The following is a 56,638-nucleotide window of genomic DNA, read 5'->3' as shown; positions in this document are numbered from 1 at the left end:
GGTCGGCGGGCTCCCGGTGGCCACGGTCCGGGAGGTGCTGCGGAACGTCGACGACGAGTCCCTGGGCCGCACGATCCGGCTGGGCGCGGCCCTGTGGGCGCTGCCGCAGGTGCCGGAGCCCGACGAGGACGACGAGTACGTCCGGGCCGCGCGCCGGGAGGCGGACCAGCTGCTGGAGAGGCTGGGCTGGTCGAACGCGAGGCTGCTGACGACGATCTCCCCCGCGTACCGGTCCCTGGTGGTGGCGGTGGCCGCGTTCCGCCGGCTCGGCTACGACTGGGGCAGCGAACTGCTCGTCTCCTATGCCGAGTTGATGCACGAGACGGCGAAGCTCGATCTCGACTTCGTGGAGACCCGTCCGTCGGAGGCGGAGAAGGTGGAGACGGCGGTGCTCGGCGCGGTGCTGACCGAGCCGATCCTGCAGGCCCTGCGCCGGCTGGCCCAGGAGGAGGAGTCGGCCCGGCGGTACGGCTTCGAGTAGCGCCCGGCACGACGAAGGCCCCCCACCGAAGTGGAGGGCCTTCCCTGTGCGTACCCCCGACCGGATTCGAACCGGCGCTACCGCCTTGAGAGGGCGGCGTGCTAGGCCGCTACACAACGGGGGCGTGGACTCTGCGTTTCCGCAGGTCCGAGCTGGTCTACCTGGACTCGAACCAAGACTAACTGAACCAGAATCAGTCGTGCTGCCAATTACACCATAGACCAATGATGGTTTAGACCAGTCAGTACCCCCGACCGGATTCGAACCGGCGCTACCGCCTTGAGAGGGCGGCGTGCTAGGCCGCTACACAACGGGGGCCCTAGCGATCCCGACAAGATCGAGATCAGTACCCCCGACCGGATTCGAACCGGCGCTACTGCCTTGAGAGGGCAGCGTGCTAGGCCGCTACACAACGGGGGCTTTGCAGATAAGCTCTGCGAGCTGGCCTACCTGGACTCGAACCAAGACTAACTGAACCAGAATCAGTCGTGCTGCCAATTACACCATAGGCCACTGGAACTCAAGCCCCCTACGGGGTTCTCGTTCTAGTCTGCGCTTCGGGGCTCCGGCCTTCCGGCCCGCTCCCCTCGGCGCAGGAAGAACATTACCCGAAGGTGGACGGGGCTCCAAAACGGGTATCCGCGCGGACGAGCGCCGGGAGTTCGGCGAGGGTGGAGATCCGGCGGCAGACGACCTCCCCGACGGCCTGTACGACGCCCGTCCCGCGGTCGATCCACACCGACAGCAGTCCGGCCTCGGCGGCGCCCCGCCCGTCGATCTCGGGGTGGTCGCCGACGTACGCCACCTCGTGCGGCGACAGCCCCAGCGCCTCGCAGGACGCCAGGAAGGCGCCCGGATCCGGCTTGGAGACGCCCAGCTCGGCGGCGCACAGCACGGACTCGAAGCGGTCGAGCAGACCGAGGGTGCGCAGCTTGTGCTCCTGGACGGCGATGCTGGAGTTGGACAGCACCGCGTGCCGGTGGCTGACGGCCAGCGCCTCCAGGGCGGGCAGGACGTCCGGGAAGATGCTCCAGGCGGCCTCGTAGTGCCCCACGTACCGCTGGAACCAGGCGTCGGCCTCGGCGTCGGTCATGTCCGTGCCGAGGAACACGCGCACGCGGTCGCGCCGCTGGTCCTGGAAGGAGCACTCCCCCGCCGCGTACCGCGCCCACTGCCGCTCGGTGATCTCCCGCCACCGCACCAGGGCCTGCTCCGGGCTGTCGTACCCGACGAGCAGCCCCTCGGCCACCAGGTGCGCCCGCATGCCCTCACGGTCCGCGGTCGTGTAGTCGAACAGGGTGTCGTCCACGTCCCAGACCACGGCTCGGATCGTCATGGAACCGACGGTACCGCCGGACCGGCCGGCTCGTGGGCGGACTCGGGGTCCGGGACCACGAAGAAGTCCGTCACGAAGCAGGTGATCTCACCCGCGGCCGAGCGGCCCGTCCAGGTGGGATAGACGCCGTCGCCCCAGCCCGAGGTGAACGCGGCCAGGGTGTGGCCGCCGGTGGTGGACGTGACCAGGTGCGGCCCCGGCGACCAGTCGCTGTGCTCGAACGCGTCCCACAGCGGCCCTTCCTCCTCCTCGGTCTCCGGGAACGCCTCCTCGGCCGAGGCGTCGTAGAAGCAGCCGGTGCCGGCGTCGACGCCGTACCCGAAGAACTCGTCGTCCGCGAGTTCGGCGAGGTCCTGGCCGGGGCGCAGGGCCAGTTCCCAGGTGACGGCCGGCTCGTCCCGGATGACGAGGCGGGCGGCGGCCACGCGCCGGTGGGGGCGGTCGGACGGGGGCTCGCCGGGCCGGGTGAGGGTCGCGACGGCCGCGTCGACGCGGTAGCGGCCGGGCGCGACGGTGGCCGTGAAGGGCTCGATGTCGCCGCTGCCGAGGTGGACGAACGGGTCGCAGGCGACGACCCGGCCGGTGGGCAGGTCCAGCTCGCCGCCGTCGGCCGGGTGGAGCACGCCCTGGGTCCCGGTCTCGAAGCTGAACGTGCTGCCCGGGGTGAACAGCCAGGTGTAGTCCCGCGGACTCATCGGCATGGCGGCGCCCTTCTCGATCTCGCTCGCTGTGTGAGCCGGAACACTAGTGCGACCCACTGACATGCCGGAGGGGCGGCAGCCGGTACGGCCACCGCCCCTCGGGGACGCGCGCGCCTATGCCGTCAGCCTGGCCAGCGCCGCGTCGACGCGGGCCAGCGTCTTCTCCTTGCCCAGGACCTCCAGGGACTCGAAGAGCGGCAGGCCGACCGTGCGGCCGGTGACGGCCACCCGGACCGGGGCCTGGGCCTTGCCGAGCTTGAGGCCGTGGGCCTCGCCGGCGGCCAGGACGGCCTCCTTGAGGGACTCGGGGGAGGTCCAGTCGGCCGACTCCAGCTTCTCGCGGGCCGTGCGGAGCAGGGCGTCGGAGCCCTCCTTCATCGCCTTGGTCCACGAGGCCTCGTCGAAGACCGGCTCCGGCAGGAAGAGGAAGTCGACGTTGTCGGTGATCTCCGACAGGACCTTCAGGCGGGTCTGGGCGTGCGGGGCGATCGCCTGCCACTTCGACTCGTCGAAGTCCTCCGGCGCCCAGGGGGCGAACGGGGCCTTCAGCCAGGGACGGCAGCGCTCGGTGAACTCCTTCACATCCAGCATGCGGATGTGGTCGGCGTTGATCGCCTCGCACTTCTTCAGGTCGAAGCGTGCCGGGTTGGGGTTCACGTCGGAGATGTCGAAGGCCGCGACCATCTCCTCGATCGTGAAGATGTCCTGGTCCGCCGAGAGCGACCAGCCCAGCAGGGACAGGTAGTTGAGCAGGCCCTCGGGCAGGAAGCCCTGCTCGCGGTAGAGGTTGAGGGAGGACTGCGGGTCGCGCTTGGACAGCTTCTTGTTGCCCTCGCCCATGACGTACGGCAGGTGGCCGAAGGCCGGGATCTGCCGGGCGATGCCCAGTTCCATGAGCGCCTTGTAGAGGGCGACCTGGCGCGGGGTGGAGGAGAGCAGGTCCTCGCCGCGCAGCACGTGGGTGATCTCCATCAGCGCGTCGTCGACCGGGTTCACCAGCGTGTACAGCGGGGCGCCGTTCGCGCGGACGATGCCGTAGTCGGGCACGTTCTCCGGCGTGAAGGTCAGCTCGCCGCGGACCAGGTCGGTGAAGGTGATCGTCTCGTCGGGCATCCGGAAGCGGACGATCGGGGTGCGGCCCTGGGCCTGGTACTCCTCGACCTGCTCGGCGCTCAGGTCGCGGCAGTGGCCGTCGTAGCCGGACGGCTTGCCGGCGGCGCGGGCGGCCTCGCGGCGGGTGTCCAGCTCCTCCTGGGAGCAGTAGCAGTGGTAGGCGTGGCCGGCGTCCAGCAGCTTCCGGGCGACGTCGGCGTAGATGTCCATGCGCTGCGACTGGCGGTACGGCGCGTGCGGGCCGCCGACCTCGGGGCCCTCGTCCCAGTCGAAGCCGAGCCAGCGCATGGCGTCGAGCAGCTGGTTGTACGACTCCTCCGAGTCGCGGGCCGCGTCGGTGTCCTCGATGCGGAAGACCAGGGTGCCCTGGTGGTGCCGGGCGAACGCCCAGTTGAACAGGGCGGTGCGGACCAGGCCCACGTGGGGGTTACCGGTGGGCGAGGGGCAGAAACGGACGCGTACGGGGGAGCCGGGTGCGCTAGCCACGCTTGACAACCTTGTTGGTGAGAGTGCCGATGCCTTCGATGGTGACGGCGACCTCGTCGCCGACGTGCAGGGGGCCGACCCCCGCGGGGGTGCCGGTGAGGATGACGTCGCCGGGCAGCAGCGTCATGGCCTCGGAGATGTTGACGATCAGGTCCTCGACGGAGTGGATCATCTCGCTCGTGCGTCCCAGCTGGCGCTGTTCGCCGTTGACGGTGAGCTGGACGGTGAGGTCGTTCGCGCGGGCGAGGTCGATGTCCGTCTCCACCCAGGGGCCGAGCGGGCAGGAGGTGTCGAAGCCCTTGGCCCGGGCCCACTGCTTCTCGCGCTTCTGCACATCGCGGGCGGTGACGTCGTTGGCGCAGGTGTAGCCGAAGATCACGTCCTTGACGCGGTCGCGCGGGACCTCGCGGCACATGCGGCCGATGACGACGGCCAGCTCGGCCTCGTGGTGAAGCTCCTCGGTGAAGGAGGGGTACTGGATGTCGTCGCCGGGGCCGATCACCGAGGTGGACGGCTTGAAGAAGGCGAAGGGCGTGTCCGGCACCTCGTTGCCCAGCTCGCGCGCGTGCTCGCCGTAGTTGCGGCCGAAGGCCACGACCTTGTTGGGGAGCACCGGCGGCAGCAGCCTGACCTTGCCGAGCGGCACCTTCGTACCGGACAGCTCGTAGTCCGCGAACGGGATGCCCTTGATGATGTCGAGGACGAGCTCGTCCTGCTTGTCGCCCTCGACCGCGCCGAAGGCTACGTTCCCGTCGATGGAGAACCTGGCGATGCGCACGGGATCCTGCGCCCCTCACTGAGAACCGGCGTACTGACGCCTCAGGTTAACGGAGCTATGCGAAGTTGTTCGCTTCTGGGGGCTTCGGCGCAGGTCAGAGGCGGGTCACCGGAGCGTGTGGGCCGCCGTGCGAAAAACGGCCGGGAGAAGACACGAGCGCGGCCGGGGGGACACGTGATCCCTTGGCCGCGCTCGGTGGGACTGCCGGCGCCGTTCCGGGCCGGGTGGAGCCGTCGGTTACTCGCCGGCCGGGGCGCCCGCGCCGACCGGGACGTCCATGAGGACGGTGCGGCGGGGGTTGGCCGTCTGGGCGGGGAGGTCGACGGAGTGCTCCGGCAGCTCGGGCGTGTGCAGCTCGCCGGCGTCCGTCAGGTGCGCCAGGGTCGTGCGTCGCGGGTTGGCTATCGTGCGGAACATCATCGTCGTCTTCACCGTTGTCGTCCTGTGCCCTCTGGTCGGGTGGGTTGGCAGAGTCGTCCTTCTTGTAAAGCGCCAGGCTAAACATCCGATTCCCCGACGAAGACGCCAACTCCCCCTGATGTTCATGTGAGTTTGCTCACGACCTCACGGGCAAATCGGTCAATTCCGACTGGCAACTCGCCTCAACGAAACGGACATTGCCCCCCTGAAGCCACCATTCCGCTCCTGATCATGGCGACTGGGACACCGGGCACCGAGCAGCGACTCAGCAGGGTATGCCCGTTATGCCCCGGAACCGGTTCCACGAGCGGTAACCCACCCCTCACAGCGGGTCACGGAGGTCACAGCTCGGTCCACTGCCCTTGTTGGAGATCCTGCACTGTGCTGGAATTCCACGGACCGCCGCAGGATCGAGCCGGCGCACAGGGGGCGCACACAGCGCCGAGTGGCGGCGAGATAGGGGGGAACCAGCGCCGGTCACTCAAGACCACCCGGGGGGCGTATTCAGGGCGCTCTCCACAACGCCGACACCGTGTCCCTCCGTTCAAGCGGGGGGGTGCCTGGTCCAGAGGTTGCGACGCTAGTGCAGGGACGTTTCAAGAGGGATGGCAGCGCTTCGGCGGAGCCGGAGCCGCACGGCGGGACTGGCCCCAAGGCCGTCAGCTCCTCGCCCCAGCACGCCCAGAAGCCGGGCCAGGCCCAGGCCGGAGACGGTGGTGAGCGCGGACGCCCGGGCGGGTCCGCCGGGTCGGCCCCCACGACCGCGACGCCCTCCGGCAACCCCACGCCGTCGGCGAAGCCCGCGCAGGGCCCGACCAGTACGGGTTCGCGGCTGGCGCTGCGCAACTGGCGCATCTCCACGCGCCTGGTGTCGCTGCTCGCCCTGCCCGTGGTCGCGGCGACCTCGCTGGGCGCGCTGCGCATCAACGAGAACATGAACGACATCCAGCAGCTCGACAACATGAAGCTGCTGACGGAGATGACCAAGCAGGCCACCGAGCTGGCGATGGCGCTCCAGGAGGAGCGCGACCAGTCCGCCGGCCCGCTGGCCCACGGCGGCCTGAAGAAGAACGACTACCAGATCAAGGCCTACCAGCAGAAGACGGACCGGGCCCGCGAGAACTTCCTCGACTCCTCCGAGGAGATCGACGCCGCGAGCAAGGACGGCAACCTGCAGGGCGTGCGCGACGCGCTCGTCGGCCTGGCCAACCAGCTGGACGACCTCGCCAGGATCCGCCAGAAGGCCTACGGGTCCAAGGAGAACGCCTCCCAGACGGTCGAGTCCTACCACCGGCTCATCAGCCAGCTGATCGGCCTCTCCCAGGACATGGCCGAGGCGTCCAGCAACCCGGAGATGATCTCCCGGACCCGCGCCCTGGCGGCCTTCTCCACCGCCAAGGAGTACGCGTCCGTGCAGCGCGCGATGATCGCCGCCGCGCTGCCCGCGACCACCGACACCAAGGGCGACCTCTCCGAGAACGACCGCCTCTACGGCCAGTCGGCGTACGAGAGCGAGAACTCCGAGCTGGCGATCTTCCGGAAGATCTACGCGGACCAGAACGCCGAGGAGCTGCTGAAGCCGATCGACGAGGGCAACCCGACGATCGAGTCCGCCGACACCTACGCCAAGCGCTCCTTCGAGTCCCCCGACGGCCTGCAGCAGCTGCCGGCGCGCTCCTACAAGGACTGGGTGGACGACAGCTCGACCAAGATCGAGCAGATGAAGAAGATCGAGCACACGCTGCTGGAGGAGATGGAGCAGAAGGCCCGTGAGCTGAAGAGCGCCACCCAGCGTGACGCCATCATCTCCGGTGCGCTGATCCTCCTCGTCCTCGGTGTGTCGCTGGTCGGCGCGTTCGTCGTGGCCCGGTCCATGATCCGCTCGCTGCGCCGACTGCAGGAGACCGCGACCAGGGTCGCCCAGGACCGCCTGCCCGAGCTGGTCAAGCAGCTCTCCGAGTCCGACCCGCAGGACGTCGACACCTCCGTGGAGTCGGTCGGTGTGCACTCCCGGGACGAGATCGGCCAGGTGGCCGCGGCCTTCGACGACGTGCACCGCGAGGCGGTCCGCCTCGCCGCCGAGCAGGCCCTGCTGCGGGGCAACGTCAACGCGATGTTCACCAACCTCTCGCGCCGCTCCCAGGGTCTGATCCAGCGCCAGCTGTCGCTGATCTCCGAGCTGGAGTCCCGCGAGGCCGACCCGGACCAGCTGTCCTCGCTGTTCAAGCTGGACCACCTCGCCACGCGTATGCGCCGTAACGGTGAGAACCTCCTCGTTCTCGCCGGTGAAGAGCCGGGCCGCCGCTGGACCCGTCCGGTCCCGCTGGTCGACGTGCTCCGTGCCGCCGCGTCCGAGGTGGAGCAGTACGAGCGCATCGAGCTGGCCGCCGTGCCGACCACCGAGGTGGCCGGCCGCGTGGTCAACGACCTCGTGCACCTGCTCGCCGAGCTGCTGGAGAACGCGACCTCCTTCTCCTCGCCGCAGACCAAGGTCAAGGTCACCGGTCACGCGCTGCCCGACGGCCGTGTCCTGATCGAGATCCACGACACCGGTATCGGCCTCTCCCCCGAGGACCTCGCGGCGATCAACGAGCGGCTCGCCTCGCCGCCCACCGTGGACGTCTCCGTCTCCCGACGCATGGGCCTCTTCGTGGTCGGCCGGCTGTCCCAGCGCCACGGCATCCGCATCCAGCTGCGCCCGTCCGACTCCGGTGGCACGACCGCGCTGGTCATGCTGCCCGTGGACGTCGCCCAGGGCGGCCGGAAGCCCGCTCCGGGCAAGCCCGGCGCACCCGGGTCCACCGGTGGTCCCGCCGCCGCGCAGGCCGCCGCCGGTGCGGCAGCGGCCCGGCGGCAGCACGGCAACCCCGGCGGCGCCCCGGCCGGCGGCGGTCTGCTCGGTTCCGGTCCCGGCCCGCGCGGCCAGGTCGGCTCCGCCCAGGGTTCCCGGGCCGCGCTGCCCGGCGCGGGCCAGGGCGGCCGTCCCGGTGCGCCGGGCGGAGCGCGCGGTCCGCAGGGCGGCCCCGGCGGCCCCCAGCAGAACCGTCCCGCGCCGGCCGGCTTCGGCGGTCAGACGCCGGGCGCCCCGCAGAACCTGCAGGCCGCCAACCCGGGCGGGCCGCAGCAGGACGCCTTCGGCGGCCGCGGCCGCAAGCGGTCCGGCGGTCCCGCGGACCAGGGCCGCCAGCCCCAGCTGCCGCCGCGCGGCGGCCCGCGGGCCGAGCTGCCCGGCGGTGCCCCGCAGTCGCGCACCCCGGACTGGAGCGAGGCCCCGCTGTCACGTGCCGCGATGGACACCCCGCGCGGCCACGACGAGCAGGACCCGACGCAGACCGCGCGCATGCCGCGGGTGGACGACCGGCAGGGTCCGGGCTCGACCTCGGAGATACCCCGGATCGACGCCCAGGGCCCGGCCGCGACGGGCGAGTTCCCGCGCGCCGAGCTGAACGGCGCGGGCGGCTCGCACACCGGCCAGTTCGCCCGCCCGGACAACGCCCAGCAGACGGGCCAGTTCGCGCGCCCCGACAACTTCCAGCAGACCGGGCAGTACGCCCGCCCCGACCAGGCCCAGCAGCCGGGCGCCTTCGACGGTCCCGGTACCCAGCAGGGCACCGACTCGTACGTCCGCTCCGACGTGTTCGGCACGCCGGCGCCGGGACAGCCGGAGAACGACCCGCAGAACACGGGCCAGTTCCCGGCCCCGCAGGCCCCGCAGGCGTACGACGGCGGCTCCACCGGGCAGCACGCCCTCCCGGGCCGCCAGAACCCTGGCCACACCGGCCAGTTCGAGCGCCCGCAGCCTGCCGGGCACGGCGACTTCGGCGCCCCGCGCCCGTCCGCGCCGCAGCAGCGTCCGGTCCGCCGGGAGCCGGAGGCACTGCCGCCGGCCAGCGGCCCGGGTGACGGCCGTACCCCGCTGTACGACACGCTGGAGACCAACTGGTTCCACGGCGGTCAGCAGCAGGAGAACACGCCCGCACCGCGGCAGGAGAACACGCCCGCACCGCGGCAGCAGCAGGCGCCCGCGCCTGCTCCGCAGCGGTCCGCGTCGAACACCGGCTCCTGGCGCACCTCGCCGAACGACGAACTCGTCCGGCAGGCCGAACGCGTCCGGCAGCCCGCGGCCGGCGGGGTCACCACCTCCGGCCTGCCGCGCCGTGTGCCCCGGGCGAACCTCGTGCCGGGCACCGCTCAGCAGCAACAGCACCAAACCGGTCCGCAGGTCTCGCGTGCGCCTGACGACGTACGCGGACGGCTGACCAATCTTCGTCGGGGCATCGCTCAGGGCCGTCAGGCCGGCAGCGGCCAGACCGGCAGCTTCCCGAGCCCCACTCACCAGCAGGAGCGTTAGTTGAGTCCGATGAGCCAGGCGGCACAGAACCTGAACTGGTTGATCACCAACTTTGTGGACAACACCCCAGGGGTGTCGCACACGGTGGTGGTCTCCGCCGACGGCCTTCTGCTGGCGATGTCCGAAGGTTTCCCGCGGGACCGCGCCGACCAGCTGGCGGCCGTCGCGTCCGGGCTGACCTCGTTGACGGCCGGGGCGTCCCGGATCTTCGAGGGTGGCACGGTGGCGCAGACGGTCGTCGAGATGGAGCGCGGGTTTCTCTTCCTGATGTCCATCTCGGACGGGTCGTCCCTCGCGGTCCTGGCCCATCCCGATGCGGACATCGGTCTCGTCGGCTACGAGATGGCACTGCTCGTCGACCGCGCGGGTGCGGTACTCACCCCGGACCTGCGCGCCGAACTCCAGGGCAGTCTGCTCCACTGACCGCCCCCGGCACCACCCACCTCACGAAAACACCGTCCGGCCGCCACAATCCCCCCACCGGCCCCGTCAGACGGCTTGACTGACCGACTTGCTGTCCCGCCCGGAGGATTCATGACCCCGCCCACCGCCCATCATGATCCGTACGCGGAGCCGTACGGGGACGAGGGCGACCAGCCGCTGGTGAGGCCCTACGCCATGACCGGCGGCCGGACCAGGCCCCGCTACCAGCTCGCCATCGAGGCGCTGATCAGCACCACGGCCGACCCGGCAGCGCTCATGGGGCTCCTTCCGGAGCACCAGCGCATCTGCCACCTGTGCCGCGAGGTCAAGTCGGTCGCGGAGGTCTCGGCGCTGCTGGCCATGCCGCTGGGTGTGGCCCGGATCCTGGTGGCCGACCTCGCCGAGGCCGGCCTGGTCGCCATCCACCAGCCGGGTGGCGACGAGAACAACGGCGGCGCTCCGGATGTGACGCTGCTCGAAAGGGTGCTCAGTGGACTTCGCAAGCTCTGACGCGGGTCGGGCCACCACCTCCGCGAAGATCGTGGTGGCGGGCGGCTTCGGCGTGGGCAAGACCACGTTCGTCGGCGCCGTATCGGAGATCAACCCGCTGCGCACAGAGGCCGTCATGACGTCCGCTTCGGCCGGCATCGACGACCTCACCCACACCGGGGACAAGACCACCACCACGGTGGCCATGGACTTCGGCCGCATCACGCTCGACCAGGACCTGATCCTGTACCTGTTCGGTACGCCGGGCCAGGACCGCTTCTGGTTCATGTGGGACGACCTGGTCCGCGGCGCGATCGGTGCCGTCGTCCTGGTCGACACCCGCCGTCTCGCCGACTGCTTCCCCGCGGTCGACTACTTCGAGAACAGCGGCCTGCCCTTCGTCGTGGCCCTCAACGGCTTCGACGGACAGCAGCCCTACGCCCCCGAGGAAGTGCGGGAGGCGCTGCAGATCGGTCCGGACACCCCGATCATCACGACGGACGCCCGGCACCGTGCGGATGCAAAGAGTGCGCTGATCACGCTGGTGGAGCACGCCCTGATGGCGCGGCTGAAGTAGCACTCAAGTACGACGGGTCGTACGGCAGTTAACGTACGGGCACGGGAGCCGACTGTGGCCTTTGACACGGTCGGCTCCGGTGTTCATAACAGTTCGGCAGAGGAATCCCCCGGTATCACCACGCGACGCGGTCGCGTGGTGCCGCTGTGCGCACGAAGGCCCCGCCTTTTGGCGGGGCTCGCTCTTTATGACCGTTTTATCTGGCGCTTACAACGGCTTCATCACGGGCTTTCCGCTGTTTGGAAGTGCGCTGGTCCACGTGCTGGAATGCCTGAACTGCCCAATGGTCGAAGACGTACTGAGTACGTACCTAGTACGCACTGGTGGTCGATGGCGAACCGGGCTCTGAGAGACTGCGGCACGACGTAGGTGCCGACCGCCGAGAGGTTGTTGGTCGAGTGAGGCGAAGCAAGAACGGTCCCGAGCCGTCGGCGCGGGGCAACTTCACCCCGCCGCCGCGCGCTGCGGCGCCCACCCCCGTTCCCGGAGCGGAACCGGCGGCCACTCCCGCGCCCAGCGGCGGCCGTTTTTCCCCGCGGAACTGGCGGGTGCCGACCCGGCTGAACGCGATTCTGCTCATACCCGTGGCAGTCGGCCTGGTCATGGGCGGCTTCCAGGTGAAGAGCTCGATCGACACCTGGCAGCAGGCCCGCGACGCCGAGAACACCGCCCGTCTGGTCCGCGCCGCCCTGACCTACGCCGACGCGCTGGAGAGCGAGCGTGACGTCACCGCGGCTCCGCTGCTGCTGAACAAGAAGGACGCGGTCAGCAAGCAGACCGTCGACGACGCCCGCAAGGCCACCGACCAGGCCGCCGGCGGCTTCAACGAGGCGGCCAAGAGCATGCCGGGCGAGGCCGGCCTGAAGCGCCGGCTGACGCTGTTCCGCGAGGTCGAGCCCAAGCTGGCCCAGCTGCGGCAGGCCGCGTACACCTCCAAGATGACCGGCGTGCAGACCGAAGAGGGCTACATCCAGATCAGCCACCCGCTGATGGAGTTCGCCAACGAACTCGGTCTGGGCACCGGAAACATCACCTCCTACGGTCGTACCGTCTACGCCATCTCGCTGACCAAGGCGGCACTGTCCCTGGAGCGGTCGATCGGCACGCACCTGCTGGTCAAGCCCGGCCCGGACGCCCCGAACCTGGCGACCCAGCGGGTCTCCCTGTCCTCGTACGCCTACCTGGAGCGCATCGCCCGCGAGGAGTACCTCGGCGGTGGCACCGAGGCCGACGCGCAGAAGCTGACCGACCTCGAGAACAAGGTCAAGTCTGACGCCGCGGCCATGGCGCAGAAGTCCAAGGGCGGCAACGCGTCGGCCGACCCGACGAAGATGGTGGGCGCGCTCGCCACCATGAAGGACACCAGCACGCTCACCCGTGACCAGCTGGCCGCCGGGGGCGTCACCGCCGAGAACTGGTGGGCGGTCAACACGCTGAAGTACAAGGCGTACCGCCAGATCGAGTCGGACATGGCCGACAAGGCGGTGAACGAGGCCTCGGACATCGCCGACGACGCCAAGACCTCGGCGTTCATCACCGGTGCCATCGTCGTGGTGGCCCTGCTGCTGGCCTTCATCCTGGCCGGTGCCGTGGCCCGCCAGATGAGCCGCTCGATGCGCCAGCTGCGCAACGCCGCCTTCGGCATCGCCGAGCAGCGGCTGCCGATGCTGGTCGACCAGCTCTCCCGCACCGACCCCGGCCGGGTCGACACCCGGGTCGCGCCGATCCCGATCACCACCAAGGACGAGATCGGCGAGGTCGCCCGCGCCTTCGACCAGGTCCACCGCGAGGCGGTCCGGCTCGCCTCCGAGCAGGCGCTGCTGCGGGGCAACATCAACGCGATCTTCACCAACCTGTCGCGCCGCAACCAGTCGCTGATCGAGGGCCAGCTGACCCTGATCACCGACCTGGAGAACAACGAGGCCGACCCGGACCAGCTGGAGAACCTCTTCAAGCTGGACCACCTGGCGACCCGTATGCGCCGCAACGGCGAGAACCTCCTGGTCCTCGCCGGCGAGGAGCCCGGCCGCCGCTGGGACCAGCCGGTCCCGCTGGTCGACGTGCTGCGCGCCGCCTCCTCGGAGGTGGAGCAGTACGAGCGCATCGAGCTGTCCGGTGTGCCGGAGGCCGAGATCCACGGCCGCGCCGTGACCGACCTCGTGCACCTGCTGGCCGAGCTGCTGGAGAACGCCACCACGTTCTCCTCCCCGCAGACCAAGGTCCGCGTCACCGCGACCCGGCTGCCCGACGGCCGCGTCATGATCGAGATCCACGACAAGGGCATCGGCCTGACCGCCGAGGACTTCGCGGACATCAACCACAAGCTGGCCAACCCGCCGACCGTGGACGCCGCGATCTCCCAGCGCATGGGCCTGTTCGTGGTCGGCCGGCTGTCCGACCGGCACGGCATCCGGGTCCAGCTGCGCCCCTCGGGCGAGCAGGCCGGTACGACCTCCCTGGTCATGCTGCCCGATGCGATCACGCACGGCGGTGGCGGCGAAACCTCGCTGGACCGCGAGGAGTTCACCGTCTCGCAGATCATCCCGGAGCAGCAGTTCCAGGGTGAGAGCTTCGCCCCGCAGCAGCAGCCGATGCGCACCGCCGCCGAGCTGGGCTTCGACGACAGCCGGTACACGGAGGTCCCCGACGACATCCGTGACCTGAACCCCGTCGGCCGCTCGCTGATGCGCGAGGAGCGCCGCGCCGCGCTGGAGGCCCAGACCCACGGCCAGCAGCCCGCCGAGCAGCAGCAGGCCTACGACGAGCAGCAGCGGCAGCCGTACGAGACGCCGGCGTACCAGGAGCAGCAGCAGACGTACGAGGAGCAGCCCCAGCAGGCGTACGAGGCGCCGGCGTACGAGGAGCAGCAGCAGTCGTACGAGCAGCAGTACGAGCAGTCGTACGACGAGCAGTACTACACGCCGGGCGGCGAGCACGCGCAGCACGACGGGTACTCCCCGAACGGCGGCTACCCGGAGCCCTCGTCGTCGTATGCGGAGCCTGCCCAGGCGCCGTCCTACCAGGACGACTGGCCCCAGCAGGACGGCTACCAGAACGGCTATCCGGCCCAGTACGCTCCGGAAACGGAATCCTCGCAGGCCGCTGACGCGAGTGAGCGGAACGGCGTAGGCTTCGACCGTCCGGGAACGGCCTCTTCCGCCGCACACGCGCTGACCGACGCCGGGCTGCCCCGCCGCGGGTCCACCGCGAGCGGTTCCCACGGCGCCGGCTCCCCGAACGGCACGGCGCGTGCGCAGCAGGAAGCGCCGGCTCCCGCACCGGGCAACGCGCCGGGGGCGAGCGGCGACAGCAGCTGGCGTTCGGCGAACGACGAGCGGTGGCAGCAGGCCGCGCAGCTCCGGAAGCCCAAGGCAGGCGGGGTCACCGCCTCCGGCCTGCCGCGGCGGGTACCCAAGGCCAATCTGGTCGAGGGCGCCGCCGAAACCACCCCCCAGGGAGGCCCACAGGTCTCCCGCGCCCCGGAGGACGTCCGGGGCAGGCTGAGCAACCTGCGCCGGGGCGTCCAGCGCGGACGCAGCGCAGGCAGTGAAACGAACGGCCAGGGCTTCGGTCCTGACAGCACCTACAACCAGGAGCGTTAGTGTGAGCCCGATGAGCCAGGCGGCACAGAACCTGAACTGGTTGATCACCAACTTCGTGGACAACACCCCGGGGGTGTCCCACACGGTGGTGGTCTCCGCCGACGGACTCCTTCTGGCGATGTCCGAAGGCTTTCCCCGCGACCGCGCCGACCAGCTCGCGGCCGTCGCCTCCGGTCTGACGTCTCTGACGGCAGGCGCCTCCCGGATCTTCGAGGGAGGCAGCGTGAATCAGACGGTTGTGGAGATGGAGCGGGGATTCCTCTTCATCATGTCCATCTCCGACGGTTCCTCGCTGGCGGTCCTGGCCCACCCGGAGGCGGACATCGGTCTCATCGGGTACGAGATGGCCCTTCTGGTGGACCGCGCGGGCACGGTCCTCACCCCGGATCTCCGCGCGGAGCTCCAGGGAAGCCTTCTCAACTAATTATCGGACGGTGCGTATTCGCGTCCCGGGGCCGTAAGGTTTCGGGACGCGGCTCCACACGGATGGGTGCCCGGCGCAGTCGGAGGAGGAGAAAGTGGCAACACCCCCAGGCGGTTCGTCTTCGGGCAACTGGTCGTACGGCCCTGCCCAGGGCCAGGGCCAGGGCGACGGTTCGGCGAACCGGTACAACTTCCCCTCCGCACCCAGCCACCGGCAGCCGTACGCCCCGCAGGGCCCCGGCCCGTCGCCGTACGACCAGCCCCCGGCCCCGCGGATCCAGCCGGTCCAGCCGCAGCGCCGCCCCGAGCCGGCCCCGGCCACGGCGTCCCACAACCCCTTGGTGCGGCCGTACGCCATGACCGGCGGCCGGACCCGCCCGCGCTACCAGCTCGCCATCGAGGCGCTGGTGCACACCACCGCCGCTCCGCACCAGATGCAGGGCCAGCTGCCCGAGCATCAGCGGATCTGCAACCTGTGCCGGGAGATCAAGTCGGTGGCCGAGATCTCGGCCCTGCTGACGATCCCCCTCGGCGTGGCCAGGATTCTCGTCGCCGACTTGGCGGAGGCGGGCCTGGTCGCCATCCATCAGCCCGGCGGCGACGAGAACGCCGGCGGCCAGCCAGACGTGACACTGCTCGAAAGGGTGCTCAGTGGACTTCGCAAGCTCTAGCGGCGGTCCTTCCCGCTCCACCACCTCCGCGAAGATCGTGGTGGCGGGCGGCTTCGGCGTGGGCAAGACCACGTTCGTCGGCGCCGTCTCGGAGATCAACCCGCTGCGCACAGAGGCCGTCATGACGTCCGCTTCGGCCGGCATCGACGACCTCACCCACACCGGAGACAAGACGACCACGACGGTCGCCATGGACTTCGGCCGCATCACCCTGGACCAGGACCTGATCCTGTACCTGTTCGGTACGCCGGGCCAGGACCGCTTCTGGTTCATGTGGGACGACCTGGTCCGCGGGGCGATCGGCGCGATCGTCCTGGTCGACACCCGCCGCCTCGCCGACTGCTTCCCCGCGGTCGACTACTTCGAGAACAGCGGCCTGCCCTTCGTCATCGCCCTCAACGGCTTCGACGGACAGCAGCCCTACGCCCCCGAGGAAGTGCGGGAGGCGCTGCAGATCGGTCCGGACACCCCGATCATCACGACGGACGCCCGGCACCGCGCGGACGCCAAGAGCGCGCTGATCACGCTCGTGGAACACGCCCTGATGGCGCGCCTGCGCTAGCCGGTTCCCGCGTGACGAGGGGCCCTTTTCCGTGGAGAGGGCCCCTTTGTCGTACCCCGGTGCCACACTGGACGACGCACTGGAGGGGGTGGCGATGGTTGCCGAGGCGGCTGCGTTACGGCTGGGGTCGACCGTGGCGAGGGCGGCGGCGCAGCTGTGGCTGGGGGGCAAGCGGCGGGAGCAGGAACGCCGCATGGACATGGCCGAGCTGATCCGGCTGCGGGTGCCGGGGCTCCGTTTCCAGCGGGGCGTGCAACGGCAGTTCGAGGAGATCGCGGACGCGGTGTACGACCGGCTGGCGCCGTTCCTGGAGCGGGAGTTCCCCGGCCTGGAGGAGAACAGCCGGCAGGCCGTGATCGACGGGGTGTGCGACACGTTCGCGGCGGCGGACCTGTCGGACGAGGCGGTGCTGGCGGCGGACGTGAATCCGGCGGAGATCGTCCGCCGGGTGACGGGAGCCGTGGCGCCGCCCGTGGGGCTCGGCGAGGCGGAGAGCCGGCTGTTCGAGGTGCTGTTCGCGGAGTGCGTCGAGTACTACGTGCGGATCGTGCAGGGGCTTCCGGTCTTCGAGGAACGCGCGCTGACCGAACTGCTGGGCCGTACGACGTCGCTGGGCGCGGAGATCGCGCGGGTGCTGGAGCGGCTGCCCGACCGGTCTCTGTTCGCCCCGGAGGGCACCGACCGGGACGGGGACTTCCGACGCCGCTACCTGGAGCTCGTCAGCACGACCCTGGACGAGGTGGAGCTGTTCCGGCGCACGTCCGACCGGGCGGGCGCGCAGGTACGGCTGTCGGTGGCGTACGTCAGCCTGCGCGCCACGGGTGACGACGGCAGCCGGCGCCGGCCGGCCCGCTCGCTGCCGAGGCCGAGGCCCGACATGAGTGACTGGGAGGAGCCCGGGAGCGAGAGCGCCGGCATGCGGGTGGAGGCGGCCCTGGGCGGAGCCACCCGGGTGCTGCTGCGCGGCGAGGCGGGCTCGGGCAAGACGACACTGCTGCGCTGGCTGGCGGTGACGGCGGCGCGCGGCGCGTTCACCGGGGAGCTGGCGGACTGGAACGGTCTGACACCGGTGTTCGTGAAGCTGCGCGAGTACAGCGGCCGGGACTTGCCGAGGCCCGAGGCGATGCTGGACTCGGTGGCCGGGCAGATCACCGGGGTCATGCCGAAGGCCTGGGTGGAACGCCGGCTCGCCGACGGCAACGCCCTGCTGCTGATCGACGGCGTGGACGAATTGCTGGACGGCGAACGGCGGGGCGTCCGGGAGTGGCTGCGCGGGCTGCTGGCCGCCTACGGCGATGTGCGGGTCGTCGTCACCTCGCGTCCCGCCGCCGCGCGTGCCGACTGGCTGCGCCGCGAGGGGTTCACGGCGCTCCACCTGGACCGCATGGCCCCGCCCGACCTGGCGTCCTTCGTACGGCAGTGGCACCAGGCGGTACGGGAGCTGGACGACGACCTGCCGTGCACGGTGGAGGAACTCCCGCGCTACGAGCAGTCGTTGCTGACGAGCCTGAAGGACCGCCCGCACCTCCAGTCCCTCGCGGGTACGCCGTTGCTGGCGGCCATGCTGTGCGCGATGCACCTCAACGGGGGCAGCCGGCTCCCCCGGGACCGGATGGAGCTGTACCGCAACGCCCTGCACACGCTGGTCCACGAACGGGACGCGGACCGGAACGTGCCGAGCGCGATGGACGGCCGGCTGAGCCTCAACGACAAGCTGGTGCTGCTCCGGGATCTGGCGTGGCGGCTGTCCGACAACAACCGCAGCGAGATCGGGCTGGAGCAAGCGGCCGTGCATGTCGGCAAGCGGCTCGCGGGCATGCGGCATCTGGACGAGCAGGACGGCGGCAAGGTCCTGGAGCAGCTCCGGGACCGCTCGGGGATCCTGCGCTCCCCCGCCGAGGGCCGGCTGGACTTCGTCCACCGCACTTTCCAGGAGTACCTGGCCGCCGAGGAGGCCACGGAGGAGGACCGCATCGGCAACCTGGTCGAGCGGGCCCACCTGGACCTGTGGCGCGAGACCATCATCATGGCGGCGGGCCACGCGAACCGCCCCCAGCGGGAGGAACTGCTGGGCACCATCCTGGACCGGGCCCGGGAGGAACCCCGGTACGGCAGGAAGCTGCGCCTTCTGGCCGCGGCCTGCCAGGAGACGGTGCCGGAGGTCTCCGACGGGCTGGCAGGGCGCTTGGAGGAGGCGGTGTCCGCGCTGCTGCCACCGCGGCGAAGGACGGACCCGCCGGCGCTGGCCGCGGTCGGTTCGCCTCTGCTGCGCAGGCTGCCGCGGTCACTGGCGGAGCTGTCGTCGACGTCGGCGGTGCAGACGGTGCGGACCGTGTCGCTGATCGGCGGCGAGGAGGCACTGCGGCTGCTGGAGGGCTACGCGGAAGACGGCCGTCGGGACGTGGTGGCCGCGCTCATCGACGCCTGGGCGTACTTCGACGCGGACGCTTACGCCGATCGGGTGATGGCCGGGCTTCCGCTGGACCGGCACGCGGTGGTGCTGACGCACACGGGGCAACTACGGGCGGCGGTCCGACTGAGGTCTCTGACCTCACTGAGAGTCATGTTCAGGCTTCCGGACCTGTCCTTCCTCGCAGAGCTCCCTCCGCTCCAGGAGCTGATCTGCAGGGTGCGTGGCACGGCCGACCTGTCCCTCCTGAAGGGGCATCCCGGTCTCCGGACACTCCAAGTACTCCGGGCTGCCTCGGTCCGGCATGCGGAAGCTCTGGCGGACCTGCCCGCCCTGAGTCTGCTGCACCTGCCGCTTGCCGCACCGGACGGCATCGACGGCCTCCCGCCCCTGCCGGGCGTGTACCAGCTGGCTTTCTCAGGCATCACGGCGGAGACCAGGCTGGGGTTCCTGGCCCCGTACACAGGCGTTGCGTACCTGTATCTCGTGGGGGTGCGAGGCGCCCATGTACCGGACCTCGCGCCCTTGTCCGCGCTGGCCGGCCTGTACGGGCTGACGCTCTACCACTTCGACGTCCAGGGCCTGCACCAGCGGCTCCTGGCGGGATGCCCCGAGCTCGTCGAACTCACCTTGACGGAGTGTCTCCTGCCCGAGGAACTTCACGGCCTGCGTCACCTGACGCATCTCAGGAGGCTGACGTTGGAGGAGTGCCCGAGCCCCGCCCCGCCCGACCTCCCCGGCGTCACCGTCACCGTCCGCTGAACGCACCGCAGCCCCGCCTCCCGAACGGAGTGGCGGGGCTGCGGTGGCGCGCAGAACCTCAGTGCCAGCTGTGCGGTGCCCGGAAGCCCGGCTCGCGCTCCAGGCGGCGCCAGCCTGCCTTCGCGCGGATCCGGTGAGTCGCCGAAGGCTCGGGGCGGGCGGCGGCGCGGGCCATGAGGATGGCCGTGATGGCGGCGACTTCCTCGGGCTCGGCATGGCCCTTCTCGACGCGGATGTCAGGAGTGCTCATGGGTGTCAGTCTCCGTGAGAGAGGTGTCCGCTGGGTTACTGCGGGGGGTTGCCGTGCTTGCGGGAAGGCAGGTCGGCGTGCTTGGTGTGCAGCATCGCCAGGGACTTCACGAGCACCTCGCGAGTCTCGGCGGGGTCGATGACGTCGTCGACCAGGCCCCGCTCGGCCGCGTAGTACGGGTGCATCAGCTCGGCCTTGTACTCCTTGACCATCTTCTGCCGCATGGCCTCGGGGTCCTCGGCGTCGGCGATCTGCCGGCGGAAGATGACGTTGGCCGCGCCCTCCGCGCCCATGACGGCGATCTCGTTCGTCGGCCAGGCGTAGGTGAGGTCGGCGCCGATCGACTGGGAGTCCATGACGATGTAAGCACCTCCGTACGCCTTGCGCAGGATGAGCGAAATCCTCGGCACGGTCGCGTTGCAGTAGGCGTACAGCAGTTTCGCGCCGTGGCGGATGATTCCGCCGTGTTCCTGGTCGACACCGGGGAGGAACCCGGGGACGTCCAGGAAGGTGACGATCGGGATATTGAAAGCGTCACACATCTGGACAAAGCGCGCAGCTTTTTCCGAGGCCTCGATGTCCAGCACACCCGCCAGCACCTGCGGCTGGTTGGCGATGATGCCGACCACCTGGCCGTCGAGACGGGCCAGGGCGCAGATGATGTTGCGGGCCCAGCGCTCGTGGACCTCCAGGTACTCGCCGTCGTCGACGATCTCCTCGATGACCTTGGCCATGTCGTACGGCCGGTTGCCGTCGGCCGGGACCAGGTCCAGCAGCACGTCGCTGCGGCGGTCGACCGGGTCCGCGGACTCGACCCGCGGGGGGTTCTCGCGGTTGTTCTGCGGGAGGAGCGAGAGGAGGTAGCGCACCTCGGCGATGCACGTCTCCTCGTCGTCGTACGCGAAGTGGCAGACGCCGGAGGTCTCCGCGTGGACGTCGGCGCCGCCCAGGCCGTTCTGGCTGATCTCCTCGCCCGTCACGGCCTTGACCACGTCGGGGCCGGTGATGAACATCTGGGAGGTTTCACGGACCATGAAGACGAAGTCCGTGAGGGCGGGGCTGTAGGCCGCGCCGCCCGCGCACGGGCCGAGCATCACCGAGATCTGCGGGATGACACCCGACGCCTTGGTGTTGCGCTGGAAGATGCCGCCGTAGCCGGCGAGGGCCGAGACGCCCTCCTGGATGCGGGCGCCCGCGCCGTCGTTCAGCGACACCAGCGGGGCCCCGGCCGCGATGGCCATGTCCATGATCTTGTGGATCTTGGTGGCGTGGGCCTCGCCCAGCGCGCCGCCGAAGATCCGGAAGTCGTGGGCGTAGACGAAGACCGTACGGCCCTCGACCGTGCCCCAGCCGGTGATGACACCGTCGGTGTACGGCTTCTTCGCCTCCAGGCCGAAGCCGGTCGCCCGGTGCCGGCGCAGCTGCTCGACCTCTTGGAAGGACCCGGGGTCGAGGAGCAGCTCGATCCGCTCCCGCGCCGTCAGCTTGCCCTTGGCGTGCTGCGCCTCGGTCGCCTTCTCGCTCGGGCCGGCCACGGCCTGGGCACGGATCTCGTGCAGTTCGGCGACCCGTCCGCGTGCGTCCGTCGGCTCACCGGTCGGCTCACCCGTCGTCTCTTCCAAAACGGTCATGTAGCGACCTTACGAAGGACACGAAGAAAAGCGAGCCGTCGACTCTGTACAGTCTCCGGCCCGTTTTCCTGGTACCAGTGAACAGAACCTTGGCGGCATGCAGCCGTTCCGACTGCTCAGGAGGCCGTCGCGTTGTAGGGGAGCGACAAAGTCGTCAGCTGAGAGCCACCTCACATTCATGGGTGGCACATGCCCTCCCCGGAGTGACAAGGAGCCTCAGACGGCGGTCAGCCGACCGGACCTGGACGCTGTCGTCGGCCCGGATCACCGCGCGCACCGGATGGTTCCAGACCAGCTCCAGCGGGGCCCCGCTGCGGGGCGGCTCGCCGACGTGGAGGGTGGCCGTACGGCCCCGCCGGACGACGAGCACGCTCGCGCCGGCCGAGGCGGTCAGGCCTCCCACCGTACCGGCCCGCCAGAAGTTCCACGCGGTCAGGCCCAGGCGGGGTACGGCGACGGCCTGGGCGGTGGTGTCGTTGGCGAGGACGGACAGCCAGTGCCGGTCGGCGGCCCGGGCGGCGGTCTGCCCGCGGGAGGCGCCGGGCAGCAGGACGTAGGCGTAGTCGGCGGCGGCCGGGTCGGTGCCGTGGTCGAGCCAGAGGGTCTGCCAGCGCCGGGTGCGCCGCTCGTCGGTGCTGGTGGTGTTGATGTCGGACCAGGCGCCGGTGCGGTCCTCACGCACCGTGTGCAGCTCACCCCCGCACGGAAGGATCCAGCCGCCGTGGCCCTCCAGATGCGCCCACCGTGCGGCGCGCACGAAGGTCTGGGTGCCGTTCTCGCCCAGGTTGCGGTTGTCCACGACGGTCTCGACGGGCACGCCGTCGGCGCAGCTGATCCCGGCACCGAGGCAGACCACGGCGTCGTCGAGGAAGAACCAGGACTTGCGGGCCTGAAGGGTGGAGCCGAGGCCCTTCAGGTGCTGGCCGACCGCCGCGTACGTGCCGTCGGTGGTCCCGCCGACCCAGCGCACGTCCGGCTTGGGCGCGCCCCACTCGCCGCCGGCCCGGTCGGGGAGCCGCTTGGCCGAAACGGTGGTGCCGGGAAGCCGGTACCAGTCGACGGTGGGCCAGTACCAGTCGGTGTACTGGTCGCCGCGGCCCCGCGGCCACCAGGAGAGCATGCCGGACCCGGTGTGCCAGCCGCGCGGGTTCTCGCCGTTGCCGCACTCGTAGTGGGCGATGCGGTCGCTGGCCATGGCGAGGGCGGCGGTGAACCGGGGGGTGCGGTGGACGGCGCGGTCCATGGCCGGGAAGAGGCGGTGGCCGAGGGGTTCGGGGGCGGCGGGCCCGGGCGAGGCGGCGACGGCGTGCAGCCGCGCGAGATCGGCCACCCCGAACTGACCCGACGTCAGGACCGGTACGGCGGTGTCCCGTTGGATCCAGCCCTTGATGCGGCCGTACCAGCGCTCGCGCTCGGCCTCGCTCGCGCCGGCCGCGAGGAGGGCGATGGCGGCGATCAGGGCCTGCCCGTGGTAGTGGTCGCTGCGCAGCACGCGCAGGTCGTCGGAGCGCAGGTAACCCCGGCTGATCGCGCGGCCGTTGACGCAGTCCATCACCAGCCCGTCGTGGATCAGGGGTGCGTAGGCGTGCTCGACGCTGTCCAGGACGTTCTGCCGGGCGGGGTCGGTGATCTCCCAGGCCGACCCGGCGAGCAGCGAGAACAGCCGCCCGAGGCCGTCGAGCAGGACCTGACCGTACGTGCCCGAGTAGGCGACCCAGGTGTGCTGGACGAAGGAGCCGTCGGCGTAGAGGCCGTCGCCGTCGGTGACGTACGGGAAGACGGGCGAGAGGGCGTCGCGGGCGAGGGAGATCTTCTCCGGGTTCCGGCCGAGGACGCCGCGCAGGGCGACCGAGCGGCACAGGTCGACGCGGTTGGCGCCGGTGGAGGTGCCGGAGTAGTCGGTGAGCATCGCGTCCGGGACGAAGTGGTCGACGGCCGCGCAGGCCACCGCGATCCGGTCCGGGCCGAGCTGCTCGTACAGGGCGGCCGTGATGTCCGTCAGCAGCCGGGGGCTGCCGATCTGCCACTCCCACCAGTTGCCGTAGCGGGTGGTGGCGGGGTTGTAGACGGTGGTGGAGAGATGGTCGAGCCCGCGGAGGACGTCGGCGAGGAGGCCGGGGTCGCCGGTGGCACCGGTGCCGGCCTGGACGTACGCCTGGGTCATGGTCCACAGCCGGCCGTAGCTGAAGGTGATGCCCGAGGGCGGGTCGAAGGGGTGCCCCGGCCAGAGCGAGGCGGGACCGGGGACCATGCTCTCCCGGTACTCCCTTGCCCGCCGGCCGAGTCGGGCGAGCCGGGAGGCGTACGGCTCGGCCGCCGGGTCGTACCCCGTGCCCAGGCAGATGCCGAGCCAGCGGCGGCGCAGGGTGTCGTACGGGTCGTCGGCCGCCCGGGCGCCCGGCGCCGCGGCGGCGGCGAGGGCGGCGGCCAGCAGCAGTGCGCGCCGGGTCATGCCCATGGGGCCGGTCACCGCCCTCTCTCCTCGGCTCCCGGCTCAGCAGCCGCCGCAGTTGTAGTAGAGGACGTCCCAGTGGTTGCCCTCGTCGGCGTAGATGTTGCCGGAGCCGGACCGGTACTGCGGGGCTCCGTCGCCGCGGAGGCCGATGTAGCCGAAGTTGTTCTTGATGTACGACGTCACGCACGTGTTCTTGCCGTAGTCGAGCTTGTAGCCGTTCCAGTGCGAGTAGGTGCCCGAGGCGTGGCCGGTCTCGGTGCCGCCGGTGATGTTGAGCGCGCAGCCGCTGGACCGCCTGAGGGTCTGGGCGCCCTGGGCGGTGGCGAGGTTGAGCTGCTCGAAGGACGTACAGGTGGGGTTGTTGCGGTCGGAGCAGTTGCCGGAGGACGACCAGGTGATGCCGACGTCACGGAACATCTGGGTGGCGGTGGCGTGGCTGATCTTGGTGACGGCGAAGGCGTCCGTCGCGGTGCCGAGGACGGCGGCGCCGGGGGCGACGACGAGGGCGAGCGCGGTGAGGAGCGCGCGGAGCTTCAGCGGCTTCATGGGGACCTTCCTGCGGTGGGCCGTGCGTGCTGGCGGTCGGCTGTGCAGGTGGTGCAGGCAGATGGTGCCCGAGCGCGCGGGGCGTGCGCCAGGGGGCACACATGATGACCGTGGGTGAGGACGGAAACACGTTCCGGATGATGTTGAAAACTGAACCGAATGGGGTTACCTTCGGAGTCGCAGGATTCGTTTAACATTCAACAAGCACTCGCAGGAGCACGCCATGGGCATCTTCAGCCGCAAGGACACCACCCCCGCCCCCGCCGCGCAGGCCACGGCCGGCCCCGACCTGACCGCGCTGACCGGCGACTACACGATCGACCCGGCCCACAGCTCGATCGGTTTCGTCGCCCGGCACGCCATGGTCACCAACGTCAAGGGCAGCTTCCAGGACTTCACCGGCACGCTGCACCTGGACGGCGCCGATCCCGCGAAGTCCACCGCCACGCTCGACGTCCAGGTGGCGAGCATCGAGACCGGCAACGCCGACCGCGACGGCCACCTGAAGTCCTCCGACTTCTTCAAGATCGACGAGTTCCCGACGATGACCTTCCGTTCCACCAAGGCGGAGGCCCTGGGCGGCGACGAGTACCGCATCACCGGCGACCTCTCCCTGCTCGGCGTGACCAAGCCGCTCACCATCGACCTGGAGTTCAACGGCTCCGCCCAGGACCCCTTCGGCAACGAGCGCGTCGGCTTCGAGGGCAAGGCCGAGATCCTGCGCTCCGAGTGGGGCCTGACCTGGAACGCGGCTCTGGAGACCGGCGGCGTCCTGGTCTCCGACAAGATCAAGCTGGTCTTCGACGTCTCGGCCATCAAGCAGGCGTGAGGTGAGGGAACGGGGAGCGGGTCGGTCTCCGGTCGGCGACGGGTGACCGGAAACCGGCCCGCTTCGCGCACGAGCGGTTCCCCGGCGCCGCCCGGTGGGAAACCGGCCCGCTTCGCGCACGAGCGGTTCCCCGGCGCCGCCCGGTGCCCAGGACGGGCGGGGAAGAGGATGCGACGCTGGAGTGAGGGGCCCGCGAGTGGAGGTCCGCGTGCGTCCCATCCGGTCCGGGGCCCTCTCCTCCGGCCTGGCGACCATGCCCCGGTGCGGCTCGCTGGATGCGACGCAGGAACGCGCGGTCGGTCTGTGAGCCCGCCGGCCGGGGCACCACTCACCGAGCGTCGCCAGGCGGCCCTCCTGCGCGGATCCGGCCCACGGGAGCAGGATCGCGCGACCGATCCGGAAGGCAGGTGCCTCCCATGCGCACCTCGACCCGTATCGCCGGTGCACTCACCGGTCTGACCCTCACCCTCGGCGGTGCGGTCCTCGCCGCTCCCGCGGCCCGGGCGGACATCCCCGCCTGCACGCAGATGGCCGAACTGGCCGGTGCCACCGATTCCGACGCCGTCACAGCGGCCTGCAGCCGTGGTGTGGTCGGAGACCTGCAGGGTTGTGTGACCGGGCTGACCGAGGTTGGAGTGGCGGGCGGCGCCGCGACCGGTGCCTGCCGGGCGGCGGCCCACGAACCGCGTTAGAGAACCTGCGCCGCCCCGCTCCCGCCGACGCGCACGCGTACCGATGCGGCCGGTCTCGGTCGGTGACGTCATGGCGGCGTCATGCCTCTCCGGGGCCGGGCAGTCACCGCCCGGGCGCGGCGCCCAGCCTCGTCGCGCGAGCCCCGTGCGGAGCGTCCATGCTGAGGAAGAGGGCGCCGCCGTCCTGGGAGTTGTCCTTCCCGGAAGCCGAACGAAGGCGCCCGAGAGGAGGAGGTCATGCGCGTGCGAAGAATCCTGGGCCTCGCCCTGGCCGCGGCGACCCTGGCCGGCGTGAGCGCCGTCGGCGCTGTCAGCGCCGGGGCCGCCTCGTCCCCGAACATCTCCAGGGACGACTGCACGGCCGCCGGCGGACAGATCATTTCACGCCCCTACGCCGGCGAGGCCTGCACGCTGCCCGACGGGACGACGCAGGCGATCACCTGACCGGCCGGCGCACGGCTGGGCAACCAGTCCGCCGGTGCACCCGGCGCGGTGGACATGGGCTGACGGCGCCCGGTGGAACGCACACCACACGAACTTGCCCGGGTTCCGCTCCCCCACGCCCCACTTGTCCGCCAGGGCCGCGACGAGCAGCAGGCCACGGCCGTGTTCCGCGCTCGTCCGACCTGCGGTCCCGCCCCACTCTCCCCCTCTCCCCCTCTCCCCCTCCGCCTGGAGCGACTTCCTTGACAACATTGCCCGCTGAGACGGAACGGGTGCCTAGACCGCTCAGAAGCTGCCGCCGAAGTCCCCTCCGCCGTCGCCGCCGCCGAAGTCGCCGCCTCCGTCTCCGAAGCCGCCGCCGAAGTCACCGGGGTCGAAGTCGGTGCCGGAGACGTCCCCGCCCTCGAAACCGCCGCCGCCGAAGTCGCCGTACCCGGTGCCGTAGTCGGCGGCGTACGAGGGCGTGGCCATCATGCTGCCCAGCAGGGTGCCGACGAGGAGGCCGGGGAGGAGGCCGCCCCCGAAGTAGCCGCCGGCCCAGGGGCCGTAGGCGGGGCCCGCGTCCCAGTAGGGGCGGCGGCCGTAGTCGGTGTCCACCTCGCGGATGACGGGGTCGCGGCCGTCGGCCAGGCGGGTGGCGTCGGCGGCGCAGACGGGGACCTGGCGCGCGGCGCCGCCGGGCGGGGTCCAGGTGGCGTCGGAGACCGAGGGGCCGTGGCGGGGGTCGAAGAAGCACGGTGGCCGGCGTTCCGGCAGCGGGCGGTGTTCGCGGCGGGCGGCCAGCTGGGCGAGGGAGAAGCGGCCGTCCTCCAGTGCCTCGGTGACCGTCCGGACGTCCTCCGGTCTGTGGGCCGCGCCCATCCGCTGTTTGGCGGTCTCGTAGGCGTCCAGGGCCCGCTCGTAGTCGGCGCGCATCGCGTCGTCGGCGCCCGGTTCCGAGGGGTGGAAGTCGAGGCGGTCGAGTTCCTCGCCGAACGCGGTGATGTCCTCGTCCACGACCACCCGCAGCCGCTCCAGGGCCGCCCGCTGTTCCTGCTCGCGGCGCCTGCGGGTGCGGTGGACCAGCGCGTAGCCGCCCGCTCCGGCGGCCACCAGGACGACGGCCGTCGTGATCAGCGCCGTGCTGGACATGCCGCCGTTGCCGGCCGAGCCGCCCCAGCTGCGCGGGGCGTGTCCGCCCATGCGGGCCAGGGCGCGGTCGGTGAAGTCGGCCAGCTGGGCCTTGGCGTCCTCGCCCTGGACGCTGCGGACCAGGTTCTGGCGGGCCGTGGCCGACATGACGGAGGAGTCGGCGCGGGCGTCGAAGCGGTCGCCGAGGCGGATGCCGTACAGGCCGGTGACGCCGGTCGCGGAGCGCAGGTCGGCGAAGAGGTTCGTGGTGGGGTACCCGGCCGGGAGAACGGCGATGAACAGGGGTTTGTCGGCGTCCTTGATCCGGGCGGCGAGCGTGTCGGCGTCCGCGGCGGACAGCTGGCCCCGGGCCGCCGGGTCGACGTAGACCGGGCTCTGGCGCAGGGCGCGGGCGACCGCGGAGACGCTGGTGTCCGCGCTCGCCCCGGGCGCGTACAGGGTGGCCAGCACCAGGGCCAGGACGGCCAGGAGCAGGGCGGGCAGGCTTCGGGTCCGCGGCACGGCCTTCATACCTCGAAAGTACCCGAAGCCTCCCCAAACCGGTCATTCAACCGGTGCCGGGATCACACCGCCCGGTACGCCTGCGCCAGCTTCTCCACCGCCTTTCCGTACCGGCCGGTCAGCAGCAGGTGGTCGGCGTCGGCGAAGGGCCCCGCCACCGCCTGCGTGAGGCGGCCGCCCGTCCTCTGCTGGACCAGCAGCCGTGCCTGGGTGACCAGCGCGCGTCCGGTCCGGCCGTCGCCGTGCCGCTCGGCCGCCGCGGCCCGCGCGGCGAGGTCGCGCAGGGTTGCCGTACCGCCCTTCGGGACCGGGGTGAGGGTGGTCAGGCCCCAGCCGTAGGGGAACTGCGGGTCGTACGACGCGTCGCCCACGTTGATCGGCAGCTGGGCGTCCGACCGGGGCCAGGTGACCGGGAGCTGTCCGGTGAAGGGGCGCCGGCCGTAGAGGACGTCGGCGACGCCCTCGCCCTCGGTGCCGGGCAGCCAGGAGGCGACCAGGGCGTCGATCTCGTCCAGCCGGTCGCCGACGAGCTGGGGGCGGCCGGAGACGATCAGCACCGCGCACTTCATGGCCGCGCACACCTTGTCCACGGCAGCCTGGTCGGCGGCGGACAGCTTCAGGTCGTGGCCGTTGCCGACGTCACCGACGCCCTCGGCGTACGGGGTCTCGCCGACCACGACCACCCCGGCGTCGTAACCGCCGGTGGGAGCGGAGGCGTCCTTCGAGTAGGTGATGTTCCCGCCCGCCTCCCGCAGGCCCTGCAGGATCGTCGTGCCGGGGACGGTGTTCCCGGAGGCGCCCTGCCAGGTGAGGGTCCAGCCGCCGGTCTGGTTGCCGATGTCGTCGGCGTTCGACCCGGCGACGTACACCTTCTCGCTCTTCTTCAGCGGCAGCAGCCCGCCCGCGTTCTTCAGCAGCACCTGCGACTCGGCGGCGGCCCGGCGGGCGACCTCCCGGTGGGCCCGGGAACCGATGGCGGCGGCCCCGCTGGTGTCGGCGTACGGGTGCTCGAAGAGGCCGAGCTCGAACTTCTCGGTCAGGATGCGGGAGACGGCGTCGTCGATCCGCTGCTCGCTGATCCGCCCGGCCTTCACCTCGTCGGCGAGCGTGGTGCTGAACTCCTTGTAGGTGTACGGCACCATCATCATGTCGACGCCCGCGTCGACGGAGGTGCGGACGTGGGACGCGTAGTCGCCGGGGAGCTGGTCGATGGCGTTCCAGTCGCTGACGACGAAGCCGTCGAAGCCCATGCGGCCCTTGAGCACGCCGTTGATCAGGTCACCGCGGGCGTGCATCTTCACCGCGCCCTTGCCGTCGCCGGCGATGTCGAGGGAGGAGTACGACGGCATGACCGTGCCGACGCCCCGCTCGACGGCCGTGCGGAACGGCGCCAGGTGGACGTCCTCCAGCTGCTCGCGGGTGACCTTGGTGACGCCCTGGTCGATGGTGTAGGTGCCGGTGGTCGAGGAGCCGTACGCGGTGCCGCCGTCGCCCGCGAAGTGCTTGGCCGTCGCGAGCACCTTGTCGTTCCGGCTCAGGTCCTTGCCGTTCGCGCGGCCCTGGAGGCCCTGGATCACGGTCTCCATGGAGTCCACGAGGGCCGGGTCCTCGCCGAAGGACTCGTAGGCGCGGCCCCAGCGTTCGTCGCGGCTCACGCACAGGCAGGGGGCGAAGTCCCAGGGGATGCCGGTCGCGCGGACCTCGGCGGCGGTCACCGCGCCTGTGCGGTAGGCGAGTTGCGGGTCCCGGGTGGCGCCGATGCCGATGTTGTGCGGCATGACGGTGGCGCCGGAGAGGTTGTTGTGGCCGTGGACGGCGTCGACGCCGTAGACCAGCGGGATCTGGAAGCGCGTGGCCCGGGTGCGCAGCTGGAAGCCGTCGATCATCTTCGCCCAGGCCCCGGGGGTGTTGGGCGTGGGTGTCGAGCCGCCGCCGGAGAGCAGGGAGCCGAGGCCGTAGGCGGCGATGTCGGCCCCCTGGCCGACGGCGCCGCGCTCGGCCTGGGTCATCTGGCCGGCCTTCTCCGCCAGGGACATCCGGCCCAGCAGGTCCGCGACCCGCTTCCTGACCGGCAACGCGGCGTTGAGATACGGCAGTCCGTGCGCGTCGATCACGATCTGCGGGGTCTCGGCGGGGGCCTTCGCCCCGGTGACCGTGAGCTTGAGGGGGATGGTCTCGGCGGGCTCGGCCGCCCGGTCCCGGCGGGTGGGCACGGCGATGGTCCGCGCGGTGCCGGAGGCGGTGCCGGCCGGGAAGGTGAGGGTGCCGGAGACGGGGGTGTAGTCCGTGCCGGCGGTCGCGGTGCCGTCCGCCGTGGCGTAGGTGACGGTGACCGGGCCGGTGAGGGGCGCCTCGCCGGTGGTGGCCACGGTGACCCTCACCGCGGCCCTCCCGCCCTCCTCGACCGGGTGGACGGGGGCGTCGGTGGTGACGGAGGCCCGCAGCGCCTGATCGGCCTCGCCGTACAGCTCCACGCCGTCCAGGGCGAAGTCGCCCTGGGCGTCGGGCGGGAGGGTGAGGGCGTAACCCCACATCTCCTTGAGGCCGAGGACGTGGTCGATGCCGCCGACGGGCTGGTAGTCGGTGCGGTAGGCGAAGTCGGTGAAGGGGAGCCGGATCTGCTTCCAGCCGGTGAAGTCGTCGGTGAAGGAGGTGGTCCAGAGTTCGGACGCCTCCCCGTTCGCCCCGCCGTCCTTGATCTCGAAGGCGATCTTCCTGCCGTTGTTGCGCCCCTCCCACCAGAAGCGGATGCCCTGACGGTCGGACCAGTCGTGGGCGGGCGCGGTGGCGGCGAAGTCGTGGGTGAAGCCGCCGTAGCCGCTGATGTCGTAGGTGCCGGCGAGGACCTTGCCGCCCTCGGGGGCGTCGGCGCGGTCGGCGAGGCGGAGCGTGGGCGGGTCGTCGGCGTCGCCGCCCCAGGTGAAGATGCCCTCGGCCGGCTGGGCGGCGAAGGGCACCTCGCCCTCGAAGCGGTCGACCGGGACGGGGGTGGGCTCGTCGGCGGCTCGCGCGGTCGCCGCCCAGGGCAGCAGACCGGCGAGGAGTGCGGCGGAGGCGAGCAGGGCGGTTCTTCGCATGGACCTTCCCTCGGCTCTCATGGTTCACTCAGGGCTTAGCTCACGCCGTGAGTTAACTAGGGGCGCACACCCCCGTCAAGACGACCCGTCAGCTCCGCCGATCCGAGAAGGAAGGGCGACGCACCATGAGGAGATCCCCCCACGCAGTCCGGCTGTTGCTCGCCGGGCTGCTCTCCGCAGCCGGTCTCAGTGTGGCCGCACCCCCCGCTCACGCGGCCGGTGAGCAGGTCACCGCCTGGCTCACCACCACCGACGACTCCGCCGGCCGGCACGTCGTACGCGGCCTGCAGCCGCAGACCCCGTTCTCCTTCCAGTCCGGGACGGGTGGCGGCGGCGAGAACATCACCGTGGACGAGAACACCCGCTACCAGACGTTCACCGGCGGCGGCGCGTCCTTCACGGACACCGCCGCCTGGCTGATGAACAGCAGCGGGGCGCTGTCCCAGGCGACCCGGGACGCGGCCATGCGCAAGCTGTTCTCGCCGACGGACGGCATCGGCCTGTCGTTCCTGCGCAACCCCATGGGCGCCTCCGACCTCGCCCGCTACGGCTACACCTACGACGACGTGCCGGCCGGCCAGACCGACCCGTCCCTGGCGAGCTTCTCCATCGCGCACGACCTCGCCGACGTCGTCCCGCTGACCAGGCAGGCGCTCCAGCTGAACCCGTCCCTGACCGTGATGGCCTCGCCGTGGACGGCACCGGCCTGGATGAAGGACAGCGGCTCGCTCAACGGCGGCTGGCTGAAGGCCGAGGACTACGGCGCGTACGCCTCCTACTTCGTGAAGTACCTCCAGGCGTACAAGGACCAGGGGATCAACGTCTCGTACGTCACCGCACAGAACGAGCCGACCTGCTGTTCCGGCTACCCGTCGATGAGCTGGAACGCGAGCGGCCTCGCGTACTTCACGAAGAACGAGCTGCTGCCCAAGCTCCAGTCGGCGGGCCTGACCACCAAGGTGCTGGCGCACGACTGGAACTGGGACGTCTACGACTCCTACGCGGCCCAGACCGTGGACGACCCGGCCGTCCGCAGCCACCCCAACTTCGGCGGCATCGCCTGGCACGGCTACGGCGGCGACGTCGCCAAGCAGACCTCCGTGCACAACCAGTACCCCGCACTGGACGCCTTCGGCACCGAGCACTCCGGCGGCACCTGGATCGCCAGCCAGCAGCGCGAGGACATGTCCGACATCATCTCCTACACCCGCAACTGGGCGAAATCGGTGACCAAGTGGTCGCTGGCCGTGGACCAGAACATGGGCCCGCACAACGGCGGCTGCGGCACCTGCACGGGCCTGATCACCGTGCACAACGGCGACGGCGCGAGCGGAACCGTCGACTACACCGTCGAGTACTACGACATGGGCCACCTGACCAGGTTCGTCCGCCCCGGCGCCCAGCGCATCGCCTCGACCGCCTCCACCGCGGTGCCGAACGTGGCCTGGCGCAACCCCGACGGCAGCAAGGCGCTGATCGCCTACAACGACTCCTCGTCGGCCCGGACCGTGACCATCAACTGGGGCTCCCAGCACGCCACTTACTCGCTGCCCGGCAAGACCTCGGCCACCTTCGCCTGGTCCGGCACCCAGTCCGGCGGTGGCGCCAGGACCGGAGCCTTCGTGGGCCTCGCCGGCAAGTGCCTGGACGTGGCGGGCGGTTCGAGCGCCAACGGTACGGCGGTGCAGCTCTACGACTGCAACGGCAGCACGGCCCAGCAGTGGACCGTGCAGGCCGACGGGTCGCTCCAGGCGCTCGGCAAGTGCCTGGACGTGACGTCCGGTTCGACCGCGGACGGGGCCAAGGTGCAGTTGTACGACTGCAACGGAACCGGCGCCCAACGGTGGTCGTACAACGCGTCCACGGGTGATGTGGTGAACACGGCGGCGGACAAGTGCCTCGACGTCACGGACAACGCGTCGGCGAACGGGGCCCGGGCCCAGATCTGGACCTGCACGGGAGCCGCCAACCAGAAGTGGACCCTGCGATGAGGCGGTAAGGCGGATCATGCGACGTACGGGGGCCGTGGCGGTGGGGATCGTCGGCGGGATGCTGCTGCTGAGCGGCTGTGCCGCCGTCGACCTGCCGCTCGCGGGGGTGCGGGCCGGCGCGGACGGGACGCCGTACGCGGTGTTCCGGCCGTGCGGTGACGACAGCTATCAGGGCCCGCGCCTGGACGGGCGGGCCCGCGGCGGCGGGGAGGGGCCCGTCACCACCGGCTGGGACGCGAAGAAGGAGGGGCTGCACGGCGACGCCGAGTTCCCCCTGTTCGGCCCGCCCGCGGGCTGGCGGGCCCGGCACCGGGGGAAGCAGGAGCTGCTGCCCCGGCGGCACTACGTCCTCGGGTTCGGGCACTACGTCAGCGGCGACTCCTACAACGGGGTCGTGGAGTTCACCGGCGAGCAGATCGGCCGGCTGCGGCCCGGGCAGGTGTGGGCGGACGACCGGGTGATGAGCCTGCGCGCGTTCGAGCGGCTCGCCGCGGACGCCTGCTGAGCCAGGGCGGTGTGGCGTGGTGCGGATCCGCCGCCGCCGGACCATGGTGGGGGTATGACCACACCGCAGGATCTGTTCCTCGTCAGCCTGGACGTGCCCGGTGAGCACCCCGTCGAGCAGGGCGACCTGTCGCTGGCGCTCGCCGGCGCCGAGTTGATCGACCTGCTCGGCGCCCGGGCGCTCACCCTGGACGGCGAGCGCATCGTGCCCGGACCGGTGCTGACCACGGGTGACCGGATGCTGGACGAGGCGGGGGCGGCGCTGGTGCGGCAGGAGCCGTACGAGACCGTCGAGGACTGGCTGTGGCGGCGGGGTGAGGGGCTGGCCGTGGCCTACCGGGACACCCTGGAGGCCGCCGGGCAGGTCACCGGCAGGCGCCGGCGCTGGCTGCCGGGCCGGAGCCGGGACGACATCCCGGCCGACACCGCCGCCCGGCGCCACGCGACCGACCGCTGGGAGTCCCGCGACGCAGTCCTCACCGGCCTCGCCGCGACCCTGGGCATCCAGGACGGACGGACGGCCGGCCCGGAGCCCGAGGACGAGGCGGTCGTCACCGTCCTGGTCGCGGTCGGCGACGCGGTGACCGAACTGGAGGCCGTCCGCGAACGCCGCCGCATCGAGAACGTCGCCTTCGACAACATCTGGCGCGCGCCCTGAGCGGCGCGGCAGGTGCCGGCGCGCCTCACAGGATCAGCTGGCCGATGCCCAGCAGGTTTCCCTCGCTGTCCCGGAACCACGCGCCCCGCTCGCCGCGCGCGCCCTTGCTCGGGTAGTTGCCCTCGATGTCGGCGATGCCCTCCCGGGTGCGCAAGCCGGGCACGTCGACCTCCTCGAAGACCACGCCCCGGCGGCGCAACTCCGTCACGGCTGCGCCGATGTCGTCCACCTCGAAGGCCATCTGGGTGAAGGTGCCGGGCGAGGCCCCCGTCGAGCGGAACACGACGAAGTCCACGCCCGCGCACCGGTACAGCAGCCCGCCGGGCCGCTCGTCCACCGGGTACAGGCCCAGCTTCTCGGCGTAGAAGCGGCGGGCCCGGTCCAGGTCCCGGGCGGGCAGCCGGGTCGCGACGCGGGCCCGGGAGAGCACGTCATGGGTTTCTGCGGTCATGCCTCCACTGTGGCTACTCCGCGGGCGCCACGCCCGCGCGGAGGAGGCCGTACGTGTAGGCGTCCTCCAGGGCCTGCCAGGAGGCGGCGATGACGTTCTCGGCCACGCCGACCGTGGACCACTCGCCGGAGCCGTCCGAGGTGGAGATGAGCACCCGGGTGGTGGAGGAGGTGCCGTGCTTGCCCTCCAGGATGCGGACCTTGTAGTCGACCAGGTCCAGCTGGGCGAGCTGCGGGTAGATCTTCTCCAGTGCCACGCGCAGGGCGCGGTCCAGGGCGTTGACCGGGCCGTTGCCCTCGGCGGTGGCGACGATCCGCTCGCTCTTGGCCCACAGCTTCACCGTGGCCTCGTTGGCGTGGGTGCCGTCGGGGCGGTCCTCGACGATGGCCCGCCAGGACTCGACGTCGAAGTACTTCAGCGGGCGGCCCTCGACCTCGGCGCGCAGCAGCAGCTCGAAGGAGGCGTCGGCGGCCTCGTAGGTGTAGCCCTCGAGTTCGCGCTCCTTCACCCGCTCGACCACCCGGCCGACCAGCTCCCGGTCGCCGCCCAGGTCGATGCCCAGCTCCTTGCCCTTCAGCTCGACCGAGGCGCGGCCCGCCATGTCGGAGACCAGCATGCGCATGGTGTTGCCGACCAGCTCGGGGTCGATGTGCTGGTACAGGTCCGGGTCGACCTTGATGGCGGAGGCGTGCAGGCCGGCCTTGTGGGCGAAGGCGGAGACGCCGACGTACGGCTGGTGGGTGGAGGGGGTGAGGTTGACGACCTCGGCGATGGCGTGCGAGATCCGGGTCGTCTCGCGGAGCTTGCCGTCGGGCAGCACCTTCTTGCCGTACTTCAGCTCCAGGGCCGCGACCACCGGGAACAGGTTGGCGTTGCCGACGCGCTCGCCGTAGCCGTTGGCCGTGCACTGCACGTGCGTGGCGCCCGCGTCGACGGCGGCGAGGGTGTTGGCGACCGCGCAGCCGGTGTCGTCCTGGGCGTGGATGCCGAGCCGGGCGCCGGTGTCGGCGAGGACGGTGGCGACCACCGCGTGCACCTGGGCGGGGAGCATGCCGCCGTTGGTGTCGCAGAGGATGACGACGTCGGCGCCGGCCTCCGCGGCCGTACGGACGACCGCCTTGGCGTACTCGGCGTTGGCGCGGTAGCCGTCGAAGAAGTGCTCGCAGTCCACGAAGACCCGGCGGCCCTGCTCCCGCAGGTACGACACGGTGTCGCGGACCATCTCCAGGTTCTCGTCCAGGGTGGTGCGCAGCGCCAGCTCCACGTGCCGGTCGTGCGACTTGGCGACCAGCGTGATCACCGGGGCGCCGGACTCCAGCAGGGCGTTGACCTGCGGGTCCTCGGCGGCCTTTGCACCGGCGCGGCGGGTGGCGCCGAAGGCGACCAGTTGGGCGTGCCGGAAGTCGATCTCCGCCTGTGCGCGGGCGAAGAACTCGGTGTCGCGGGGGTTCGCGCCGGGCCAGCCGCCCTCGATGAAGCCCACGCCGAAGTCGTCCAGGTGCCGGGCGATGGCGAGCTTGTCCGCGACGGTGAGGTTGATGCCCTCGCGCTGCGCGCCGTCGCGCAGCGTGGTGTCGAAGACGTGGAACGAGTCGTCGAGCTCGCTGGTTGCCGTCTCGGTCATGGTCTCAAGGCTCCTGTTGTGGATCTTCGGTCTTTACCGGATTGACCGGCTCCACCGTTCCTCCATGCTCCCTCGCGCTTCGCCGCCGGCTGAAGGTGGGCCGGAAAACGAAAAAACCCCTCGCGGGTGCGAGAGGTCTGCGCGCGGGTCGAGGACGACGGTGGCCACCCGCACCTGGTCGTACGAGGTGGTCACTGCGGACCGGCGCGCCTGCTGCCCATAATCATGGCGAACGAGAGCACGGGGGCAGTCTGGCACAGCCCCGCCCCCGGCTCACCGTCCGTCTCAGGATGCGGTCGTCACGGTGGACTCCGCGGATCCGTCCCCGGCCCCCCGGGCGGCCTTCACCCGGCCCAGGTCCAGGTCCTTCGTCTCGCGCATGGTGACGTACACCACGAGGGACACGGCGGCGCAGGCGGCCACGTACCAGTAGAAGCCGGACTCGATGCCGCCCTTCTTGAACCACAGCGCGACGTACTCGGCGGTGCCGCCGAAGAGGGCGTTGGCGATGGCGTACGGCAGGGCGACGCCGAGCGCGCGGACACCGGTCGGGAACAGCTCGGCCTTCACACAGGCGTTGATGGAGGTGTAGCCGGTGACCACGACCAGCGCGAGCAGGGCGAGGCCCAGGGCGGACCAGTAGCCGTCCGCGTGCCGCAACAGCGTCATGATCGGGACCGTCAGGAAGGTGGAGCCGACGGCGAAGGTGATCAGCAGCGGGCGGCGGCCGATGCGGTCGGAGAGGGCGCCCGCGAGCGGCTGGAGGCAGGCGAAGACGATCAGCGCGGTGAAGGAGACCAGGGTCGCGGTCTCCTTGGACAGGCCCGCCGAGTTGGACAGGTACTTGGTGAGGTAGGTGGTGTACGTGTAGTAGGCCACCGTGCCGCCCATGGTGAGGGCGACGACCAGGAACGCCTCCCGCCTGTGCTGCCACAGCGCGCGCAGGGTGCCGCGCTCCCCGGCGTGCGAGGTGTCCTCCTCGTACACCTCGGTCTCCAGCATGTTCCGGCGCAGATAGAAGACGACGGCCGCGCCGAGCGCGCCGACGACGAACGGGATGCGCCAGCCGTAGCTGTGCAGGGCGTCGTCGGACATGGTGCGCTGGAGGACGATCTGCAGGCCGAGGCCCACGATCTGGCCGGCGGTCATGGAGACGTACTGGAAGCTGGAGGCGAAGCCGCGGCGCCTCGGGTCCGAGGCCTCGGTCAGATAGGTGGCGCTGGCCGCGTACTCGCCGCCCACGGACAGGCCCTGGAGCAGGCGGGCGACGAGCAGGACGAGCGCGCCGCCGTAGCCGGCGACCCCGTAGGTGGGGGCGACGGCGATGAGGACCGCCGAGGCCGACATGAGCGTCACGGTCAGCGTCAGCGCGGCCTTGCGGCCCTTGCGGTCACCGATCCGGCCCAGCAGCCAGCCGCCGACGGGGCGCATGAAGAAACCGACGGCGAAGATGCCGGCGGTGTTCATCAGCTGGGCGGTGGGGTTGCCGCTCGGGAAGAAGGCGCCGGCGAAGTACGTGGCGAAGCTCGCGTACACGAACCAGTCGAACCACTCGACCATGTTCCCCGCCGAGCCGACCCAGATCTTCTTCCAGTGTTGTCGTCCCATGGGCCGTTACCTGCCCGCCGGCGGAGCGAACGATTCCTCCGGCAACCGGCCACGACGGACCCGCAGCTACCCGACCGGCAACGCATCCTCGATGAACTCCCGCACGTGCCGCAGAACCTGGGCGCGATCGGTCCCGCGCAGCCCGATCGCCACGTGGATGGAGAATCCGTCGAGCAGCGCACGCAACCTCGTGGCGAAGCGGTCCGCGTCCACCGGACGGAACTCCCTCCGCGAGATGCCCTCGGCGATCAGCGCGACCAGGTCCCGGTGCCACGCACCCTCGATCGCCGCCTGCCGGGCACGGGCGTCCTCGTCGGCGTTCTGCGAGCGGTTCCAGACCTCCAGCCACAGGGTCCAGTGCGGGTCGCGGTGACCGTCGGGGACGTACAGGTCGACGTACGCGGACAGCCGTTCCCGTGCGCTCCCGGGACCGGCCAGCAGCCGCGCCCGTTCCGCGCCCAGCCGGCCCTCGCTCCACTCCAGGGTCTGGAGCAGCAGCTCGTCCTTGGAGCGGAAGTAGTACAGGAGATGGCCGCTGCTCATGCCGACCTCGCGGCCCAGCCCCGCCATGGTGAGCTTCTCCAGACCGCGCTCGGCGATCATGTCCATGGCGGCGGCGAGGACCTCCTCGCGCGGCGGCGCGTTCCTGCGCGCCCGGCCCGCACCGGCCATCTGCTGCTCCTGTACGTGTCAGACCTTCGGCTGCTGTTGCGTGATGCAGTGGATACCGCCTCCGCCCGCGAAGATCGTACGCGCGTCCACCAGGGTCACTGTGCGTTCGGGGAACAGCCGGCGGAAGATCCCGGCGGCTGTCTCGTCGCGCGGGTCGTCGAAGCCGCACAGCACGACGCCGCCGTTGCACAGGTAGTGGTTGATGTAGGAGTAGTCGGCCCAGTGGCCGTCGGCCTCCAGGGCGGTCGGCGCGGGCACCTCCACGACCTCCAGGCGGCGGCCCCGCGCGTCGGTCGCCGACTTCAGCAGGCCGACGACCTCCTTGGTGACCTCGTGGTCGGGGTGCGCCGGGTCCGGCTGGTGGTGGGCGACCACGACACCCGGCCGGGCGAACGCGGCGACGATGTCGACGTGGCCGAGGGTGCCGAAGCCATGGGGAGGGTAGTCGCCGGTCAGGCCGCGCGGCAGCCAGATGGCCTTGCTGGTGCCGAGGTGGGCGTGGATCTCCGCCTCGACCTCCTCTTTCGACCAGTGCGGGTTGCGCTCGGGGCCGAGCTGCACGGTCTCGGTGAGCAGCACGGTGCCCTCGCCGTCGACGTGGATCGCACCGCCCTCGTTGACCAGCTTCGAGGCGTACGTCTTCGCGCCCGCGAGGTCGGAGACGTACGCGCCGATCGTGGCGTCGTGCTCCCAGCGGGCCCAGTCCTGGGCACCCCAGCCGTTGAACGTCCAGTCGACGGCGGCCAGCCGGCCCTTGCCGTCGGTGAGGAAGGTGGGGCCGATGTCCCGCATCCAGGCGTCGTCCAGCTCCCGCTCGACGGTGTCGACGCCGGGGCCGAGCAGCGCCTGGGCGTCCGCCGACTGGCCGGGGCCGCACACGACGGTCACCGGCTCGAAGCGGAGGACGGCACGCGCCACCGACGCCCAGGCCGTGCGGGACAGGCGGAGGTCGTCCGGGTCGTCGAAGGTCGGATTGGGGCTGGGCCAGGCCATCCAGGTGCGCTCGTGCGGGGTCCACTCGGCGGGCATGCGGAAGCCGTCGGCGGCGGGGGTGGTCATGTGGGATCCCTGGTGGTTAGAGGAAGTAGAGGCGGTTGAGGGAGACGGAGTCGGCCGGCTCGGAGCGCAGCGGGTCGCCGTCGAGGGTGACCAGGCCGGTACGCCGGTCCACGTCCACCGCTCCGGTACGGGAGTTCAGGCGGAGGTCGGCGGGGCCGATGCCCCGGGTGCCGCGCACGGCGACCCTTCTCCTGCGGGTCGGCATCGTGTCGTTGCCCTGGTCGACGGCCGCCCGGGCGACGAACGCCACCGAGATGTCGGCGGCCGTGGCGCCGTACGACCCGAACTGCGGTCCCAGCACGAGGGGTTCGCAGGTGTCGGTGGCCGCGTTGGGGTCGCCGACCACGCCGTACGCCGGGAAACCGGCCTTGAGGACGAGCTGTGGCTTGGCGCCGAAGTACTCCGGGCGCCACAGCACGATGTCGGCGAGCTTGCCGACCTCGATCGATCCGACCTCGTGGACGAGGCCGTGCGCGATGGCCGGGTTGATGGTCAGCTTGGCCATGTAGCGCAGCACGCGGGCGTTGTCGTCGCCCTCGCCGTCGCCCTCCAGCGGGCCCAGCTCGGCCTTCATCTTGCCGGCCATGGCGAACGTACGGCGGACCGTCTCACCGGCGCGGCCCATGCCCTGGGCGTCGGAGGAGGTGATGCCGATCGCGCCCAGGTCGTGCAGCACGTCCTCGGCGCCCATGGTGCCGGCCCGGATCCGGTCGCGGGCCATGGCTGCGTCACCGGGCAGGTCGGGCTTGAGGTCGTGGACGGAGACGATCATGCCGTAGTGCTCGGCGACCGCGTCCCGGCCGAAGGGCAGGGTGGGGTTGGTGGAGGAGCCGATCACGTTCGGGACGCCGGCCATCTTCAGCACGTTGGGCACGTGTCCGCCGCCGCAGCCCTCGATGTGGAAGGCGTGGATCGTGCGGCCCTCCAGCACCCGGAGGGTGTCCTCGACCGACAGGCACTCGTTCAGGCCGTCGCTGTGCAGGGCCACCTGGACGTCGTGCTCCTCGGCGACCCGCAGCGCGGTGTCCAGGGCGCGGGTGTGGGCGCCCATGTCCTCGTGCACCTTGAAGCCGCTCGCCCCGCCCTCGGCCAGGGCCTCGATCAGCGGTGCCTCGTGGGAGGACGAACCCCGGCCCAGGAAGCCGATGTTGACCGGCCAGGCGTCGAAGGCGTTGAAGGCGTGCCGCAGCGCCCAGGGCGAGTTGACGCCGACGCCCCACACCGGGCCGAACTCCTGCCCGATGATCGTGGTGACGCCGGAGGCGAGGGACGCTTCCATGATCCGCGGCGACAGCAGGTGGACGTGGGTGTCGACGGCCCCGGCGGTGGCGATCAGCCCCTCGCCGGACACGATCGAGGTGCCGGTGCCGACGACGACGTCGACGCCGTCGAGGGTGTCGGGGTTGCCGGCGCGCCCGATCGCGCAGATCCGGCCCTCGCGGATGCCGATGGAGACCTTCCTGATCCCCTGCACCGCGTCGATCACGACGACGTTGCTGATCACGACGTCACAGGTGTCGCGGACGGCGGCGGCCTTCAGGTGCAGTCCGTCGCGGGCGGTCTTGCCGAAGCCGGCGAGGAACTCGTCGCCGTACTTCTGCGAGTCGGACTCGACGCGGACGGTGAGCCCGGAGTCGCCGAGGCGGATCCGGTCGCCGGCGCGGGGGCCGTGGGTGGCCGCGTAGGCGTGCGGGTCGACGTGGATCGACCGGCTCACCTCTCGTCCCTTCGAGCGGCTCATCGCTGCCCGCCTCCTTCCGGTGTCACTCCCAGGTATCCGCAGGCGGCGGCCCTGCGGAGGGCCTCTTCCTTCGCCCCGGGCGCGTCCAGCGGCCCGTCGACCAGTCCGGCGAAGCCGATCGCGATCCGCTCGCCGCCGATCGGCACGAGCCCGACCTCCTCGCTCTCCCCGGGCCCGAAACGGACGGAGGAGCCGGCGGGTACGGCGAGCCGCATGCCGTAGGCCTGCTCGCGGTCGAAGCCGAGCCGCGGGTTGGCCTCGAAGAAGTGGAAGTGGGAGGTGACGGAGACCGGCACGGTCGCGGTGTTGGTCACGCGGAGCCGGACGACCGGCGCGGGGTCGGCGTGCTGGGGGCCGGGGAGCAGGGCGCCCGGGGCGTGCTCGCCGAGGCCGCCGCCGATGGGATGGGAGACGACCGCGAGCCGGGAGCCGTCGTCGAAGACGGCCTCGACCATCACCTCGGTGACGACGTCGGCGACGCCGGGCAGGACGTCCTCGGGGCCGAGGACCGAGCGGGCCGCCTCGATGGCCTCGGCGAGCCGCTTGCCGTCCCGGGCCGCCTCGCACACCGTGTCCGCGATCAGCGCGGTGGCCTCGGGCACGTTCAGCCGCAGACCGCGCGCCCGGCGGGCCCGGGCCAGCTCGGCGGCTCCGAAGAGCAGCAGCCGGTCACGTTCCGTGGGGGTCAGTCTCACGACCCGGCACCTCCTTGCCTTCCCCGAGTTAGAACACCACTCTAAACACAGATTCCGCGGCACGGAAGGATTGACCTAGCGGCAGGCTCCACGTCACATTGAACGTCGCTCTAATCCACTGAGGCGGCCGTCGAAGGAGACCAGCCATGCCGATAGAACAGCGCGGTGTCGACACCATCCCGGACGAGGAACGCACCAGCGGGCCACGGGACCTCGTGTCGATCCTGCTCGGCTCCAACCTCTGCCTCGGAGTGATCATCTTCGGCTGGCTGCCGCCGTCCTTCGGGCTCGGCTGGTGGGCGTCGGTGACCGCGATCGTGGCGGGCACGGTGGTCGGCACCCTGTTCACGGCCCCGCTCGCCCTGGTCTCCCTGCGCACCGCGACCAACCTGTCCACCTCCTCCGGCGCCCAGTTCGGCGTGCGCGGCCGGCTCGTCGGCTCGGTGGTCGGGCTGCTGCTGGCGCTCGGCTACACCGCGCTGACGGTGTGGATCGGCGGGGACGTGATGCTGACGGTCCTGGGCCGGCTCTTCGGGGTGCCGGCGGACGGGGTGTCGTACGCCCTCGTCTACGCCGTGCTCGCCGGTGCGACCGTCGCCGGCGCGGTCTACGGCTACCGGGTGCTGCTCGCCATGTCCCGCGTCCTCGCGATCGGCATGACGGCGCTGCTGCTGCTCGGCGTCCTCGCCTACGCCCCGCACTTCAGCACCGGCGCGCTGCCGGGCGCGGGCGGCTATCTGCTGGGTTCCTTCTGGCCGACCTGGTTCCTGGCGGCGGTGGCGGCGGGCCTGTCCGGCCCCATCGCCTTCATCACGCTGCTCGGCGACTACACCCGCTACATCTCCCCGGCCCGCCACTCCTCGCGCCGCGTGCTGCACGCCACCTGGCTCGGGCTGGTGCTCGGCCTGCTGGTCCCCCAGCTCTTCGGCACCTTCACGGCGTACGCGGCCGGGGCGGCCACCGACTACGCGGGCCCGCTGGTCGCGGCCTCCCCCGGCTGGTACCTGGTGCCGCTGCTGCTGTCCGCCTCCGCGGGCTCCGTCGGCAACGCGGGGCTGATGCTGTACTCCATGGGCCTGGACCTGGACGCGATCCTGCCCAGCGCCTCCCGCGCCCGCGCCACCTGCACCGTGGCGATCGTGGCCACGGCCTGCGTCTTCGCCGGCCACTACGCCTGGGACGCGCAGTCGGCGATGACCTCCTTCGTGCTCCTGCTCACCGCCATCGGCACCCCCTGGGCGGTCATCACCCTCATCGGCTTCGCCCGCTGCCGCGGTGTGTACGACGCCGACGCCCTCCAGGTCTTCAACCGCCGCTCCCGGGGCGGGATCTACTGGTACCGGGCGGGCTGGAACGTCCAGGCGACCGTGTCCTGGGCACTCGGCGCGGGCGTCGGCCTGCTGGCGGTCTCCCTGCCGTCGTACGAGGGCCCGCTGCTGTCCCTGACGGGCGGGGTGGACTGCAGCTTCCTGCTGTCGGGGCTGGTCGGGGGCGCGGTGTACCTGCTGCTGACGCCGGCTGAGCAGCGCCCCGGAGGGGCGCGGGGAACTGCACGATCAACCACCACGACCCCGCAGACGCCCGACACCCCTTCGCGGCACTTCGAACCGCGCGCTTAGCCGATCCTGTGCATCCAGCCGTGCTTGTCCTCGGCCGTGCCCCGCTGGAGGTCGAGCAGGGCCTCACGCAGCCGCACGGTGACCTCGCCCGGCTCCCCACCGCTCTGCTGCCACTGCGCACCGGCCCGCTTGATGGTGCCGACCGGGGTGATCACGGCGGCGGTGCCGCACGCGAAGACCTCGGTCAGGGTGCCGTTCTCGGAGTCGCGCTGCCACTGGTCCACGGAGACGCGCCCCTCCTCGGACTCGTACCCGAGGTCACGGGCGACGGCGAGCAGGGAGTCACGGGTGACGCCCTCCAGGATGGAGCCGGTCAGGCTGGGCGTGATGATCTTGTTGCCGTACACGAAGTACAGGTTCATCCCGCCCAGCTCCTCGACCCACTTGTGCTCGACCGCGTCGAGGTAGCAGACCTGGTCGCAGCCCTCGGCGGCGGCCTCGGCCTGGGCGAGCAGGGACGCGGCGTAGTTGCCGCCGGTCTTGGCGTCGCCCATGCCGCCGGGGACGGCGCGGACGCGGTCCTCGGAGACCCAGATGGACACCGGCCGGACGCCGCCCGGGAAGTAGGCGCCGGCCGGGGAGGCGATGACGATGAACAGGTACTCGTTGGCGGGCTTCACGCCCAGCCCGACCTCGGTGGCGATCATGAACGGCCGCAGGTACAGCGACTCCTCGCCGCCGTGCGCGGGCACCCAGTCGATGTCCTGGCGGACCAGGGCGTCGCAGGCCTCGATGAACGTCTCGACCGGCAGCTCCGGCATGGCGAGGCGGCGGGCGGAGCGCTGGAAGCGCTTGGCGTTCTGGTCCGGCCGGAACAGGGCGACCGAGCCGTCGGGCTGCCGGTACGCCTTCAGGCCCTCGAAGATCTCCTGCGCGTAGTGCAGGACGTGGGTGGCCGGGTCGAGGGGGATCGGCGCGTACGGAACGAGCTGACCGTCGTGCCAGCCGCGGCCCTCGGTCCACTTGATCGTCACCATGTGGTCGGTGAAGTGGCGGCCGAAGCCCGGGTGGGCCAGGATCGCCTCGCGCTCTGCGGCGGCGAGCGGGCTGGCGGAGGGCTTGAGCTCGATCGTGGGCGTCGTCATGTGTTGTCCTTCACCGGTTGTAGTGACGGGCCGCGCTCACGCCTGTACTGCCGGTCGCCAGTGCTAGGACGTCCGAGCATTCCCTCATACCGCGGCTCCGCGTTCGATTATCGCGCGGAGGCGGCAGCGGACGGAATCGGGGTGAAGCGGCCCAGGGTTGATGGTGGCACCCGGCGAGGCACAGGAAAAGCCGCCGGGTGCGGTTGCGACCCGGCGGCTCGGTGTAGCGCGGCGGGTCAGCCGGCTACGCGTACGGCGAGCGCGTCGCCGATCCCTGAGGTGCTCCGGGAGGGCTGCCCGGCGCGCTCGGTGAGGTCGGCGGCGACCGCCGCGTCGATGCGGTCGGCCTCGGTGTCGTAGCCCAGGTGGCGCAGCAGCAGGGCGACGGACAGGACGGTGGCGGTGGGGTCGGCCTTGCCCTGGCCGGCGATGTCCGGGGCCGAGCCGTGGACCGGCTCGAACATGGACGGGAACTCGCGGGTGGGGTTGATGTTCCCGGAGGCGGCCACGCCGATGCCGCCGGAGACGGCCGCGGCGAGGTCGGTGATGATGTCGCCGAAGAGGTTGTCGGTGACGATGACGTCGAAGCGGGCGGGGTCGGTGACGAGGTAGATCGTCGCCGCGTCGACGTGGATGTAGTCGGTGGTGACCTCGGGGTACTCCTGGGCCACCTTGTTGAAGATGTTCGTCCACAGGTGCCCGGCGAAGGTCAGCACGTTGTTCTTGTGGACCAGCGTCAGCTTCTTGCGCGGGCGGGCCTGGGCGCGCTCGAAGGCGTCACGGACCACGCGCTCGACACCGAAGGCGGTGTTGACCGAGACCTCGGTGGCGACCTCGTGCTCGGTGCCCTTGCGGATGGTGCCGCCGTTGCCGGTGTACGGGCCCTCGGTGCCCTCGCGGACGACGACGAAGTCGATCTCCGGCTGGCCGGCGAGCGGGGTGGCGACGCCGGGGAGCAACTTCGAGGGGCGCAGGTTGACGTGGTGGTCGAAGGCGAAGCGGAGCTTGAGCAGGAAGCCGCGCTCCAGGACGCCGGACGGGACGCTCGGGTCGCCGATGGCGCCGAGCAGGATCGCGTCGTGCTGCTTGAGGGAGTCGAGGTCGGCGTCGGTGAGGGTCTCACCGGTGGCGTGGTAGCGCTTGGCGCCGAAGTCGTACTCCTTGGTCTCCAGCTTCACATCCTGCGGCAGGACGGCGGAGAGGACCTTGAGACCCTCGGCCACGACCTCCTGGCCGATGCCGTCACCGGGGATCACTGCGAGATTGATGCTGCGAGACATGCGTGCACCCTACTCCTCGTCCCATGTGATGACACGCGCTGTCCGCCATGCGGACACTTGCGGACACTCGGACGGGTGGCCGGCGTGCTCCTGTCGGCTGGCGTTCACCCCTGCGCGGCAAGGGCGTTGGGCCGTGGCGGGCGCAGGACGGGCGGCGGATCGACCACTTCGAGGTGCGGCGCGGCGGGTGAGCCGCGCCGCACCCCGTGGGATGCGGCTCCCGGCTGGTGGTCCGGCTCAGTGGCCGGTCGAGCCGCCGTTGTCCCGGCGGTCCAGGGCGCGCTGGAGGGCGGCGGCGGCGTTCTGGCGGTCGGACTCGCTCGTGCGGGACACGTGGCGGACTCGGCGGCGGACGGTCGTCTCGGCCATGGCGATCGACTCCTTCGGCATACGTGGAGCACGGCAGTGAGGGTTGCGAGTCGCCGGAAGGGGCGGGGAGCACCGGCCGCAGGGGTTGCCTGCACGGGGCCTGGCTCACGACCGCCATTCGCTGGATCGAGCGAGACGTTCGGCTCCTTTCAAATTAAGGGAGCGGCCCGCGTCTGTCTGCACAATTACTCGGACTTCCTACTATCTGAGACGGCGGACCGGGTCGCACCGCTGTGAACTGGGCTTTCGTGCGCTCGGGTGATGCCGTCAGGTCACGTCACCGTCGCGCCAGTCGAAGACCAGCTCGCCGTCGGGGTCCAGCGGTCCGGCGAGCGCGGGCCGTACGTACACACCGCCCTCGTCCTCCCGCAGCCGGACGATCCCGTCCGGTGAGAGGGCGTGCACCTGCCCGGGCCACCGCTGCCAGCCGCGCGCGGTGTACAGCGGGGCCCCGTCCTCGCTCGCGGCGAGCGCGCCGAGGTCGTAGGCCCGGTCGGTCAGCCGCTCCAGCTCGGCCATCACCCGCCCGCCGAGCCCGGTGCGGCGCACGTCGGCCCGCACGGCGACGGCCTCCACGTACCCGGCCCGCAGCCAGCGCCCCCGGTGCCGCACCCGGCGCAGCACGAGGGCCCCGTGAGCGGCGAGCCCGCCCCCGTCCCGGATCAGCACATGCATCCCGCCGAGCCCGTGGTCCCAGTCCTCGTCCGAGAAGTCCCCGTCGAACGCGGCGTCCAACAGGGCCCGCACGGCACGGAGTTCGGGCCGCTTCAGGCCGGCGGTGTGGGTGAGGCGCAGGTGAGTGGTCATGCTCCACTGTCGCATCCGGCCCCGGAATGGAGACGGGCCGGGAAGCCTGAGCGGTGTCAGGGTTCCCGGCCCGTGTTCGGGGGGCTGAGGGTCAGCCCATGTGCGGGTAGGCGTAGTCGGTCGGCGGGACCAGGGTCTCCTTGATGGCGCGGGTCAGGGTCCAGCGCTGGAGGTTCTGGGGGGCGCCGGCCTTGTCGTTGGTGCCGGAGGCCCGGCCACCGCCGAAGGGCTGCTGGCCGACGACGGCGCCGGTCGACTTGTCGTTGATGTAGAAGTTGCCCGCCGCGTAGCGGAGCTTCTCCATCGTGTAGGCCGCGGCGGCACGGTCATTGGCGATGACCGAGCCGGTGAGGGCGTAGTCCGAGACCGACTCCATCTGGGTCAGCATCTCGTCGTACTTGTCGTCCTCGTAGACGTGCACGGCGAGGATCGGGCCGAAGTACTCGGTCGTGAAGACCTCGTTCTCCGGGTCGGTGCACTCGATGACGGTCGGGCGGACGAAGTAGCCCACCGAGTCGTCGTAGGTGCCGCCCGCGACGATCGTGCAGGCCGGGTCCGCCTTGGCGCGGTCGATCGCGGCCTTGTTCTTGGCGAACGCCCGGTCGTCGATGACGGCGCCGATGAAGTTGGACAGGTCGGTGACGTCACCCATGGTCAGGTAGTCGACCTCGGCCGCGAACTCCTCCTTGAAGCCCGAGTTCCAGATGGAGGCCGGGATGTACGCGCGGGAGGTGGCGCTGCACTTCTGGCCCTGGTACTCGAAGGCGCCCCGGGTGAGGGCGGTCTTCAGCACCGCGCGGTCGGCCGACGGGTGCGCGACGAGGAAGTCCTTGCCGCCGGTCTCGCCGACCAGGCGCGGGTAGGAGCGGTACTTCTCGATGTTGGTGCCGACCGTCTTCCACAGGTACTGGAAGGTCTTGGTCGAACCGGTGAAGTGGATGCCGGCCAGGTCGCGGTGGGTCAGGGCGACCTTGGAGACCTCGATGCCGTCGCCGGTGACGAGGTTGATGACGCCCTTGGGCAGGCCCGCCTCCTCCAGCAGCTGCATGAGGAGGACGGCCGCGTGGGTCTGCGTCGGGGACGGCTTCCAGACGACCACGTTGCCCATCAGGGCGGGGGCGGTGGGCAGGTTGCCGGCGATCGCCGTGAAGTTGAACGGCGTGATCGCGTAGACGAAGCCCTCCAGCGGGCGGTGGTCCAGGCGGTTCCACACGCCCGGGGAGTTCGCCGGGGGCTGCTCGGCGAGGATCTGGCGGGCGTAGTGGACGTTGAAGCGCCAGAAGTCGACCAGCTCGCAGGGCGTGTCGATCTCGGCCTGCTGGGCGGTCTTGGACTGGCCCAGCATGGTGGAGGCGGCGAGGGTCTCGCGCCAGGGGCCGGCCAGCAGCTCGGCGGCGCGCAGGATGATCGCGGCGCGGTCGTCGAAGGACATCGCACGCCAGGCCGGCGCAGCGGCCAGGGCCGCGTCGATGGCGTCCCGCGCGTCCTGCTGGGTGGCGTTGCGCAGGGTGCCGATGACGGACTTGTGGTTGTGCGGCTGGACCACCTGGATGGTCTCGCCGCCGCCCATCCGCTTCTCCCCGCCGATGGTCATCGGCAGGTCGATCGGGTTCTCGGCCAGCTCCTTGAGCTTGCCCTCCAGCCGGGCGCGTTCGGGCGAGCCGGGGGCGTAGCCGTGCACCGGCTCGTTGACGGGGGTGGGGACCTGGGTCACAGCGTCCATGAGATCCGTAACTCCTTGTACGTGAGCGGGTGTTCGGGCTCAGCCCTTGCTGACCATGGAACGGAGGAAGAACCGGAGGTTGGCCGGCTTCTCCGCGAGACGGCGCATGAAGTAGCCGTACCAGTCGGTGCCGTAGGCGGTGTAGACGCGCATGCGGTGGCCCTCGGCGGCCAGCCGCAGGTGTTCGTCGCCGCGGATGCCGTAGAGCATCTGGAACTCGTACTCGTCGAGCTTACGGCCGGCCTTGTGGGCCAGCTCCTGGGCTATCGCGATCAGGCGCGGGTCGTGCGACCCGACCATCGGGTAGCCCTCGCCGTCCATGAGGATCTTCAGGATCCGGACGTACGCCTTGTCGATCTCGTGCTTCTGCTGGAAGGCGACCTCGGCGGGCTCCTTGTAGGCGCCCTTGACCAGGCGGACGCGGCTGCCGGAGGCCGCGAGGCGGCGGGCGTCGGCCTCGGTGCGGAAGAGGTAGGCCTGGATGACGCAGCCCGTCTGCGGGAAGTCCTTCCGCAGCTCCTCGTGGATGGCGAACATCGAGTCGAGGGTGGTGTGGTCCTCGGCGTCCAGTGTCACCGTCGTGCCGATGGCGGCGGCCGCCTCGACCACCGGGCGGACGTTGGCGAGGGCCAGCTCGTGGCCACCGGGAAGGGCCTGGCCGAACATCGACAGCTTCACCGACATCTCGACCCGCTCGCCGAGCTCCAGCTCCTTGAGGTGGTCGACCAGCGCCAGGTAGGCGTCGCGGGCGTGGGCGGCCTGCTCGGGGGTGGTGATGTCCTCGCCGACGACGTCCATCGTCAGCTCCAGGCCCTTGGCCGTCAGGTCCTCGATGATCGGGACGATGTCGGCGACGGTCTCGCCGGGGATGAAGCGGTCGACGACCTGCTTGGTCACCGGGGCCGCCGAGATCAGGCGTCGCATCCGGTCGCTGCGCGACGCGGCGAGAATCACGGGACCCAGCACGGGGCACCTCCACAGACAAGCACCGAATACGGCCATCACCCGACGATTCGGGTACGGCACGGAGAACCACCGTGAAACCTAAGGATCTCTCCGATCCTCGGCCATCGACAGCTGTCACGCATCCGTGCCCGGGATCTCAGACAGATGTATGAAGGCGGCCGGAGAATGAGGGAGAATGCCCGAGTGGCGGCGGATTTCAAGGCGTTCAAGGCGGACTACCAGGAGCTGGTGGACGAGATCTCGGAGCTGCTCGGGGTGCCCGCGACCCTGGAGAACCGCGACTTCGAGCTGATCGCCTTCGGTGCCTACGACAGCGAGGACGAGCTGGACCCGTCCGCGCTGGACCCGGTGCGCACCCGCTCGATCCTGACCCGGCGCTCCACGGCCACGGTGCGGGCCTGGTTCGAGGGCTTCGGCATCACCCGCGCGACCGGACCGGTCCGCATCCCGCCGAGCACCGAGGCCGGCGTCTACCGCGGCCGGATCTGCCTGCCCGTACGTCACCGGGGCGTCGTCCTCGGCTACGTCTGGCTGCTGGACGGCGACCCCGGGCCGACCGACGCCCAACTGGCCGCCGCGATGCGGGTCGCGGACCGGATCGGCGCGCTGCTCGCCGACGAGGCGGAGGCCGGCGCGGGGCTCAGCCGGGAGCTGCGGGCGGTGCTCACCGCGGAAGGCGGCTGGCAGCAGGACATGGCGGTGGCCGATCTGCGCACCGCCCTCGGGCCCCGCGCGGACGGCCCGCACACCCTGGTCTGTGTCGCGCCCTGGCCGTCGGCCGACCCGGACGACGCCCCGGCCGCCCGTACGATCCCGCACGCCACCGCGCTGTGCACGCTGCCGTGGGGCGCGACGGGGCAGAGCCTGGCGCTGCTGGTGCGGCTGCGGACCACGGAGACGAGCGCACCCGCGCTGGCGGCGGCCACGCGGCTGCTGAAGGAGGCCGAGGGGGCGCGCGGGACGGCGGGCGGCGCGGCCCGCGGGGCCGCCGCCCGGGTGGCGGCGGCGGTCGCCGCGGGACTCACCGCGGGGGCCGGGGGTGCCGCCGTCGCGGCCGGGGTCGGCGAGCCGCGCACCGGCCTCGCCGAGCTGGGCACGGTCTGGCAGGAGGCCGCGGCCGCGGCGCGTGCCGCGCTGGCCGAGCCGCGGTTCGGGCCGGTCGCGCAGTGGGCGCGGATCGGGCCGTACCGGCTGCTGACCGCACTGCCGCCCCAGGCCGCGCACGACCGCGTGGTCGGCCCGCTCCTCTCCCCCGCCCACCGGGAACTGGCCCGCACCGCCGAGGTCTTCCTCGACTGCGCGGGGCAGGCCGGCCGCACGGCCTCCGAGCTGGGCATCCACCGCCAGACGCTCTACTACCGCCTGTCCCGCGTGGAACATCTGACCGGCCTGGACCTGGACGACGGCGAGGACCGGCTGCTGCTGCACATGGCACTGAAGCGCGCCCGGCTGTAGCCGGCCCGTCAGGGTGAGCCCGTCTGCTGCTGCCGGGCGCCCTGGGACCGGCGGTACGCGACGCGACCGGCGGGCGGGCGCCGATCGCTACGACCCGGCAGGCCCCTGGGCGGGCCGGCTCCCGCCGACTCCGGCGATCACCCGCCGCAGCCCCTCGGTGAGCTGCTCGGCGGTGGTCGCCGTGTCCGGGTCGAAGAGCCACTGGACCATCAGGCCGTTGAGGAGGGTCTGGTAGAGGCGGCCCTCGGCCTCGACCGTCTCCTGGTCGAGGTCCGCCTCCGGGATGCCGGTGAACATGGACGCGAGTCCCGCGCGGCCCTCCCGCTGGGCCTCGGCCAGGAGTTTGCGCACCTCCTGGAGCCGCTCGTCCTGGAACATCAGCTCGAAGCTGAGCAGCCAGATGGCCCGCGACTCGGGCACCGTGGCGATGATGCCGGCGATCACCTCCCGGAAGCGCTCCAGCGAGCCCGGGGGCTGGGTCGTCTCCACCCCGGCGCCGGGGTCGAAGCGCTCGCCCACGCCCTCGATCAGCGAGATGTACGCCTGCACCAGCAGCGCGTCCTTCGAGCCGTAGTGGTAGCCGATCGACGCCAGGTTGGTGCCCGACTCCCGGACGATGTCCCGCGCGGTCGTGCGCAGGAACCCCTTCTCCAGCAGGCAGCGCTTGGCGCCTTCGAGCAGATCCTCACGGTGTCCCATGCGGCCCAGCGTACCCACGACCCATACAACCGTCCTAGACGCGTGACTTATACATTCGTTCTAGACAAGCGTTTAAGACGCTCGTACAGTCTCCGGCATGACGATGAACGCGACGAGCACCACCACCCCTGCCCGAGCCGGGCGCCGCGAGTGGACCGCGCTCGGTGTGCTGATGCTGCCGCTGCTGCTGGTCTCGATGGACGTCTCCGTCCTGTACTTCGCGACCCCCGCAATCAGCGCCGACCTCCGGCCGAGCGGCACCCAGCAGCTGTGGATCTTCGACATCTACGGCTTCGTCCTGGCCGGCCTGCTGATGACGATGGGCTCGCTCGGCGACCACATCGGCCGCCGCAGGCTCCTCCTCATGGGCGCCGCGGCCTTCGGCGCCGCCTCACTCCTCGCGGCCTACGCCGACAGCGCCGAGACCCTGATCGCGGCCCGCGCGATCCTCGGCGTCGGCGGCGCGACCCTGATGCCGTCCACCATGGCCCTGCTGCGCACGGTGTTCACCGACCCGGCCCAGCGGGGGAAGGCGATCGGACTGTGGTCCGGCGTGATGACCGGCGGCATCGCCCTCGGCTCGGTGATGAGCGGCATCCTCGTCGAGCACTTCTGGTGGGGCTCGGTCTTCCTGGTCAACCTGCCCGCGATGGCACTGCTGCTCGTCCTCGGCCCGGTGCTGCTGCCCGAGTCGAGGCACCCCGCGCCCGGCCGCTTCGACTGGCTGAGCGTCCCGCTGTCCATGGCCGCCGTGCTCCCCGTGATCTACGGCCTCAAGGAGATCCCCGCCGAGGGCTGGCACCCGCAGTACGTCGTCTCGATCACCGTCGGCCTGCTCTTCGCGGCCCTGTTCGTCCGGCGCCAGCGCACCGGCAGCTCGCCGCTGATCCCGCCGGCCCTGCTCAAGGGCCGCGGCTTCACCCCGGCGCTGGTCCTGAACCTCGTCGGCAGCCTCGGCATGATGGGCTCGGCCGTCTTCACCACGCAGTACCTTCAGTCCGTCCTCGGCAAGAGCCCGCTGGAGGCGGCCCTGTGGAGTCTGTTGCCCTCGGTGTTCATCGGGGTCGCCGGTCCGGTCACGGCAGCGCTCGTCCAGCGGGGCGTCAACCGCGGGTACGTCGTCGCCGCCGGCTTCGCGGCCATGGCGGCCGGATACGTGGTGCTCGCCCTCATCGGTACCGACTCGCTGTGGCTGGTGCTCGTCGGGGCCGGCGTCCTCGCCTGCGGAATGGTCGCGATCATGTCCCAGCTGACCGACCTCGCCATGACCAGCACGGCGGTGGAGCGCGCGGGCACGGCCTCCTCCCTGCTGGAGACCAGCGCCGAGTTCGGCGGCGCGCTCGGCATGGCGGTCCTGGGCTCCATCGGTACGGCGCTCTACCGCCACGAGATGCCGGCCAGCGCGCCGGACCAGGCCCGCGAGACCCTGGGCGGCGCCCTCGCGACGGCCGCCCGCCTGCCCGGCCGGGCAGGCGACACCCTCCTCGCCACGGCCCGGGAGGCGTTCACCAGCGGCATGCGGGGCGCCGCACTGGCCGGGGCGGTGATCCTGGTGCTGGCGGCGGCGGGAGCGGCGGTGACGCTGCGCAGGATCGAGGCCGGGCAGAAGTAGGGAACGGAAAACGCCGGACGGGCCGAGGTTCCCCTCGGCCCGTCCGGCGTTTTCCGCACAGACGGATCAGACCAGGTTCACCGAGCGGGCGGACGTCGCGCCGATCTCCGCGGCGACCTCGGCCAGCACACCGGAGCCCACCGTGTCGTCCACGGTGAGAACGGCGAGCGCCTCACCGCCCACCGCCGCGCGGGCGACCTGCATGCCGGCGATGTTGATGCCCGCCTCGCCGAGGATGCGGCCGACCGTGCCGACGACACCCGGGCGGTCCTCGTAGCGCAGGACGACCATGTGGTCGGCGAGGGCCAGGTCGACGTCGTAGTCACCGACCGCGACGATCTTCTGGACGTGCTTCGGGCCGGCCAGCGTGCCGGAGACCGACACCTCCTCGCCGGTGCCCAGCGTGCCGCGCACGGTCACCACGTTGCGGTGGTCGGCCGACTCGGAGCTGGTGGTCAGCCGCACCTCGACCCCACGCTCCTGCGCGAACAGCGGGGCGTTGACGTACGACACCGTCTCGTCGACGACGTCCTCGAAGACACCCTTGAGCGCGGACAGCTCCAGCACCTTCACGTCGTGCTGGGTGATCTCACCGTAGACCTCGACGTCGAGGCGGACCGCGACCTCACCGGCGAGCGCGGTGAAGATGCGGCCGAGGCGCTCGGCGAGCGGCAGGCCCGGCTTGACGTCCTCCGCGATGACACCGCCCTGCACGTTCACCGCGTCCGGCACCAGCTCACCGGCGAGGGCGAGGCGGACCGACTTGGCGACGGCGATACCGGCCTTCTCCTGGGCCTCGTCGGTGGAGGCGCCGAGGTGCGGGGTGGCCACGACCTGGTCGAACTCGAACAGCGGGGAGTCCGTGCACGGCTCCTTCGCGTACACGTCCAGGCCGGCGCCGGCGACCCGGCCCTCCTTCAGCGCCGCGTACAGCGCCGCCTCGTCCACGATGCCGCCGCGCGCCGCGTTGACGATGCGCACGCTGGGCTTGACCTTGCGCAGCGCCTCGTCGCCGATCAGGCCGAGCGTCTCGGGGGTCTTGGGCAGGTGGACGGTGATGAAGTCGGAGACCTCCAGCAGCTCGTCCAGCGACAGCACCTTGACGCCCATCTGCGCGGCCCGCGCGGGCTGCACGTAGGGGTCGTAGGCGACGACCTTCATGCCGAAGGCGGACATGCGCTGCGCGACGAGGGCACCGATACGGCCCAGGCCCACCACGCCCAGCGTCTTCTCGGCCAGCTCGACGCCGGTGTACTTGCTGCGCTTCCACTCGCCGTTCTTCAGCGCGGCGTTGGCCTGCGGGATGTTGCGGGCCGTGGAGAGGATGAGACCGCAGGCCAGCTCGGCGGCGGTCACGATGTTGGAGGTGGGGGCGTTGACGACCATCACGCCGGCCTTGGTGGCGGCGGAGACGTCGACGTTGTCCAGGCCGACACCGGCCCGGGCGACGACCTTGAGCTTCTTCGCGGCGGCGATGGCCTCGGCGTCGACCTTGGTGGCCGAGCGGATCAGGATCGCGTCCACGTCGGCGATGGCCGGCAGCAGTTCGGCGCGGTCCGCGCCGTTGCAGTGCCGGATCTCGAAGTCCGGACCGAGTGCGTCGACGGTGGCAGGCGACAGCTCTTCAGCGATGAGTACGACGGGTTTCGAGCTCACGTGAGTCCTCACATGTGCGATGCGGACGGCCGTCCCGACGGCCGCAGGCGGAGGAGGGGGGCTAGCCGCGGAAGACGCACGACGCTGTGGGCCTGACGCGTGTTGTGCAGCAGTCTAGTGGTGTGGCGGGCGCCGTATTGCGCCGCCGCGGAAGGATCACTCGTCCGGGGCTGGACGGGGTGGACAACAGGGGCCGGGGCAGTCCGCCCCGGCCCCTGTCGGCAGGCTTACGCCTCCTCGTCGACCCACGACATCAGCTTGCGCAGCTGCTTGCCGGTGGTCTCCAGCAGGTGCTCGGAGTCCTGCTGCTTGTACTCGTTGTACTTCTTCAGACCGCCGTGGTACTCGTCCATCCAGTTCCGGGCGAAGGTGCCGTCCTGGATCTCGGCGAGGACCTTCTTCATCTCGGCCTTGGTGGCGTCCGTGATGATCCGCGGGCCGGTGACGTAGTCGCCCCACTCGGCGGTCTCGGAGACCGACCAGCGCATCTTCTCCAGGCCGCCCTCGTACATGAGGTCCACGATCAGCTTCAGCTCGTGCAGGCACTCGAAGTAGGCGATCTCCGGCTGGTAGCCGGCCTCGGTCAGGGTCTCGAAGCCCGCCTTGACCAGGGCCGCGGTACCACCGCACAGCACGGCCTGCTCGCCGAAGAGGTCGGTCTCGGTCTCCTCGGTGAAGGTCGTCTTGATGACGCCGGCGCGGGTGCCGCCGATGCCCTTCGCGTACGACAGGGCCAGCGCGAAGGCGTTGCCGGAGGCGTCCTGCTCGACGGCGGCGATGCACGGGACGCCGCGGCCCTCCTCGTACTGGCGGCGGACCAGGTGGCCCGGGCCCTTCGGGGCGACCATGGCGACGTCGACGCCGGCCGGGGGCTTGATGAAGCCGAAGCGGATGTTGAAGCCGTGGCCGAAGAACAGCGCGTCGCCGTCCTTCAGGTGCGGGGCGATGGACTCCTCGTAGACCTGGGCCTGGATCGGGTCCGGCACCAGGATCATGATGACGTCGGCCTCGGCGGCGGCCTCGGCCGGGGTCACGACGCGCAGGCCCTGCTCCTCGGCCTTCGCCTTGGACTTCGAGCCCTCGTGCAGACCGACACGCACGTCCACACCGGAGTCACGCAGCGACAGGGCGTGGGCGTGGCCCTGGCTGCCGTAGCCGATGACCGCGACCTTGCGGCCCTGGATGATGGACAGGTCGGCGTCGGCGTCGTAGAACAGCTCGGC

General features: G+C 71.3%; 46 protein-coding genes, 5 tRNA genes and 1 pseudogene (2 of these 52 only partly in view). 19 read left to right on the top strand and 33 right to left on the bottom strand.

Going from position 1 to position 56,638, the window contains the following annotated elements; genetic code table 11:
- On the top strand, positions 1-481 hold the 3' portion of the coding sequence (locus tag ACIP4Y_RS29875; RefSeq protein ID WP_358636268.1) for a MerR family transcriptional regulator. It extends 164 nt beyond the left edge of the window; the window shows 481 of its 645 coding nt (coding positions 165-645); its start codon lies off the left edge, out of view; its stop codon occupies positions 479-481.
- Between the two features lie 51 nt (positions 482-532).
- On the opposite strand, the gene ACIP4Y_RS29870 is transcribed toward ACIP4Y_RS29875, so the two are convergent.
- From ACIP4Y_RS29870 to ACIP4Y_RS29825, 10 genes are all read right to left on the bottom strand, one after another.
- Positions 533-605: transfer RNA gene (locus ACIP4Y_RS29870), tRNA-Glu, on the bottom strand.
- 28 nt (positions 606-633) lie between these two features.
- Positions 634-705 (bottom strand) — tRNA-Gln (locus tag ACIP4Y_RS29865).
- 21 nt (positions 706-726) lie between these two features.
- Positions 727-799, bottom strand: a tRNA-Glu gene (locus ACIP4Y_RS29860).
- Positions 800-828: 29 nt separating this feature from the next.
- Positions 829-901: transfer RNA gene (locus ACIP4Y_RS29855), tRNA-Glu, on the bottom strand.
- A gap of 21 nt (positions 902-922) precedes the next feature.
- Positions 923-994: transfer RNA gene (locus ACIP4Y_RS29850), tRNA-Gln, on the bottom strand.
- A gap of 91 nt (positions 995-1,085) precedes the next feature.
- Complete coding sequence (locus ACIP4Y_RS29845) at positions 1,086-1,817, bottom strand: HAD family hydrolase (RefSeq protein WP_358636266.1); 732 nt, start codon at positions 1,815-1,817, stop codon at positions 1,086-1,088.
- Positions 1,814-2,518 carry a DUF4241 domain-containing protein gene (locus ACIP4Y_RS29840; RefSeq protein ID WP_401398810.1) on the bottom strand — a complete coding sequence of 235 codons (705 nt, stop codon included), beginning with the start codon at positions 2,516-2,518 and terminating at the stop codon, positions 1,814-1,816. Before ACIP4Y_RS29840 ends, ACIP4Y_RS29845 begins: the two co-directional genes overlap by 4 nt.
- 114 nt (positions 2,519-2,632) lie before the next feature.
- Positions 2,633-4,117 carry a glutamate--tRNA ligase gene (gene gltX, locus ACIP4Y_RS29835; RefSeq protein WP_401398809.1) on the bottom strand — a complete coding sequence of 495 codons (1,485 nt, stop codon included), beginning with the start codon at positions 4,115-4,117 and terminating at the stop codon, positions 2,633-2,635.
- The gene (locus tag ACIP4Y_RS29830) at positions 4,110-4,895 is read right to left on the bottom strand and encodes a fumarylacetoacetate hydrolase family protein (protein ID WP_401398808.1); all 786 of its coding nucleotides are present in this window, start codon (positions 4,893-4,895) and stop codon (positions 4,110-4,112) included. The genes gltX and ACIP4Y_RS29830 overlap by 8 nt, the downstream gene beginning before the upstream one ends.
- 237 nt (positions 4,896-5,132) lie before the next feature.
- Entirely contained in the window at positions 5,133-5,327 is a 195-nt protein-coding gene (locus ACIP4Y_RS29825) for a hypothetical protein (protein ID WP_401398807.1), read from the bottom strand.
- A gap of 571 nt (positions 5,328-5,898) precedes the next feature.
- On the opposite strand from ACIP4Y_RS29825, the gene ACIP4Y_RS29820 reads away from it, so the two are divergent.
- The 9 genes from ACIP4Y_RS29820 (at position 5,899) to ACIP4Y_RS29780 (ending at position 19,585) form a co-directional block, all read left to right on the top strand.
- Complete coding sequence (locus ACIP4Y_RS29820) at positions 5,899-9,666, top strand: nitrate- and nitrite sensing domain-containing protein (RefSeq protein ID WP_401398806.1); 3,768 nt, start codon at positions 5,899-5,901, stop codon at positions 9,664-9,666.
- Positions 9,667-9,675: 9 nt separating this feature from the next.
- Entirely contained in the window at positions 9,676-10,089 is a 414-nt protein-coding gene (locus ACIP4Y_RS29815) for a roadblock/LC7 domain-containing protein (protein ID WP_030346561.1), read from the top strand.
- Positions 10,090-10,200: 111 nt separating this feature from the next.
- Positions 10,201-10,599, top strand: a complete 399-nt coding sequence (locus ACIP4Y_RS29810; protein WP_009190816.1) for a DUF742 domain-containing protein — start codon at positions 10,201-10,203, stop codon at positions 10,597-10,599.
- Positions 10,580-11,155, top strand: a complete 576-nt coding sequence (locus ACIP4Y_RS29805; RefSeq protein ID WP_184970470.1) for an ATP/GTP-binding protein — start codon at positions 10,580-10,582, stop codon at positions 11,153-11,155. The genes ACIP4Y_RS29810 and ACIP4Y_RS29805 overlap by 20 nt, the downstream gene beginning before the upstream one ends.
- Positions 11,156-11,553: 398 nt before the next feature.
- Entirely contained in the window at positions 11,554-14,757 is a 3,204-nt protein-coding gene (locus ACIP4Y_RS29800) for a nitrate- and nitrite sensing domain-containing protein (RefSeq protein ID WP_401398805.1), read from the top strand.
- Positions 14,758-14,767: 10 nt separating this feature from the next.
- Positions 14,768-15,181 (top strand): roadblock/LC7 domain-containing protein, encoded by a 414-nt coding sequence (locus tag ACIP4Y_RS29795; RefSeq protein WP_004983065.1) that lies wholly within the window; start codon positions 14,768-14,770, stop codon positions 15,179-15,181.
- A 94-nt stretch (positions 15,182-15,275) separates the two neighbouring features.
- Positions 15,276-15,851 (top strand): DUF742 domain-containing protein, encoded by a 576-nt coding sequence (locus ACIP4Y_RS29790; protein ID WP_358636252.1) that lies wholly within the window; start codon positions 15,276-15,278, stop codon positions 15,849-15,851.
- Positions 15,832-16,413, top strand: coding sequence for an ATP/GTP-binding protein (locus ACIP4Y_RS29785; RefSeq protein WP_358636250.1), 582 nt, complete (start codon positions 15,832-15,834; stop codon positions 16,411-16,413). The genes ACIP4Y_RS29790 and ACIP4Y_RS29785 overlap by 20 nt, the downstream gene beginning before the upstream one ends.
- 94 nt (positions 16,414-16,507) lie before the next feature.
- Positions 16,508-19,585: an NACHT domain-containing protein gene (locus ACIP4Y_RS29780; protein WP_401398920.1), complete on the top strand. Its 3,078-nt coding sequence runs from the start codon at positions 16,508-16,510 to the stop codon at positions 19,583-19,585.
- Between the two features lie 58 nt (positions 19,586-19,643).
- Here the strand turns inward: ACIP4Y_RS29780 and ACIP4Y_RS29775 are convergent, their stop codons facing one another.
- The 4 genes from ACIP4Y_RS29775 to ACIP4Y_RS29760 form a co-directional block, all read right to left on the bottom strand.
- On the bottom strand, positions 19,644-19,835 hold the full coding sequence (locus ACIP4Y_RS29775) for an acyl-CoA carboxylase subunit epsilon (RefSeq protein WP_030346572.1): 192 nt from the start codon (positions 19,833-19,835) through the stop codon (positions 19,644-19,646).
- Positions 19,836-19,870: 35 nt separating this feature from the next.
- Complete coding sequence (locus tag ACIP4Y_RS29770) at positions 19,871-21,466, bottom strand: acyl-CoA carboxylase subunit beta (RefSeq protein WP_401398804.1); 1,596 nt, start codon at positions 21,464-21,466, stop codon at positions 19,871-19,873.
- Positions 21,467-21,620: 154 nt separating this feature from the next.
- Positions 21,621-23,924 (bottom strand): polysaccharide lyase 8 family protein, encoded by a 2,304-nt coding sequence (locus ACIP4Y_RS29765; RefSeq protein WP_401398919.1) that lies wholly within the window; start codon positions 23,922-23,924, stop codon positions 21,621-21,623.
- A 36-nt stretch (positions 23,925-23,960) separates the two neighbouring features.
- Positions 23,961-24,467 carry a hypothetical protein gene (locus ACIP4Y_RS29760; protein ID WP_401398803.1) on the bottom strand — a complete coding sequence of 169 codons (507 nt, stop codon included), beginning with the start codon at positions 24,465-24,467 and terminating at the stop codon, positions 23,961-23,963.
- A gap of 223 nt (positions 24,468-24,690) precedes the next feature.
- Between ACIP4Y_RS29760 and ACIP4Y_RS29755 the strand changes: the two genes are divergently transcribed.
- From ACIP4Y_RS29755 to ACIP4Y_RS29745, 3 genes are all read left to right on the top strand, one after another.
- The gene (locus ACIP4Y_RS29755; RefSeq protein ID WP_401398802.1) at positions 24,691-25,296 is read left to right on the top strand and encodes a YceI family protein; all 606 of its coding nucleotides are present in this window, start codon (positions 24,691-24,693) and stop codon (positions 25,294-25,296) included.
- 416 nt (positions 25,297-25,712) lie between these two features.
- The gene (locus ACIP4Y_RS29750) at positions 25,713-25,988 is read left to right on the top strand and encodes a hypothetical protein (protein ID WP_401398801.1); all 276 of its coding nucleotides are present in this window, start codon (positions 25,713-25,715) and stop codon (positions 25,986-25,988) included.
- 237 nt (positions 25,989-26,225) lie between these two features.
- On the top strand, positions 26,226-26,432 hold the full coding sequence (locus ACIP4Y_RS29745) for a hypothetical protein (protein WP_401398800.1): 207 nt from the start codon (positions 26,226-26,228) through the stop codon (positions 26,430-26,432).
- Here ACIP4Y_RS29745 and ACIP4Y_RS29740 read toward each other — a convergent pair.
- The 3 genes and pseudogenes from ACIP4Y_RS29740 to ACIP4Y_RS29730 all read right to left on the bottom strand — a co-directional run.
- A pseudogene (locus tag ACIP4Y_RS29740) lies at positions 26,370-26,603 on the bottom strand (hypothetical protein); the annotation flags it as partial. The gene ACIP4Y_RS29745 and the pseudogene ACIP4Y_RS29740 sit on opposite strands and share 63 nt — an antisense overlap.
- Positions 26,604-26,717: 114 nt before the next feature.
- Positions 26,718-28,073: a hypothetical protein gene (locus ACIP4Y_RS29735; protein WP_401398799.1), complete on the bottom strand. Its 1,356-nt coding sequence runs from the start codon at positions 28,071-28,073 to the stop codon at positions 26,718-26,720.
- Positions 28,074-28,126: 53 nt separating this feature from the next.
- Positions 28,127-31,141 carry a glycoside hydrolase family 3 N-terminal domain-containing protein gene (locus tag ACIP4Y_RS29730; protein ID WP_401398798.1) on the bottom strand — a complete coding sequence of 1,005 codons (3,015 nt, stop codon included), beginning with the start codon at positions 31,139-31,141 and terminating at the stop codon, positions 28,127-28,129.
- Between the two features lie 125 nt (positions 31,142-31,266).
- Here ACIP4Y_RS29730 and ACIP4Y_RS29725 point away from each other — a divergent pair, with 125 nt between their 5' ends.
- The 3 genes from ACIP4Y_RS29725 to ACIP4Y_RS29715 are packed head-to-tail and all read left to right on the top strand — an operon-like array spanning position 31,267 to position 34,294.
- Positions 31,267-33,132: a ricin-type beta-trefoil lectin domain protein gene (locus tag ACIP4Y_RS29725; RefSeq protein WP_401398797.1), complete on the top strand. Its 1,866-nt coding sequence runs from the start codon at positions 31,267-31,269 to the stop codon at positions 33,130-33,132.
- A gap of 16 nt (positions 33,133-33,148) precedes the next feature.
- Positions 33,149-33,637: a hypothetical protein gene (locus ACIP4Y_RS29720; RefSeq protein ID WP_401398796.1), complete on the top strand. Its 489-nt coding sequence runs from the start codon at positions 33,149-33,151 to the stop codon at positions 33,635-33,637.
- 54 nt (positions 33,638-33,691) lie between these two features.
- Entirely contained in the window at positions 33,692-34,294 is a 603-nt protein-coding gene (locus tag ACIP4Y_RS29715; protein ID WP_401398795.1) for a GPP34 family phosphoprotein, read from the top strand.
- Between the two features lie 25 nt (positions 34,295-34,319).
- On the opposite strand, the gene ACIP4Y_RS29710 is transcribed toward ACIP4Y_RS29715, so the two are convergent.
- From ACIP4Y_RS29710 to ureA, 7 genes are all read right to left on the bottom strand, one after another.
- Entirely contained in the window at positions 34,320-34,745 is a 426-nt protein-coding gene (locus ACIP4Y_RS29710) for a VOC family protein (RefSeq protein WP_358636219.1), read from the bottom strand.
- A gap of 13 nt (positions 34,746-34,758) precedes the next feature.
- The gene (gene cimA, locus ACIP4Y_RS29705) at positions 34,759-36,369 is read right to left on the bottom strand and encodes a citramalate synthase (protein WP_401398794.1); all 1,611 of its coding nucleotides are present in this window, start codon (positions 36,367-36,369) and stop codon (positions 34,759-34,761) included.
- Positions 36,370-36,654: 285 nt separating this feature from the next.
- Positions 36,655-37,977 carry an MFS transporter gene (locus tag ACIP4Y_RS29700; RefSeq protein WP_401398793.1) on the bottom strand — a complete coding sequence of 441 codons (1,323 nt, stop codon included), beginning with the start codon at positions 37,975-37,977 and terminating at the stop codon, positions 36,655-36,657.
- Between the two features lie 66 nt (positions 37,978-38,043).
- A complete protein-coding gene (locus ACIP4Y_RS29695) occupies positions 38,044-38,649 on the bottom strand; it encodes a TetR/AcrR family transcriptional regulator (protein WP_401398792.1) in 606 nt (201 codons plus the stop codon).
- 18 nt (positions 38,650-38,667) lie between these two features.
- Positions 38,668-39,708 carry an agmatine/peptidylarginine deiminase gene (locus ACIP4Y_RS29690; RefSeq protein ID WP_401398791.1) on the bottom strand — a complete coding sequence of 347 codons (1,041 nt, stop codon included), beginning with the start codon at positions 39,706-39,708 and terminating at the stop codon, positions 38,668-38,670.
- 16 nt (positions 39,709-39,724) lie between these two features.
- Positions 39,725-41,449: an urease subunit alpha gene (locus ACIP4Y_RS29685; RefSeq protein ID WP_401398790.1), complete on the bottom strand. Its 1,725-nt coding sequence runs from the start codon at positions 41,447-41,449 to the stop codon at positions 39,725-39,727.
- Positions 41,446-42,144: an urease subunit gamma gene (gene ureA / locus ACIP4Y_RS29680; protein WP_401398789.1), complete on the bottom strand. Its 699-nt coding sequence runs from the start codon at positions 42,142-42,144 to the stop codon at positions 41,446-41,448. Before ureA ends, ACIP4Y_RS29685 begins: the two co-directional genes overlap by 4 nt.
- Before the next feature lie 146 nt (positions 42,145-42,290).
- On the opposite strand from ureA, the gene ACIP4Y_RS29675 reads away from it, so the two are divergent.
- Positions 42,291-43,763 (top strand): cytosine permease, encoded by a 1,473-nt coding sequence (locus ACIP4Y_RS29675; protein ID WP_401398788.1) that lies wholly within the window; start codon positions 42,291-42,293, stop codon positions 43,761-43,763.
- Here ACIP4Y_RS29675 and ACIP4Y_RS29670 read toward each other — a convergent pair.
- From ACIP4Y_RS29670 to ACIP4Y_RS29645, 6 genes are all read right to left on the bottom strand, one after another.
- Positions 43,760-44,848 carry a branched-chain amino acid aminotransferase gene (locus ACIP4Y_RS29670; protein ID WP_401398787.1) on the bottom strand — a complete coding sequence of 363 codons (1,089 nt, stop codon included), beginning with the start codon at positions 44,846-44,848 and terminating at the stop codon, positions 43,760-43,762. The two genes, ACIP4Y_RS29675 and ACIP4Y_RS29670, sit on opposite strands and share 4 nt — an antisense overlap.
- A gap of 236 nt (positions 44,849-45,084) precedes the next feature.
- Positions 45,085-46,128 carry a 3-isopropylmalate dehydrogenase gene (locus ACIP4Y_RS29665; protein WP_401398786.1) on the bottom strand — a complete coding sequence of 348 codons (1,044 nt, stop codon included), beginning with the start codon at positions 46,126-46,128 and terminating at the stop codon, positions 45,085-45,087.
- A gap of 237 nt (positions 46,129-46,365) precedes the next feature.
- Complete coding sequence (locus ACIP4Y_RS29660) at positions 46,366-46,497, bottom strand: hypothetical protein (RefSeq protein ID WP_306963308.1); 132 nt, start codon at positions 46,495-46,497, stop codon at positions 46,366-46,368.
- A gap of 267 nt (positions 46,498-46,764) precedes the next feature.
- A complete protein-coding gene (locus ACIP4Y_RS29655) occupies positions 46,765-47,304 on the bottom strand; it encodes a GNAT family N-acetyltransferase (RefSeq protein WP_401398785.1) in 540 nt (179 codons plus the stop codon).
- Positions 47,305-47,395: 91 nt separating this feature from the next.
- Positions 47,396-49,027: an L-glutamate gamma-semialdehyde dehydrogenase gene (gene pruA / locus ACIP4Y_RS29650; protein WP_401398784.1), complete on the bottom strand. Its 1,632-nt coding sequence runs from the start codon at positions 49,025-49,027 to the stop codon at positions 47,396-47,398.
- A gap of 39 nt (positions 49,028-49,066) precedes the next feature.
- Positions 49,067-49,993 carry a proline dehydrogenase family protein gene (locus ACIP4Y_RS29645; protein ID WP_401398783.1) on the bottom strand — a complete coding sequence of 309 codons (927 nt, stop codon included), beginning with the start codon at positions 49,991-49,993 and terminating at the stop codon, positions 49,067-49,069.
- Positions 49,994-50,137: 144 nt separating this feature from the next.
- Between ACIP4Y_RS29645 and ACIP4Y_RS29640 the strand changes: the two genes are divergently transcribed.
- Complete coding sequence (locus ACIP4Y_RS29640; RefSeq protein WP_401398782.1) at positions 50,138-51,448, top strand: PucR family transcriptional regulator; 1,311 nt, start codon at positions 50,138-50,140, stop codon at positions 51,446-51,448.
- Between the two features lie 87 nt (positions 51,449-51,535).
- Here the strand turns inward: ACIP4Y_RS29640 and ACIP4Y_RS29635 are convergent, their stop codons facing one another.
- Positions 51,536-52,147, bottom strand: coding sequence for a TetR/AcrR family transcriptional regulator (locus ACIP4Y_RS29635; RefSeq protein WP_401398781.1), 612 nt, complete (start codon positions 52,145-52,147; stop codon positions 51,536-51,538).
- Positions 52,148-52,244: 97 nt separating this feature from the next.
- Here ACIP4Y_RS29635 and ACIP4Y_RS29630 point away from each other — a divergent pair, with 97 nt between their 5' ends.
- Positions 52,245-53,759 (top strand): MFS transporter, encoded by a 1,515-nt coding sequence (locus tag ACIP4Y_RS29630; RefSeq protein ID WP_401398780.1) that lies wholly within the window; start codon positions 52,245-52,247, stop codon positions 53,757-53,759.
- A gap of 66 nt (positions 53,760-53,825) precedes the next feature.
- Here ACIP4Y_RS29630 and serA read toward each other — a convergent pair whose 3' ends face one another.
- Positions 53,826-55,415 (bottom strand): phosphoglycerate dehydrogenase, encoded by a 1,590-nt coding sequence (gene serA, locus ACIP4Y_RS29625; protein WP_358636178.1) that lies wholly within the window; start codon positions 55,413-55,415, stop codon positions 53,826-53,828.
- A gap of 227 nt (positions 55,416-55,642) precedes the next feature.
- A protein-coding gene (gene ilvC / locus ACIP4Y_RS29620) for a ketol-acid reductoisomerase (RefSeq protein ID WP_358636176.1) crosses the window boundary here: on the bottom strand, positions 55,643-56,638 show its 3' portion. It continues 3 nt past the right edge of the window; only the last 996 of its 999 coding nucleotides appear in the window; its start codon lies off the right edge, out of view; it ends in the stop codon at positions 55,643-55,645.

Source organism: Streptomyces sp. NPDC088810 (assembly GCF_044750305.1).
Lineage (GTDB): Bacteria > Actinomycetota > Actinomycetes > Streptomycetales > Streptomycetaceae > Streptomyces.
This window is presented reverse-complemented; position numbering and strand designations above follow the sequence as displayed.

Excerpts from the sequence above, each read along its gene's own strand:
- ACIP4Y_RS29720 (WP_401398796.1), top strand. The coding sequence starts at position 33,149 with ATGCGACGTACGGGGGCCGTGGCGGTGGGGATCGTCGGCGGGATGCTG.
- ACIP4Y_RS29780 (WP_401398920.1), top strand. The coding sequence starts at position 16,508 with ATGGTTGCCGAGGCGGCTGCGTTACGGCTGGGGTCGACCGTGGCGAGG.
- ACIP4Y_RS29755 (WP_401398802.1), top strand. The coding sequence starts at position 24,691 with ATGGGCATCTTCAGCCGCAAGGACACCACCCCCGCCCCCGCCGCGCAG.
- ACIP4Y_RS29810 (WP_009190816.1), top strand. The coding sequence starts at position 10,201 with ATGACCCCGCCCACCGCCCATCATGATCCGTACGCGGAGCCGTACGGG.
- ACIP4Y_RS29635 (WP_401398781.1), bottom strand. The coding sequence starts at position 52,147 with ATGGGACACCGTGAGGATCTGCTCGAAGGCGCCAAGCGCTGCCTGCTG.
- ACIP4Y_RS29630 (WP_401398780.1), top strand. The coding sequence starts at position 52,245 with ATGACGATGAACGCGACGAGCACCACCACCCCTGCCCGAGCCGGGCGC.
- ACIP4Y_RS29815 (WP_030346561.1), top strand. The coding sequence starts at position 9,676 with ATGAGCCAGGCGGCACAGAACCTGAACTGGTTGATCACCAACTTTGTG.
- ACIP4Y_RS29700 (WP_401398793.1), bottom strand. The coding sequence starts at position 37,977 with ATGGGACGACAACACTGGAAGAAGATCTGGGTCGGCTCGGCGGGGAAC.
- ACIP4Y_RS29715 (WP_401398795.1), top strand. The coding sequence starts at position 33,692 with ATGACCACACCGCAGGATCTGTTCCTCGTCAGCCTGGACGTGCCCGGT.
- cimA (WP_401398794.1), bottom strand. The coding sequence starts at position 36,369 with ATGACCGAGACGGCAACCAGCGAGCTCGACGACTCGTTCCACGTCTTC.
- ACIP4Y_RS29695 (WP_401398792.1), bottom strand. The coding sequence starts at position 38,649 with ATGGCCGGTGCGGGCCGGGCGCGCAGGAACGCGCCGCCGCGCGAGGAG.
- ACIP4Y_RS29745 (WP_401398800.1), top strand. The coding sequence starts at position 26,226 with ATGCGCGTGCGAAGAATCCTGGGCCTCGCCCTGGCCGCGGCGACCCTG.
- ACIP4Y_RS29675 (WP_401398788.1), top strand. The coding sequence starts at position 42,291 with ATGCCGATAGAACAGCGCGGTGTCGACACCATCCCGGACGAGGAACGC.
- ACIP4Y_RS29690 (WP_401398791.1), bottom strand. The coding sequence starts at position 39,708 with ATGACCACCCCCGCCGCCGACGGCTTCCGCATGCCCGCCGAGTGGACC.
- ACIP4Y_RS29770 (WP_401398804.1), bottom strand. The coding sequence starts at position 21,466 with ATGACCGTTTTGGAAGAGACGACGGGTGAGCCGACCGGTGAGCCGACG.
- ACIP4Y_RS29670 (WP_401398787.1), bottom strand. The coding sequence starts at position 44,848 with ATGACGACGCCCACGATCGAGCTCAAGCCCTCCGCCAGCCCGCTCGCC.
- ACIP4Y_RS29735 (WP_401398799.1), bottom strand. The coding sequence starts at position 28,073 with ATGAAGGCCGTGCCGCGGACCCGAAGCCTGCCCGCCCTGCTCCTGGCC.
- ACIP4Y_RS29795 (WP_004983065.1), top strand. The coding sequence starts at position 14,768 with ATGAGCCAGGCGGCACAGAACCTGAACTGGTTGATCACCAACTTCGTG.
- ACIP4Y_RS29660 (WP_306963308.1), bottom strand. The coding sequence starts at position 46,497 with ATGGCCGAGACGACCGTCCGCCGCCGAGTCCGCCACGTGTCCCGCACG.
- ACIP4Y_RS29840 (WP_401398810.1), bottom strand. The coding sequence starts at position 2,518 with ATGCCGATGAGTCCGCGGGACTACACCTGGCTGTTCACCCCGGGCAGC.
- ACIP4Y_RS29765 (WP_401398919.1), bottom strand. The coding sequence starts at position 23,924 with ATGGGCATGACCCGGCGCGCACTGCTGCTGGCCGCCGCCCTCGCCGCC.
- ACIP4Y_RS29665 (WP_401398786.1), bottom strand. The coding sequence starts at position 46,128 with ATGTCTCGCAGCATCAATCTCGCAGTGATCCCCGGTGACGGCATCGGC.
- ACIP4Y_RS29655 (WP_401398785.1), bottom strand. The coding sequence starts at position 47,304 with ATGACCACTCACCTGCGCCTCACCCACACCGCCGGCCTGAAGCGGCCC.
- ACIP4Y_RS29640 (WP_401398782.1), top strand. The coding sequence starts at position 50,138 with ATGTATGAAGGCGGCCGGAGAATGAGGGAGAATGCCCGAGTGGCGGCG.
- ACIP4Y_RS29730 (WP_401398798.1), bottom strand. The coding sequence starts at position 31,141 with ATGCGAAGAACCGCCCTGCTCGCCTCCGCCGCACTCCTCGCCGGTCTG.
- ACIP4Y_RS29845 (WP_358636266.1), bottom strand. The coding sequence starts at position 1,817 with ATGACGATCCGAGCCGTGGTCTGGGACGTGGACGACACCCTGTTCGAC.
- ACIP4Y_RS29710 (WP_358636219.1), bottom strand. The coding sequence starts at position 34,745 with ATGACCGCAGAAACCCATGACGTGCTCTCCCGGGCCCGCGTCGCGACC.
- ACIP4Y_RS29775 (WP_030346572.1), bottom strand. The coding sequence starts at position 19,835 with ATGAGCACTCCTGACATCCGCGTCGAGAAGGGCCATGCCGAGCCCGAG.
- pruA (WP_401398784.1), bottom strand. The coding sequence starts at position 49,027 with ATGGACGCTGTGACCCAGGTCCCCACCCCCGTCAACGAGCCGGTGCAC.
- ACIP4Y_RS29725 (WP_401398797.1), top strand. The coding sequence starts at position 31,267 with ATGAGGAGATCCCCCCACGCAGTCCGGCTGTTGCTCGCCGGGCTGCTC.
- ACIP4Y_RS29750 (WP_401398801.1), top strand. The coding sequence starts at position 25,713 with ATGCGCACCTCGACCCGTATCGCCGGTGCACTCACCGGTCTGACCCTC.
- ACIP4Y_RS29685 (WP_401398790.1), bottom strand. The coding sequence starts at position 41,449 with ATGAGCCGCTCGAAGGGACGAGAGGTGAGCCGGTCGATCCACGTCGAC.
- ACIP4Y_RS29760 (WP_401398803.1), bottom strand. The coding sequence starts at position 24,467 with ATGAAGCCGCTGAAGCTCCGCGCGCTCCTCACCGCGCTCGCCCTCGTC.